The sequence below is a fragment of the Streptomyces sp. NPDC001515 genome (assembly GCF_053597115.1).
Genome location: NZ_JBSFHN010000052.1, coordinates 1 through 42,646, shown reverse-complemented (window position 1 = coordinate 42,646; position 42,646 = coordinate 1). Strand labels below are relative to the sequence as shown.

Here is a 42,646-nt window from a genome sequence, read left to right as displayed (position 1 = left end):
TTCAGTGACGCGGCGTCACTCCGTGACGCAGACCGGCCGCTTCGCGACCGGAGCGCGGTTCGCTTCGCGATCCGCGCCTGCGAGAGCCCGCTCCGCGGTCTCTCTTGACGGAGTTCGCTCCGCGAACTCCTAGAGCTGGCTGCTGAGTTGGTGCGGGGGTGATTGCCCGAGGCTTGGGCCTGCTCGGCCGGCAGATGGGGCGAGCCGTACTCATACCGAGGCTCGGATACAAGAGGTGCGCTCCGCCCCCGACAGATCTCCAGTGCACCTCCCCGGTGGAATCACGGGAAGAGACGAGAACCCAAAGCACTTCCTTCCCGAAGAAAAAACACCCGCTTCACAAAAAACACTGCGAACCAACCGACTTCGCTTCCCCGGGAATTGACTACCCCTCAGAGCCGTACGGGCCCCGCAGAACCAGAAACCCATCGCCGGCCGCCCCGGAGATCAACCATCACGGTGCTACCAGTCCCTACAGCTCGCCCCGCCACTGAGAAAACTTCAGACCAGCCCAAGCCTGACCGACGTAACATCCTCAACACGCCGATTCGGAGCGTGCTCACTCGTCGAGCTCTCTATCCGCCCTTCGGCAAGTTCCCCTTCATGAAAAGGAATCCGGTCTACGACCTCGCCCTCATCGTTGAGGAAGTCCAGAGTGCCCGTAACGGTGTTGTAGTGCTGTTCGCGCAGTATGCCGTCCACCGTCATCCGCACCATCTTCCCCTTCCCCAACGGGCGGGACAGGTGGAGATGTTCACGCGCCGCCCGAGCCACCGAAGGTGACGTGGCTTCCGTACTGGCCGGGAGGACCTCGTTGTCACCCTTTCCATCCAAGGCGCAGACCAACAGGCCGAGCAATGCGGCAGATACGGCCGCTACGGCGGCACACAACAGAAGGCGTGATCGGCGAGACATCCTGGCATCCTTGCACGGTGTATCCGTGCCCCCTCACATGGCTGCCACCCCACCCCACCCTGGCCCGGCCCGCGATCGTGCTGACGGGCGAGTGCCTTGGTCGCTCCGCAGCGCGCTCAGTAGTCACAGGGGAACAATGTCTCGCGCTCCTGGGGCCGAGCCCGAGAATCGTGTTGGCTGGGGACGCGGGGCTGTCAGTACCGTGGAGATCCACTTGGCTGCAGCAAGGAGCTGAATATGCAGGACATGGCCGTCGATCCCGTTTCCCATAACCGGGCGGCCTGGGACAAATATGTCCAGGAAGGCAACGAGTGGTCGAGACCGGTAAGCAGTGAGGATGTCGACCGCGCCCGCAAAGGCGACTGGTCAATCGTTCTCATCGGACGGGAACCAGTCGACCGGACCTGGCTGCCGGCCGACTTGACCGGGAAGGACGTGCTGTGCCTCGCCTCCGGCGGCGGCCAGCAAGGCCCGATTCTCGCTGCTGCGGGGGCGCGGGTCACGGTGTTCGACAACTCTCCCGGCCAGCTCGGCCAGGACCGGATGGTAGCCACACGTGACGGACTCGACACGCTGCACACCGTCCTGGGTGACATGAGTGACCTCAACACCTTCGACGACGCGGCATTCGACGTGGTGTTCCACCCGGTCTCCAACCTGTTCGTGCCGGATCTCGCGCCGGTGTGGCGGGAGTGCTTCCGTGTCCTGCGGCCAGGCGGGATGCTGCTCTCGGGCTTCCTCAACCCTGATGTGTACTTGTTCGACCACGAGGCACTCGACGAACACGGCGAAATGAACGTCGTACACAAACTCCCCTACAGCGATGTCACCCACTACACCCCCGAAGAACGCGCCACGAAATTCGGCCCGGACGCCGCCCTCGAATACAGCCACACCCTGACCGAACAAATCGGCGGGCAACTCGCCGCAGGATTCCTGCTCACCGGCTTCGCGGAGGCACCACACCACACCAATGCAACCGCTTCCTACATGTCACACTACTTCGCAACACGCGCCCTCAAGCCCAGCTAAACCAGGCACACCCAGCTCAACCCCGCTCGATGCCGGACGCCCGGCGCCCAAGACCAGAAGGAGACAAGGGGAGCACTCCCTCACAGGCGCTCCCCTCCCACGGTCATGGTCCACCGAGCCCCGCCCGGCCGTCCTGGCGTCTCGTGCGCTCCAGCCACGGGCCGAACTCGCTGTCCAGGACCAGGCGTCCGAGCTTCCGGTACTCCGCGAGGACGGCTGCGACCAGGTCCTCGGTCTCCAGCGGGTGGCCCGACTCCGCCGCCTGGTAGGCGGCCGTCACCGCGCAGGCACGGATCGAGCCCCCGGTCAGCTCGAACCGGTCCGCACACGTGCGCAGGTCCAGGCCCGGAGCGCGGGGGATCTCCGTGCCCAGGCAGCGCTCCCACAAAGCCAGCCGCTGCGGAGCGTCGGGAACGGGGAAGTCGGCGACGACATCGAGACGGCGGGTGAACGCCTCGTCCAGGTTCGCCCGCAGATTGGTCGTGAGCACGGCGATGCCGTCGAAGGACTCGACGCGCTGGAGCAGGTAGGCCGACTCGACGTTCGCGTGCCGGTCCTGGGCGTCCTTGACCTGCGAACGCTTCCCGAAAACGGCATCCGCCTCGTCGAACAGCAGGACCGCGTTGACCTCCGACGCCTCGGCGAAGATCCGTTCCAGGTTCTTCTCGGTCTCCCCCACGTATTTGTCGACCACGGACGACAAGTCGACCACATACAGCTCCATGCCCAGGTCCGCCGCGACGACCTCCGCCGACATGGTCTTGCCCGTCCCGGACTCCCCCGCGAACAACGCGACGATGCCCCGCCCCCGGCCGCCGCCCGGCCGCATCCGCCACCGCCCGAGCACCTGGTCACGGTGACGGGCACGCAGAGCCAGATCGGAGAGCTGGCGGCGGGTCGCCGGGGGCAGCACCAGGTCGTCCCAGCCGACAGCCGGCTCGATCCGCCGGGCCAGGCGGGCGAGCCCCGCACCGTTCTGTGCCCGGACAGCCGCGCGCACGTCCGCGGCCTCCACCGGGCGGCCCTCCTGCGCCGCCAGCCGGACAGCCACACCGGCGGCCCGGCGGACCTGCCCGGAGTCCAGCCGGTAGGCTCCGGTGGCCTCCGCGAGACGGGCATCCGCCTCGTCCGTCCCGGCGGCCAGCCCGGTGGCCGCACCGACCCCGGTGAGCGCGGTGCGCCACCGCCGTACCGCGTCCGCCGGAGCAGGCGGCGGAACGGGAATTGTCACCGGGCTCTGCCCCGCCCACAACGGGTCCCAATGCCTGCGCCCGTACACGAGCAACGGCAAACCACCACCGGCCGCCGCACACAGCGCCCCGAGGACGGCGGCGCCCTTCGGCTGCTCGGGCGCCAGCGCCTCCAGCGGGCCAAGGACGAGACCGCCGCCGCTCAGCCGTGCCTCGCACGCCAGCATCCGCGCCACCCGCTCCGGTTCGCCGGCCGCGGCCAGCGCCGCCGGGTCCACGAGGAGCGGGCGCAGCCCCGAGGCGGCGAGCGCGCCGACGGCGACGCGGGCCGGGTCGCCGCCCCGGTCCAGCAGATGGGTGAACCCGCTCCCGGTGCCGGCGGCCGCGGTGGCCTGCCGGGTGACCGGGCAGCCGTCCGGTTCCGCCTCCGGGCCGCCCACACGCACCAGACCGTGCAGCCGGGCATCCACCTCGTCGTCACCGAGCAGGTGCGCGGTGATCCGGTCCGGGACGCGCAACAGTCGCGACAGCAGGGGTCGTTCGGGTTCCAGAACCTCCACCAGGCCGCCCGCGACGAGCGGGGCGGACGGTGCGAACCGGAACCGGCCGGGGCCCGCGCCGGGCAGCCCGGACAGTTCGAGAGCGAGACCGATCGTGGCGCGGCGCCGGGTCAGGTCGTCGTTGAGATAGCCGTACAGCCGCTCGAACCGTGCGTCGATGTCCGGCGCCATGGCGACGAGCAGGAGATCGACATCGGGCCCGGTCAGTGCGAACCGCTCGGCCAGTTCCGCGATCCGCCCTCTTTCGGGCGGAGCGCCGGGGCCGAGGTCCGGTACGGGCAGGAACGCGTCGCGCGATTCCAGGACGCGTTCGGCGGCGGCGGGCGTGAGGTACTGGCCCCGCAGCGGATCGTCCGGCGTCGGATCGCTCTCGTGCCGCAGGGCGACCGCGTGCCGCACGCGCCGCTCGACGTGTCCGAGCCGTTCCCAGAGCTCGGCGACGGCGGTGTCGGGGAGCTGCCGCGTGACGGTCACCGGGCCGCCCCGCCACCGCGCCTGCGCCGCCCCGGTGGCAGCTGACGTTCGCGTGCGGCGGCGAAGCCGTCGCCCGCCGGGTCCGGGCCGCCGTCCGCGTAACGCAGCCGGCGGCCCCGGTCCGTGGCCTCGCCGTCGACGGCGGGAGACGTGCGCACGAGCAGGCCCTCGGTGACCGGCGGGCCGGCGGGCTCCACCTCGCCGGACAGTGGCGCCCAGACCCGTACGTCGATCGCGGCCTTCAGCTCGCCGCCGAGCGCGGACCAGACGTCGACCGTGGACGGGCGGTCCCCCGAGCCCGCCGAAGCGGCCTCCATCTCGACCGTGAGGCCCAGTTCAGCGAGGCTGCCCGTGAGCATGCGGGCGGGCAGCGCACGGGTGCGGATCAGGCAGCGCAGCACCTCGGAGAGCAGGCGGTGTTCGTCCTGGGGGCGGTTGGTCCAGGCCGTCACCAGGTAGGTCAGCTCGAACCAGCGCGGGGGTGTGCGGCGGCCGGTGACCAGGCCCTCGGCGTCGTACTGTTCGGACGTGCCGCTGCGGCGGCGCGTCGCGTCCTCCCGGATCCCGTACAGGAACACGCTGACCGTGGGCGCGTTGCGGCGGGCGGACCAGTCCTTCGTCGGGGCGTCGAAGACCAGGTCGACGCCGCTGTCCTCCAGACCCGCGTCCGCCAGCAGCAACCGCAGTCCCTCGTCGACTTCATGGATCATCGGCGCGCCGTCCCGTCCGACCGGACCACTTCGTGGATCACCGGCGTCCCATCTCGTCCGGCGGGGCCAGGTTGCCCGTCACCACGAGGAAGTCCGTCGTCACGGGTGAGAAGCCGGGGCCGGACGCGGTGATGGTGCGCGGCCCCGTCCGGTCCTTGACCAGGATGAGGAGCTGGGCGATGAACGTGCCGTCACGGCCGGGCAGGGTGGGCGCGGCGGCCGCGGTGATGCCGGGCTTCCAGGCCAGTTTCACGGGCGCGCCGGGCGGGAAGTCCTTGCCGCGCACCGAGGTGACGAATCCGGGCTTGCCGATCTCCGGCACGGAGACGATCCGGGGCTGCAGGACGCGCAGCGGGATGCGGGAGACGTTGTCGCCCCGGTCCGCGTCGGTGCCGGTCGTCGTCAGCGTGCCGGTGATCCGGGTCGTCACGGCGTGGTCGGGGGCGAGGACGACCCTCAGGACCGTGGAGGCGCCCGGTGCCAGGTCGGGGAGTGTGCAGACCCCGTCGGCGCAGCCCGCCGGGAGCGTGGCCACGGGGATGCGGGCGGGCAGTCCGAGCCGCAGGCGCAGGCCGGTTGCCAGGGCGTTCTCGCCGTTGCGGACGGTGTAGGTCACCACGATCCGGCCGCCGACGTAGCCGGGGCTCGGCTGGGCGCGGACGGCGAGACCGGGCCCCGCCTCGGGTGCGGGCGGCAGAGCGGGCGGCTGTGCCGGCGGTTGTGCGGCCGGGGGCGGCAGCTTGGGCGGGGTGGGCTGCTGGGTGGGCGGCGTGCCGGGCAGAACGGGCGGGACGCTGACCCGTACGGCTGTGTGGGTGGCGTTGTCCGTGGGGTTCGGGTCCACGACTGCCCCCTCGACCGACCAGCCCAGCTCCCAGGGGCCGTTCGCGACACCGGTCAGCCGGACGGTGACCGGCACCCGGGCACCGGGTGCGAGCAGGCCGAGGGCGCAGGCCGGCGTAGCGGAGGCGCACGGGCCCGCGGGGGTGCTCATGCCTTCCAGGCGGACGCCCGGCGGCAGGTCGGCGACCAGCGTGGTGCCGGGGGAAGGGGCCGGGCCGTGGTTGGTGACGGTGACCGTGAGGGTCACCGAGGACCCCGTCTCCACGGTGGGCGCGGTCGGCGGCGCGGTGACGGCCAGGTCCACCTTCTGCTGGAAGGCGGGTTCCTTCTGGCGGCCGGGCAGTGGCGCGGTGAGCGGGGTCAGGGTGCCGGTGGCGAGGACCAGTTCGGACAGTTGCTCGGGGGAGTTGGGGGCCCGGCCCCGGCGGTGGCTGAGGACCAGCCGGGAACCGTCCGGCGACCAGGCCACGTCACGCGGCTGGTACGGGCCGGTCGCCTCGACGTCCGGGATCTGCGCACCGCAGGCGGCGGGGTCGTTGCCGCGGCCGGTGGGCAGCACGACCCGGCAGTTCGTACCGTCCGGGGACGTGACGACGATGCTGGCGCGCTGGTTGATCTGGTCCGCGCGGTCCTTGCGGTTGAAGGCGACGGATTTCCCGTCGGGCGAGAAGGCGGGGCTGTCGTCGATGACCTTGCACTCGCCGGGGCAGCCGCCGAGGCGGCTGATGTCCTGCTGCCGCTCCAACCCCTCCACCGGGGCGGTCCACACGTGCTTGATGCCGCCCAGGCCCCGGACGACCTCGGCCCGGGTGAACGCCAGCACGGTACCGTCCGACGACCAGGCCGGCTGCGCGTCGGCACCGGAGACCTCACCGTCCGGGGGCACGACCTCGCCGGTGATGCGCCCGGAGGCCACGTCCGCGACGAGGACCCGGCTCGTCCAGGCGCCGTCCGTACCGGGCGTGGACCGGGTGAAGGCCAGCCGGGTGCCGTCCGGGGAGAACGAGGGGTCGGTGTCGCGGTCCTGGGGGCCACGCCCGTCCAGCTTCATGGGCGCCGGCCGCTTCCCGTCCGTGTCGGCGAGCCAGATCCGCTGGACCCGCTGCCCGTCGATCGTCTCGAACCGGGTCAGGGCGATGCTGCGCCCGTCAGGCGTGTACGTCTGGCGCTCGGTCCACGGGTCGTAGCCGGCGGCCGGGTGGAACAGCGGGTCGACGGCGGGGTCGTCGCTGGTGTTGGTGAGGGCCCTGGGGTCCTCGCGCAGGACGTCGAGGCGCAGGTCGCGGGGGTCCGAGCCGTCCTGCCGCATGTCCTGCAGCGTGACGAGGGCGGGGTCCTTGGTGGTCCTGCGGGTGACGACCGCCGTCCAGGAGTCCCGGGACCCGAGCACCGCCGGGGTCTCGACCTCGCGGTCCTCGGTGAGCACCATGTGCGGGGCCGGATCGGTCAGGGACCCGATGCGGTAGACGTGGTCGTAGACGGAGCATCCGCAGTCCGTGTTCGGGCTGAGGAAGAGCAGGCCCTCGCCGTCGGGCAGCCAGGCCGGTGACCGGGTGCCCCAGTCGTCGCCGAGCCCGGTCAGCACGGGCCGGGCGGTCCCGGCCCCGTCGGTGACCCGCAGCCGGTGGCCGGTGTCCGTGTCGGAGGCCGGTTCGACGTGCACCGTGTAGACGACACGGGAGGCGTGGGCGGAGTCGCCCACCGGGTTCCACTCGGGCTCGTCCGCGTCGCCCTCCGCGCTGTTGCTCAGGCACTCCACCGTGCCGCCGTCCAGGTCGCGTGCGTAGATCTGTGTGCCCCGTTCCGGACCGCCGTCACTCGCGTACGCGATACGGGTGCCGTCCGGGGAGAGCGTCGGGGAGGTCTCCTCGGCGGGGGTGTCGGTCAGCTGCTTCGGCTTCTCGGGGGCGTCGACGTCCACCGACCACAGGTCCCGGCGGCCACCGTTGCCCGGCGAGTCGAAGACCACCGTCCGCCCGTCGTCGGAGAGTTCGGGATGCGCCGCGTCCATGCCGCTGGTCAGCCGCAGTACGGTGCCGTCCGCGCGGCGCAGGTAGACCTGCGGGCGCGTCTCGTCCCGGAGGCTGGTGAAGACCAGCGCCCGGCCGCGCCCGTAGGCGTCCTGGTCGTAGTGGGCCGGGTCGTCGCCCTCGAACAGGTCCGCGGTGGCGGTCTCCGACGTGACCCGGCCGAGGCTGCGGTGCCCCGTACCGGCGAAGGCGATCCGCCCGGTGTCGGCCGCCGCCCCCGGCACAGGAGCTGCGGCGGCCGGCTGGACGCCCTGCGGGGCGGACACGGACCCCGCCACCAGCAGCGGCGTCAGCAGCAGCACCGCACCGCACAGCCGGCGCAACCGGGCACCCCTCGCCGGGCCACCAGGACCGCCCACGGTCCACCTCACAGTCTGGTCGATGGTTCTCCACATCGAGCATCGCTGCCAAGGGGGCTCGGCGACAGGGCCCGGAGTACCCCGGCACGGGGAAGAGCGGGTGCCCTTTGCGGCCGCGTCTACCGGTGACGCTCCTTGAGGCGGCTTTCCTGTTCGGGCGCGACGTCGGCCCGGACGCCCTGGAGCAGGGAACCGATGAACAGAAGGTCGTCGACCAGCTGTTCATGGCTGTGCTGCGCCTGGATGTCGCGGAACTCGACGCGGCGGTGGGCCGCGTTCGCGTCGTCCATGTGCTCCAGGTTGACCGCCTGGTAGTGCAGCCGGTCCTCGGGATGGGCGGCCACCTTGTCCCGGAGGTCCGGGGTCGCGTCCTGGTGCAGGGGCAGTTCCAGCAGGTGCTCCTGAAGGCGCCGTACGGCGCCGGGCAGGTCCACGTCGCCCTCGTAGGCGTCCGCCAGGATCGTGTCGAGGAGGTCCTGCACGCGCCGCAGATGGGCATCGCCCTGGGGGAGGTCGCCGGTCCACGGCGCGTTCACCGTGTCCTTCTCGCGCGGCGCGGCGCCGAACCGCGCGACCCATGTCTGCCACCGCGTCTCCCATTCCCGCATGGACTGGACGAAGAGCTCGACGCTGTCGCCGAACGTCGAGGCGCTGTCCAGGGAGATGTGCCCGCCGCCCCCGGCGATGCTCTGGTCCACGCGCAGACCACTGGCCGTGGCGAGCGGGAAGATGTGGTGGTTGATGATGAAGTGCACATGGCCGGTGCGCAGTTCGGCGGCCGGGGTCGGGGCGGTCCGGGTTTCCAGGCAGGCGTCGTCCATGGTGATCTCCCACCACCACCGGGAGGTGCCGTCGGTGTACGTGAACCGCCTGGCGTCCTGCCCCTTGACGGTCGTGTTGCTCGTGGTGAGCGTGAACCCGTCCGGCGGCGGGGCGTTCTGGACCAGCGCGGCCCACTGGTTCATCTTGTTCCGGGCGTACGTGATCGCGGCCCTCGCCCGCGCGTCCGCCTGCCCGGTCAGGCCGCCGATGTCCACGCGCAGGGGGTTGCCCCCGGCCCGTCCACTGAGCGTGTCGTCCGTGAAGGTGAACTCGGTGCCGACGACGGCGTGCGGCAGGGGTGCGGCGTAGTCGGCCTCCTCCCCGGTCTTGGCGGCCGTCGCGTTCTCCTGCTCCATCATGTTCAGCTTCCGCACGACCGCCGTCAGCGAGGCGTCGACGTCCTCCCCGGCCGAGGCGGGCCCCTCCGCGATGGCTTTGCCGACGGTCCGCCAGGCGTCCTCGATGCCCAGGTCCGCGAGCAGCGTGTCCCGCTGCTTCTTGCTGAGCTTCTTCCCCAGCGCCAGCGGCGCGTAGTCCGCCAGGATGCGCTGCGCGTCGGTCTGGACGTACGCCAGCGCCGCCTGCCGCCAGGCACCCGCGTCCCCGCTCGCGCGCGGCTCCATGAACCGCTGGACCGGGACACCCCTCCCGGCCCGCTCCACCCCGGCCCGCTCCGCCCCGGCGTACGGGTGGCCCGACCGCCGCAGCAGGTGCAGGGCGGCCGCGTTGCCCAGGGTGCGCTGGACGTCGAGGAGCGCGGTGCGCTCGGCGGGGGCCGGGCCGCGTGTGGGGGCGGGCCGGGTCTCGGCGGTCCGGTCGGTGCGCTGCTCACGCTGGGACATCGGTCTGCCTTTCCACGAACGGTCACCGCCACGACACCGGGCCGGGGCCCGTCCGGGCAAGGGGTGCCGGGGCAGTGCCCGGGACGCGGGCCCCGGCCGGGCGGCCGTGGCGGGGCACCGAGGGGGCAACGGCCGCTGCCCTCCCGGTGCCGGACCGTGCGTCAGATGAGGCCGTGCCGCATGGCGTACCCGACGGCGTGGGCGCGGTTGCGCAGGTTGAGGCGGGTCGCGACCTCGTGCAGCACGTTCTTGACGGTGCGCTCGGAGTAGGAGGTCTTCTGCGCGATCTCCGCCGTGCCGTACCCCTCCGACACCAGGCGGATCATCTCCGCCTCACGGGTCGTGAGGGTGGACAGCGAGAGGCCCCTCGGGTCCAGGACCGAGCGGTGCAGGCTGCTGACGTGGTCGATGAGCTTGCCGAGGAGGTCTCCGGGAAGGACCCCCTCGCCCTTCGCGACGGCGGTGACGAGGTGGACCAGCCGGTCCTGGTCGGCCTCCCCGCGCCGCAGGACGGCGGCCACCCCGTACTCGATCAGGGTCTGGAGGGCGCCCGCCTCGAAGTACCCGACGACGAGCGCGGTCCGGGTGGTGGTGTTGCGCTGGAGGCGGTGCAGGAGCTGGACGGCCGGTTCGTTCACCACGTCCACCACCACCAGGGAGACCTGGGCGCGGTCCGCCTCCTCGTCCGGGACCAGCTCGATCTCCGGGCGCCGGCGCAGCTGTTGGACCACCCCGGTCCTCAGGATCAGGTCCTCGGCATACACCGCCACGGTGACCCGGCCGGACGCCGGGGCGGGTATGCGGAGCGCGGGCTGTTCGGCCGGGGCGAGGGCGCCCGGTTCCGCCGCTGTCGTCGTCGTGTCTGTCGTGATCGTGGTCATGTGCTCGTCCTTCTGGGCCGCTTCCGCCGGTTTCCGTCTTGTCCCCGTGCCATACGCGTACGTCGTGCACGGGCAGGGCGACCTGGCCCGGGGGTGCGGCGCGGGCGCCCGGCGCGGGTGTGCCCCGGGGGCACCCGCGGTGCCCGTGCTTTGCCCTCGTGCCCCTGCTGCCGGGGGCGCGGCGCGGCCTAGCGTCGCAGGGTGACGACATCTGCCGAACTCGCAATGCCCACGGTGACGGTGACGCCCGGGACCGAAGCGACGACCACGCTGACCGTGCGCAACGACGGCGACATCGTCGAGGCGTACACCCTCGACGTGGTCGGCGACTGTGCGGCGTGGACCACGGTGGAACCGGCCCGGGTCTCCCTCTATCCCGGCACTTCCGAGGTCGTCACGGTGCGGTTCGCGCCGCCCCGGTCGCACGAGGTTCCGGCCGGTGAGAAGCCCCTGGGGATACGGGTGCTGCCCGCCGAGCACCCCGAGTCGGTGGCCGTCCCCGAGATGACGGTGGTGGTCGAGCCCTTCCGCGAGCTGCGCGCACGGCTGGAGCCGGGGCGCCGCCGGGGCTGGCTGGGGGCGCGTTTCCGTACCGCCGTACAGAACCGTGGGAACGCTCCCACGGAAGCGTTGCTCACCGCCCGGCAGCCCGGTGAGGAGCTGCGCCTGGCGTTCACGCCGGAGCGCCGGAAGCTGGAGCCGGGCGAGTCGGCGGAGGTGGCGCTGCGGGTCCGCGCCCGGAAGCTGATCTGGTTCGGCGCGCCGGCCGCCTGGCCGTTCGAGGTGGTGGCCGGGGAGCCGGAGGCGGACGGGGCGGGCAGGGAGGACGCCCGGGACGTCCGGGACGTCCGGGACGTCCGGCCGGAGCCCCTGCAGGGGGAGTTCGCCCAACTCCCGCTGCTGCCCAAGTGGTTGCTGATCCTGCTCGCGGCCGTGCTCGCGCTGCTGCTCGCCTGGTTCGCGCTGGTGCGCCCCGCCGTCCGCAGCACCGCCAAGGAGGCGGGCGCCAAGGCCGCCCAGGAGGAGAACCGGCAGCCCCAGCAGGGCGGCGGCGCTGCGTCCGGCTCCACCGGCGGCGGCCAGGGGCAGCCCGAGGGTCAGGGCGGCACGGCCGGGGCGGAGGGCTCCGGCGGGTCCACGGGCGGTTCCGGCTCGACCGGCGGCAGTGGCGGCGGCGGCGGTGGGAACAGCGGGCAGAGCTCGGAGACGATCGACGTCCAGACCGGCGCCGGGGGCGAGGAGACCCGCGCCTATGTGGTCCCGGCAGGCAAGACGTTCGGTGTCACGGACATCGTCGTGGCGAATTTCCAGGGCGACGAAGGGTTGCTGACGATCTCTTTCGGCCAGCGGAAGATCACCACCATTGCCCTGGAGACGTTCAGGAACCAGGACTATCACTGGGTCACCCCCATTCAGATACCGGAGAAGGCAGCGGTCACCGTTTCCGTGACCTGCTCCAAGCCTGGGACTCCGGCCACCGGCAAGCAGGCTTCCGGGTGTCACCAAGTACTCAATGTCAGCGGTGTGCTGAGCGATGTTTCGCGAGAGGAACGATAGCGCCGGATTCCGGTTGCGCTGTTCCGGCTGTGTGAACAGACGGGTTTCCCACCTGCGGGGATGCGCCACCACGCGTTCATCCGGATGTGTCCCTTCACACACCCGGACACACGGGGAACGGCTGGACGGGCGAATGCGCGGAGTGCGGGAAGGCGGCCAATTCCGGCGTTTCCCGGGTGATTCCCCGTCATATCCCCGTATGCCAAATGGACTGGACCACTGGGCCACGCGCTCGGTGGAGCGGATCCGGTCTCATCCGGTTCCCCGGAGCGACCGGACAATTCCAGCCGATGTCTCTGACGGGCTCAATATTTTCTGGCTGAAACTAATCCCTCGTGCCCGGTGATCGGACGTACCGGCCCGGAAAGGCAGCCGTCTTGCCCCCCGGCCAGGACTTTGGGGCCTGTCTGCCCGCGCGCGCCCCTGGTGAGACTGGGCGGGCGAACGTCTGACCAGCCGAAGGAGCGAGCATGCCGTCGTACCTCACCCCAGGTGTATACGTGGAGGAGGTGCAGTCCGGAGCACGGCCCATCGAGGGCGTCGGCACCGCGGTCGCCGCCTTCGTCGGCTTCGCGGAGACCGGCCCCTTCCACCGGCCGACGCTGGTGACCAGCTGGGACCAGTACGTTTCGACGTTCGGCACCTTCACCCCGGACACGTATCTGACGCTCGCCGTCCACGGGTTCTTCAGCAACGGCGGCGGCGCCGCGTACATCGTCCGGATCGGCGGCCCCGCCGAGGGCGCACCGCAGGAGGGCGCGCCCGCGACCGCCCCGTCCGTGGCCATCGGCGGGTTCCTGGTCGCCGCCCGGCCGGGCGCCGGCGACGGGATCTCCATCGAGGTCGCCGACGCCGAGGGCGAGAACCCGCCGGAGGACCGCTTCCGCCTGCTGGTCCGTCAGGGCGGCAAGGTGGTGGAGACCTTCGACACCTCCGTACGCAAGAACGTCAAGGGCTATCTCGTCACCCAGGCCCGTCAGTCCAAGCTCATCGAGGTCACCGAGCAGCCCGGCGCGGCGCAGTCCCGCCCCGAGAAGCAGAGCCTCACCCTCGCGCCCGCCACCCCGGACACGGGTGCCGCCGGCCGCGGCGGCCCCGCCGAGTACGTGGGCGACGCGTCGGCCCGTACGGGCATCGCGGCCCTTGAGGCGATCGACGAGATCACCATGGTCGCCGTCCCCGATCTGATGAGCGCCCACCAGCGCGGCGACATCGACGACGAGGGGGTCAGGGCCGTCCAGCTCGCGCTCATCGCGCACTGCGAGCAGATGGGCGACCGGGTCGCCGTCCTGGACACCCCGCCCGGCATGAACGCCCAGCGCGTCCGCACCTGGCGCAACGACGACGCCGGCTACGACTCGCGCTACGCGACCGTGTACTACCCCTGGCTGAAGGTCCTCGACCCGGCCACCGGCCGCCAGACCCTGATGCCGCCCAGCGGCCACGTCGCCGGGGTCTGGGCCCGCAGCGACGGCGAGCGCGGTGTGCACAAGGCCCCCGCCAACGAGGTCATCCGGGGCGCGCTCGACCTGGAACTGCGCCTGAGCCGGGGCGAGCAGGACCTCCTCAACCCGATCGGCGTCAACTGCGTGCGCGCGTTCCCCGGCCGGGGCATCCGGATCTGGGGCGCCCGCACCCTCTCCTCCGACCCGGCCTGGCGCTACCTCAACGTCCGCCGGCTCTTCAACTACCTGGAGGAGTCGATCCTCCTGGGCACCCAGTGGGTCGTCTTCGAGCCGAACGACGACCGCCTCTGGTCGAGCATCCGGCGCAACGTCACCGCGTTCCTCTCCGAGGAATGGCGCAGGGGCGCGCTCTTCGGCCGTACGGCGGAAGAGGCGTTCTACGTCAAGTGCGACCGGGACAACAACCCGCAGGAGTCCATCGACCTGGGCCAGGTCGTGTGCGAGATCGGCGTCGCGCCGGTGAAGCCGGCGGAGTTCGTCGTCTTCCGGCTCTCACAGTTCTCGGACAGCACGAGCCTCGTGGACGAGTGACCGTCCCCCTCGCGCAGTGACCCAGCAGGCGACAACGAACGGAACAGGTGACACAGAGTCATGGCAGAGGGCGACGCTCTTTCCACCCACGTCTTCGGCGTGCAGCTCGGCGGCTATCTCGTGGAGTCGATCCAGGAGATCAGCGGTCTGACCGTCGAGGAGGAGGTGGTGGAGGTCCGGCAGGTGACCTCCACCGGCAAGCAGATCATCCGCAAGCAGCCCGGCGCGCGCCAGGCCGGCGAGGTGACGATCACGCGCGGGCTCGACAAGAGCAGCGAGTTCACCAAGTGGATCAAGGAGACGCTGAACAACGGCGCGGTCGACACCGCGCGGCAGAACCTCACCATCGAGATCAAGGACTCCAAGGGTGAGACCGTCCGCCGCATCCAGTTGATGCAGGGCTGGGCCAGCCGCTGGGAGGGCCCCTCGCTGAAGGCCGGCGAGTCCAGCGCGGCGACCGAGACGGTCACCATCACCTTCGAGGAGATCGTCGTCGAATGAGGCGCAGGACCGTTTCCGGCGGCGGCCTCGACGAGGTCCTGGACAGTCTCGCCGCCGCCGCGCCCGCCCCGGCCGAGGCCCCGGCCGCCGCTCCGGCGCCGCCCCCGGCCGCCCGCAGGCCGGACGAGTTCGATTTCGAGCTGCCGCGCGGTTACGTGGACGACGAGGGCCGGACCCACCGGACCGGGACCATGCGGCTCGCCACCGCCCGCGACGAACTGCGCCCGCAGATCGACCTCCGGGTCAAGGAGAACCCCGCGTACCTGAGCGTGGTGCTGCTCAGCCAGGTGATCACCCGGCTCGGCACGATCACCGATGTGCACGCGGGGGTGGTCGAGCGGATGTACGCGACCGACGTGGCGTTCCTCCAGGACTTCTACCGCCGCATCAACAGCGAGGGGCACACCCACGCGGCGGTCACCTGCCCGCTGTGCCAGGGCTCGTTCGAGGTGGACCTGTCGGGTGAGCGCCTGGGGGAATCGTGACGTACGCGCCTTCCCGGCTGCGGGAGGAGATCGCGTACATCGCCTACCACTTCCACTGGCAGCGCGAGGAGATCCTCGACCTCACGCACGGTGAGCGGCAGGAATGGGTGAGGGAGATAGCGCGGATCAACACCCGCGTGAACGAGAACGGGTGAGGGCGTGGAGTTGAAGGGCTGGTTCCGGAGGCGTCCGGCGGCGGGCGTCGTCCCCGACGCGGACCGGGCTCGGGCTTCGGAGCCCGGGTCCGGGGACGCCCCGGACCCGGGGCCCGCCTCCCCCCGCCCCGGCGCGGACTGGGACGGCGGGTGGCGCCGGGTCGCGCCGCCGACCGTGACCGTCGCCCGGTCCTCGATCGGCGTCAGCGACGGTCTGCGCTTCCGCTCCCGCCTCGCGTCCTGGCAGAACGTGGCCTACAGCGGCGGCGACCTGGGCCACGCCGTGCTCCCGACCGCCCCGGCGGGGCGCGTCCACGGTGTGACCCGGACCCCGGCCACACCGCGGGTGGCGCCCCCGGGAGCGCCACTGGTGCTGCGGGCGGTGGGCGGCGCGGCGGACACACCTTCGTCGCCCCCGGCGCCGGGCGGGAGCGGTGCGCCCGAGGGCCGCGCGGGCCGGAACCCGGAGGTGCCCAGGCGCGTGGTCCCCGCCGTGTCCGGCTCGGCGTCCCGCGCGCCCGAGGACGGCGGTCCGCCCGCGACGCCGCAGGCGGACCCCGTACCGGTGCGCGCCCGGCGCACCGCGCCCCCGCTGACCCTCGCCCGCCGCCCGGCACTCCCCCTGCGCACCGTCTCCGCCGTCCCCTCCAGCGGCGTGCCCGCACCGGTCGCGGCGGCGGAAACGGCTCCGGTACGCGGAGGCTTGGGCGATCCCCTCGGCGCGCTGCCGCCCGGGGCGGTCCCTTCAGCACCGCCCACCGTGTCCGCCGCCGAAGGGACCGCCCCGGAACTGCCGGTGGTCCAGCGGCGGGCCGATGAATCCACCGAGCCCGCGGTGCGCCCCGGGCCGGGCGGATCGCCCTCGGATGCCGGGCCGGTGGTGCGGCGACAGGTGGACGCTTCCGCGTCCGGTGGGCCCGAGGTACGTCCTCGGCTGGGCGAGTCGTCGGGTGACCTGCTGTCCGGGGCGGGCCCGTCGGCGTCGCTGACCGGGGCCGGGGCTGCCCCGTCCGCACAGACTGCCCCCTCCACACCGTCTTCCCCGTCCACACCGTCTGCCGCATCCGCACGGTCCGCACCGGAGTTGCCGGTGGTGGTGCAGCGGCAGGCGGACGCGTCCGCGTCCGGTGGTGCCGAGGTGGGCCCTGGGCCGGGCGACGGGGCGGCTGCGACGGGTCCGTCCTCGCGGGGGGCGGCCCCCGGGGCGCAGCGGCGGTCCGCCGCGCCTCCGGTACGCCCTGCCCTGGGCGGGTCCCCGGGCGAACGGCCCCCCGTGGGCGACCCGTCGACCCCGTCCGCTGCCGCCGGGTCCGCACCTTCCGGGCCCGCCCTGCCGGTAATCCTGCGCCATGCGGACGCACCCGCGTCCGCCGGACCCTCCGTACGCTCGGCCCCGGACGGGCAGTCGTCCGGGGCGGCCCCGGCCGGGCCTGCCCTCCCCGTCGTCCAACGCCGGTCTGACGCGTCGGCCGGGCCCTCCGTACGCCCCACCCTGGGCGGGCAGCCGCCCGTAGCGGCTCCCGCCGGAGAAGCGGGCGCCCCAGCCGGGTCCGCGCTGCCGGGGCCCCGGCGCGAGACGGACCCGCCCACCGCCGCGCCTCCGGCCCGCCACGCGCCGGACGCCTCCGCCGGACCCGCGCTCCCCGTGGTCCAACGCCAGGCGGAGGCACCCGCGTCCGCCGGCCCGGAACGCCTCGCGTCCTCCGCCGCGCCTCCGGTGCGCGCCACGGTGCCGGTGGTCCAGCGGCAGACGGGCGTACCCGCGTCCGCCGGGTCCTCCGTGCGCCCGACCCTGGACGGGCAGCCGCCCGTGACGGCCCCGGCCGGGCCTGTCCTGCCGATGGTCCAGCGCGAGGCGGACGCGTCGGCCGGGCCGCCCGTGCGCCCCGCCCCGGGCGGGCAGCCGGCCGTGGTGAGACCGGCCGGGTCCGAACGGCCCGTCGTCCACGGCCACGCGGACGCGGCCCCCGCCGCGGCGCCCCTGACCCGTCCCACCCCCGGCCCCGCTCCCGCGCAGGCCCCCCGTCCGGCCACCTTGCGGCCCGCGCTGGGCAAGCCCTTGCGTGAACTGCCCGCAGGCGCTGCCCCGTTCGTCGCGGGCGCCCGCGAGGGGGCGGCGGCACCCGGGCTGCCCGTCGTGCAGCGGCAGACGCCCGGCGCCGGCGCCGGTGTGCGTCCCGTGCCGGATGCCGCGTCGGCCGGGCCCGGCTCGCGCGCCCGCGAGCGGGGCGGACTCGGTGCGCCCCTGCCGGGGCTCCCGCCGACCGCTGGGTCCGCGAACGAAGCCCCGCTCAGGGCGCCGGCCGCCGGGCGTCCCGGGCAGCCCGTTTCACCCGCGATGCCCTTGAGGGGCGTGCCCGCCGCCCAACGCGCCGCTGTCCGTGTGCGGCCGGTCGCTGGTGGGCGGACGCCGCGAAGTGCCCCCGTGCGGCGCACCCGCGCGCTTCTCGTGGCACGGGCGCTCACCGTGCGTACCGGCGCGGCCGACGGGTTCAGCGCCCGGGCGTCCGCCGCTGCGGGTCGGCCCGTCGTGCCGGCCACCTGGCGGCGTGACGCGCCGAATCCGGCGGGGCCCGGGGAGGCGCGGCCGGTCGTCCAGCGTGTCGCCGCCGAGCCGGTGGCCCCGCCGCGCCCGCCCGCCCCGCTTCCGGCCCGGCCCGCCGTACCGCAGGGGCCCGCCGTCCCGGCCGGTCTCGTACCGGAGCACGCTTCCCGGGCGCCCGTCGTCCGGCCGCACCCGCCCGGCACCCCGCGCCCCGGCCACTTCGCCGCACCCGTGCAGCGCCTCGCGATGCCGGTCGTGGCGGAGCCCGTACCGGAAGCGGGCGCGCCGTCCGGCGTACTGCCGCCGGTGGCTCCCCGATCCGTCCCGTCGCCGCCCAAGCAGGCGCACGGGGCAGGGGTCCAGCGTGCCGTCGCGCACGCCGGTCCGGCCGGTGTGCCGGTCACCTTCGTGCAGCGGCAGCCCGCCCGGGAGACCGCGCCCGAGCGGCTCGCGGAGCCCACCGCCGAGCCGGACGTCGAAGACCTGGCGCGCCGCCTGATCGACCCCGTCGCCCGGCTGCTCAGGGCCGATCTGCGGCGGGGCCGCGAACGTTCCGGACGTCCGTACGACGGCCGCCGCTGACAAGGAAGACCACGGATGACGGACAACATCTTCGCGACGAGCGTGTTCTTCAAGCTCACCATCGGCGGGAGCGACCTCGGCGCGTTCCACACCTGCTCGGGGCTGGGCGCCGAGGTGGAGATCGAGAGTTACGCCGAGGGCGGCAACAACGGGTTCACCTGGCAGTTGCCGGGGCGGATCACCTGGACCAACATCACGCTGACCCGTCCGGTCACCGCCGACACGCTCAAGATCGCGCGCTGGCTGAGCGAGACGACGCAGCGCGTCGAGCGCAAGGACGGCGAGATCGTCGCCCTGCGTCCCGATCTGAGCCGGATCGTCAGCTGGCAGGTCCAGGGGATCGTGCCGGTCCGCTGGCAGGGGCCGTCCTTCGACCCGGCCAGTTCGCAGGCGGCGGTCGAGACGCTGGAGATCGCGCACGAAGGGCTGGTGCCCTCCTGATGAGCCATGGACCACTGGACGGCCAGGAAGGAGGGACCCCGTGCCTGCCGCTGCCCGCACGAGCCGTGCCCGCGCACAGCTGACCATCATGGAGCCGCCGTCGGACGTCGGCGCCAAGCCCGGCGGGACCCTCGCCCGGCTCACGCTCCAGTTCAACCCGTCGACGCTCTCGCTGCGCAAGTCCACCGAGTGGCGCCGCACCCCGTCCCGTACGGCGGGCGAGTCCGCGCTGCCCGAATTCGTGGGCAGCGGGCCGCGTTCGCTGTCGCTGGACGTGTTCCTGGACGCCACCGCCACCCACGACAACTCCGTGGAGCGGGCGGTCGAGCAGCTGATGACGGCGTGCGTGCCGACGCCGAGCAGTCTGGGCCGGAAGAAGCCGTCGAGCCCGTGGGTGCGGTTCGACTGGGGGACGTCCAGGACGACGTCGTTCGACGGGGTGCTCTCCAGCCTCTCGGTCTCGTACACGCTCTTCGACGTGGACGGGAAGCCGCTGCGCGCCACCTGCTCGCTGTCGATCGAGGAGGCGAGCGTCGACCCGGCCGGGCAGAACCCGACGTCCGGGTCGCGGGAGGCACGGCGTACGCACACGGTGGTCGCCGGGGACAGCCTGCCGCTGCTCGCCTGGCGGGAGTACGGCGATGCCACGGCCTGGCGCACGATCGCCGAGGCGAACGGCATCGACGACCCCATGCACCTGCCTCCCGGCAGCGAACTCCTGGTGCCCGCGCTGGAGGACGGCACCGCCGGGGAAGACGTACCGGAGGCCGCCCGATGACCGGCCCCGCCCGCTCCTTCGCCGCCGACCCGATCGTGGAGGCGCCCGCCGAGCTGCCCCAGGCGTGGGCAGCCCAGCTGGTGAGCTGCACGGTGGACGAGAACGTCGGGCTGCCCGACAGCGCCGTGCTGACGTACCGCGACCCGTACCACACGCTGCTCACCGCCACCGGGATCACGATCGGCACCGAGCTGAAGATCTCCGTGGTCACCGTCCAGGAACGGGCGCGCGAGCGGCTGTTCACGGGTGAGGTGACCGCGCTGGAGCTCGACAGCGACACCACCGGATCGTTCACCGTCGTCCGCGCCTTCTCCAAGGCGCACCGGCTGCGGCGCGGGCGCAAGGTGGTCGCGTACCGGAACATGAAGGCCGCCGACATCGTCCGCAAGGTCGCCGCCGGGGCCGGGCTGCCGTGCGGGAAGGTCGAGGCGGCCCCGGTGACGTACAAGCAGCTGACCCAGCCGAACGTCTCGGACTGGGACTTCCTCCAGTACCTGGCGGGAGAGTGCGGCGCGCACGTCCGGGTGGACGAGAAGGGTGTGCTCCAGTTCGTGAGGCCGAAGCCGGCCGCCTCGGCACCCGCGCCGTCCACGTCCGCGTCGAAGCACCCGATGGTGCTGGAGTACGGGCGCAACCTGCTGGCGCTGCGGGCCGTTCTGACCGGGGCGGACGGGGCGGACAGCGTGGAGGTGCGGGGCTGGGACGTGGAGAACAAGGTCCGGCTGGTCGCCCGCGAGCAGGCCGTCCGGTCCGAGACCGTCGTCCCGGGGGCCAGTCCGTCCGCCGCCGCCGGGGCCTTCGGGAAGAACGCCCGGATGACCGTCGCCGACACCCCGTACCGCACCCAGGCCGAGGCGCGCGCGGTCGCCGGCGCCGTGGCCGGCCGGGTCGCCTCCGGCTTCGGCGAGATCGAGGCGGTCGCGGAGGGCAACCCGAAGCTGCGGGCCGGCGAACCGGTCGCGCTCGGCAACGTCGGCCCCGCGTTCGCCGGGCGCTACACCGCGACCGCCGCCCACCACACCCTTGACCCGCAAGGCGGCTACCGTACGACCGTCCTGGTCAGCACCGATCCGGACCGCTCGCTGACCGGGCTCACCGCCGGGCCGGGCGCGCCCCCGCCCGGCCCCCGGATGCCGGGCCTCGCGATCGGCGTCGTCACCGACATCCGCGAGGGCCGGGGCAGGGAACGCGGGTCGGTGCGGCTGAAGTTCCCCTGGCTGGACGACACCTACGTCACGGACTGGGTCCGCACGGTGCAGTGGGGCGGGCAGGGCGGCGGCGGGGTGTTCAGCCCGGAGGTCAACGACGAGGTGCTGGTCGGCTTCGAGCAGGGCCTGATCGACAGCCCGTATGTGCTCGGCGGCCTCTACAACGGCGTCGACAAGCCGTCCCCGCACGATGTCCCGCTCGTGGACCCGACCAGCGGCAAGGTCAACCGCCGCTCGCTGGTGTCCCGTTCGGGCAACCGGATCGAACTGCTCGACACCCCGCGCGGCCCGTCCGGCGTCCGGCTGGCCACGGGGGACGAGCAGCTGGAGGTCGTGCTGGACGAGCGGCGCGGCGAGATCGCGCTGAAGGTGTACGCGCGCGGCACCTCCCGGGTCCTCAGCTCGCTGTCGCTCGGCCGCTCCGGGATCACGCTCGACGCGGGCGCCGGAGACGTCCAGGTGAAGGGCAGGTCGGTGACCGTCGAGGGCAAGACCGGCGTCACCGTCGACGGCGGCCTGCTCGCCGTCCTGAAGGCCGCCCTCATCCGCATCAACTGACGCCCCGCCCATCGAGGAGAGATCACCAGCCATGCCCCAGGCAGCCCGTACGGGCGACCCCACCGTCCACGGTGGCGTCATCGGCACCCCGCCCCCGGGCGCTGCCGCCGTCGCCACCGTGCTGATCGGCGGCAGGCCGGCCGCCGTCACCGGAAGCCTGCACGTGTGCGTCGTCCCGCCGCACGCCCTGCTCGGCCCGGGGAACGTCGTCCTGCCGAATCCGGCGGCGGTCGTCGGCGGCGCGGTCCTGATCGGCGGGCTGCCCGCCGCCCGCGTGGGCGACACGACCAGCTGCGGCGCGAAGATCGTGGCCGGGGCGCCCAACGTCCTGATCGGGGGCGCCCTGTGAGCGAGCACGGCTTCATCGGGCGTGGCTGGGGCTTCCCGCTGCGCGTCGGCGCGACGGGCGGCATCGGCATGGTCGAGCGCGAGCAGGAGATCGAGGAGGCCATCGGTCTGGTCCTCGGCACCGCGCCCGGTGAGCGGCCCATGCGCCCGGAGTTCGGCTGCGGTATCCACGAGTACGTCTTCGCCCCCGGGGACGGCGCCACGGCTGGGCGGATCGCCCACGAGGTGCGTACGTCCCTGGAGCGCTGGGAGCCGCGCATCGAGGTCCGGGACGTGGTCGTCGCGTACGACACCGTCGAGGAAGGCACGCTCTACATCGACGTGCACTACACCGTCCGGTCCACCAACGACCTACGGAACCTTGTCTTCCCCTTCTATACGATCCCCGAGGCGGGAGCCCGCTGATGTCCCTGACCCCGCCCAATCTGGACGACCGCCGCTTCCAGCAGCTCGTGGACGAGGCCAAGCGCTACGTCCAGCAGCGCTCGCCCGAGTGGACCGACCACAACGTGTCGGACCCCGGGGTCACGCTGATCGAGACGTTCGCGTACATGGTCGACCAGCTCCTGTACCGGCTGAACCGGGTGCCGGACCGGAACTACTTCGCCTTCCTCGATCTGCTCGGTGTGCGGCTGTTCCCGCCGACGGCCGCCCGCGCCGATGTCGACTTCTGGCTGTCCGCGCCCCAGCCGGACACCGTGCGCCTTCCGGCCGGAACGGAGGTGGCGACGGCGCGTGGCGAGATGGAGGAGGCGGTCGTCTTCTCGACCGGTGAGGACCTGGCGATCGTGCCCAGCTCGCTCGTCCGCCTGGTCACGGTCCCGGCGTCCGGCGAGCAGACCGACCGCACCGGGCCGCTCGCCGAGGGCCGGGACATCCCCTGCTTCCAGGCCCGGCCCCAGCCCGGCGACGCCCTCCTGTTCGGGCTGCCCACCGCCGTGCCCCGCTGCATCGTCGCCGTCCGCCTGGACAGCCGGGTCGAGGGCGTCGGCGTCGACCCCCGCCAGCCGCCGCTGGTCTGGGAGGCGTGGGACGGTGCCCGCTGGGTGCCCTGCGCGACCGGTACCGACTCCACCGGCGGACTCAACAGGCCGGGTGAGATCACGGTGTTCGTGCCCGCCGGGCACACCGAGTCCGTCACCGCGGGCATCCGCGCGGGCTGGCTGCGCTGCCGGGTCACCGAGGCCGCCCCCGGCCAGCCCTTCTACTCCGAGTCCCCGACGATCCGCGAGGCGGAGGTCTTCACCGTCGGCGGCACGGCCGGTGTCGAGCACGCGGAGACCGTGTACGACGTCCCGCTCGGCACCTCCGAGGGGGTTGCGGGCCAGACCTTCGCCGCGCCCCGGACGCCGGTCCTGCTCGACGGCGAACCGCCGCTCGTGGAGGTGTCGTCGGACGGCGGCTGGCAGACCTGGAACCCGGTCGAGCACTTCGGCGCGTCCGGTCCCGGCGACCGGCATGTGCGGATCGACGCCGTCGCGGGTCTGTTCGCCTTCCCGCCCGAGGTGCGCGAGGCGGACGGCACGATGCGGGCGTACGGGGCGGTGCCCCCGAAGGGCGCCCACATCCGCCTCGCCCGCTACCGCACGGGCGGCGGCGCCTGCGGCAATGTGGCGCGCGGCGCGATCCGCGTCCTGCGCAGCTCCGTCCCGTACGTCGCCGGCGTCGACAACCGCGAGGCGGCGCGCGGCGGCGTGGACGGCGAGACCGTCGAGAACGCGAAGCTGCGCGCACCGCAGATCCTCCGCGTCCAGGAGCGGGCCGTCACCGCCGAGGACCACGAGGCGATCGCCCGCGAGGCCGCGCCCTCGCTGCGCCGGGTCCGCTGTCTGCCCGCCGCCCCGGGCGAGGGCGGCGCGGTCCGGGTCCTGGTCGTGCCGGACGCCGTCCCCGACGAGGGCGGCCAGCTCCGCTTCGAGCAGTTGATCCCGCCGGAGTCCGTGCTCGCGGCCGTGGCCCGGCGGCTGGACGAACGGCGGCTCGTCGGCACCCGCCTGGTGGTCGAGCCCCCCGCCTACCAGGGCGTCACCGTCGTCGCCGGACTGGTCGCGGACGAGGACGACACCGACCGCGTGCGGACCGCCGCGCTCGACGCGCTGTTCCGCCACATCGACCCGCTGAGGGGCGGCGCGGACGGCACCGGCTGGCCGTTCGGCAGGCCCGTGCAGTACGGGGAGGTGTTCGCCGTCCTCCAGGCCGTGCCCGGGGTCCGCCTCGTCGAGGAGGTCCGCCTGTTCCCGGCCGACCCGCTCACCGGCCGGCGCGGCGGTGCGGTGGACCGCATCGACATCGCCCCGAGCGCCCTGGTCTTCTCCCACCAGCACCAGATCGCGGTCACCGCCGCCGGGCCCGGTGAGCGCCGATGACCCGGGCCGCCGTCCCCGGCCTCCCCAGCCGCTACCCGATCGGCGCGCTGCTGCCCGCCCTGTACGCGGACGACGACCTGGCCCAGCGCTTCACCGCGGGCCTGGACACGGTCCTCGCCCCGGTCCTGTCCACGCTGGACAACCTCCCCGCCTACTTCGACCCGGCCCTGGCCCCGGACGACTTCCTGCCCTGGCTCTCCTCCTGGGTCGGCGCGGGCATCGATCCGGCCTGGCCGGAGGACCGCCGCCGCGCCGCGATCGCCCGTGCCGTGGAACTCCACCGCCGGCGCGGCACCCGCCAGGGCCTGGCGGACCTTCTGCGCCTCTGCTTCGGTGTGGAGGCGGACATTCAGGACGGCGGCGGTGTCGCGTGGTCGTCCGAGCCGGACTCCCCTCTGCCCCCCGCCCCGACGGGCGAGTTGCTGGTACGGATCCGGCCCACGGCCGGCCGCCCGCCGGACGAGACCCGCGTCCTCGCGGTGGTCCGCGCCTCCTGCCCGGCCCACCTGACCTGCCGGGTCGACATCCTGCCGGGCACCCCGGCCGACGAGACAGGGAGCCCGACATGACCCGCCCATGCCCGTCCTGCGGCGCCGCGAACGCGGAGGGCGAGGACTTCTGCGGGAGTTGCGGTACGTATCTGGGGTGGTCGACGCGGATACGGCCCGGGCAGGCACAGCCGGAGCCGGAGCCGGACGGGTCGTCGGGGCCGGAGCGCGCGGAACCGGGCGCGGTCTCGGGGGCGGAGCCGGGGGCGGTCTCGGACGGGTCGTCGGGGGCGGCGCCGGGCTCGGACTCGGGTGTGCCGTCAGGGGCGGCGCCGGACGGACCGTCGGTGTCCGGGACGCGTACGGGCCCGGGCTCGGCCTCGCCGTCGGCGTCGGGCTCGCGTCCGGACTCGGTCTCGGGCTCGGTTCCGGCCCCCGCGCCGGAGTCGGAGCGGCGTACGGCTCCGAGCCCTGCCACGCCTGCGCCGTCTCCCGTACCCATTCCGTCCCCCAGCCCTGCCGCGCCCGCCGCACCCGAACCGGAACCGGAACCGGTCCGCGCACCCGAATCGGAACCGGAACCGCGCAGGACGCGGCGTTCGGTGCGCAGGCGGACGCCGGAGCCGGAACCGGCCCCCGCACCGGAGCCCCGACCGGCCCCCGCCCCGCCGGGCCCGGCCGCCTCCCGGCCACCCGCCCCCGCCCCCGTACGGCCGGCGCGGCCGAAACCCCCGGAGCCGAATCCGGCCTCCGCCTCGGCGTCGGCGTCGGATCGGGGACCGGCCGAGGAGCCCGTGGGCGCGGTCCGGCCCGGTGTGCCGGTGGCTGCCCGCCCCACGGTCAGGGCGGCCGCGGTGGACGAGGAACCGGACGGCGAGCCATGTCCCTCCTGCGGCACGAACAACCGCCCGGGGCGCACGTTCTGCCGGGCCTGCGCGCAGCCCCTGAAGCCCCGGGCCCAGGCGGCTCCGCTGCCGTGGTGGCGGACGAGGTGGCCGTTCCATCGCCGCGTGCGGGCGGGCTCCGGCCGCGCGCTGCGGGGCAGCCTGATCGCCCTGGTGGTCGTCGGCCTCCTGGTCGCGGGCTTCCTGCTGGTCCCGGCCGGGCGGTATGTCGTGGAGGACGTACGCGACAAGCTCGGCGGCGCGGGCGAGGTCAGCCCGGTGAAGGTCTCCGCGAACGCGTCCGCCCCCGGGCACCCGCCGAAGGCGGCGGTGGACGGCGTGACGAACACGTACTGGGGCGCGCCGAGGACGGGCGACGCGCTGACGGCGGAGTTCGAGGAGCCGTTCCGGCTGGTCGGCGTCACGGTCCACACGGGAGTCTCGACGAAGCCGGAGGTCTTCCAGAAGGGGGCCAGGCCGACCCGGGCGGACCTGAGCATCACGACGAAGGACGGGAAGGTCCACGAGAAGACGATGACCCTGGCCGACAAGCCGGGCGAGCAGACCGTGCGGATGGGCATCAGCGATGTCGTGTCGATCCGCTTCACGGTCCGCGAGGCGGCCGGGCAGGGCGACGGACACCCGATCGCGCTGGGCGAGATCGAATACTTCAAGCGCACCTGAATCGCGTACTTCAGCGCACCTGAGGGGGCCGGGTCCTCGCCCTCACCGTCAGCGCGGCCGACGGATCGTCCCCCGCCGGCTGCGCTCCGGGGCCACTCAACTGTGCCCCCGCGGACCTGGAACCGCTCCGGCGGACCGGGATATGCAGGGACGGACACGCTCCCCCGCAGGAAGAGGTCCCCATGCGCAGCCAGGACGGTGCCGAGAAGGCAGGTGCGGCGCGTGGGCCCGGACGGGCCCGCGCGGCGGGGACGGCGGCCGCCGCACCCGCCACGGAGTGGCTGGCGTTGCAGGGCAGCGTCGGGAACGCGGCGGTCGTCCAGTTGCTGCGGGCCGCCGGCCACCCGCACTGCGGCCACGAGGACGCGGAGCAGCCGGTGCAGCGCTCGGCCGTCGACGCCGTGCTGCGTTCGGCCGGGCGGCCGCTCGACGGCGCGGTCCGCTCCGAGATGGAGTCGCGGCTCGGAGCCGACTTCTCGGACGTCCGCGTCCACACCGACGCCGCCGCGCGGGCCTCGGCCGCCCAGGTCGGTGCCCGTGCCTACACCTCGGGGCACCATGTGGTCATCGGCGACGGCGGGGCCGACAAGCACACGCTCGCCCATGAGCTGACCCACGTCATCCAGCAGCGGCAGGGGCAGGTCGCGGGCACCGACAACGGCTCCGGGCTGCGCGTGTCCGATCCGTCGGACCGGTTCGAGCGGGCGGCGGAGGCCAACGCGACCCGGGTGATGCGGGGCCCCGCGCCCGTCCAACGGGTGGCGGCCGAGGCCCCGGCCGCCACCCGTAGCCACCTCGCGGTCGTGCAGCGCGCCCCGCTCTCCGGCTACAACCAGCGCGTCGACTACCCGCAGGGCGCCCACACCGTGACGGTCAACGGCACGGCGGGCAGCGTGGGGATCGAGATGAAGGGGGACCTCTTCCCCGGCCATCTCGGCACGGGGGAGGCTCCGAAGGTGCAGCCCGCGTGGTGGCCGCCGAGCGGGACGCCGATCGGGGACTGGTTCAAGAACTACATGGTCCAGGGGCACCTCCTGAACCACAATCTGGGTGGTTCGGGCAAGCACCTGGAGAATCTGACCCCGCTGGTCAAGCAGGCGAACAGCCAGCACCACGCGAAGGTGGAGAAGGGTCTCAAGGTGGCCATTCTCCAGAACGGGTACACCGCCCGCTATCACGTGACGGCGGACTTCAGTTTCCACCCCACATCGGCCGATATGAAGATGACGCCGGGTTCCCCGGAGGCCATCGACTTCGACACCATCTACCGATTCGGCCTTCCCGGGATGATCCGGGCGGAATACACCCTGTACGACGCCAAGGGCAAGGAAGTGGGTGGGGACGCGTGGGAGATCGAGAACAACAACATGTAGGGCGTCACGTGGCCGACGCACGGCAGCGACTCGACGCGCTGGTCGCCGGTCTCCGCGAGAACCCTCGCGTCGAGCTGCTGAACCACGAACGGACCGAGCCACTGCCCGACGACCGGCTCTCCCGCCTCATCGAGGAGTCGGGTGCCCGGCTGCCCGCCGGAGTGGAGGACTTCTACCGGCAGGTCGGGTCCTTCACGCTGGACTGGCGGTCCGCCGGGGATGAGGGGACGGGGCGCGGCGTGATCGATCTCCTGCCCCTCGACCGTGTGCTCGGGGACTGGAGCGGGGTGACCTGGTTCCCGAAGGGCGATCAGGAGTTCCGCCCCGTGGTGCCCTTCGATTTCTTCACCCCGGAAGCGTGCGTGGCCTTCGAGCGGGGTGAGGACGGCGTCTTCGCGGAGAAGGTCAGCTATCACTACTTCGGTGAGGAACTGGCGTCCACCGGCCGCACCTTCGTCGAGTACGTCGATCTCCTGATCGCCTCGCGCGGTTTCTGGTACTGGCCCATGACTCTGTGCGCCGGATACGAGGACAGCACGGAGGTCGCGGAGTTCCGCCGCACCATGCCGCTGCTCTTCCCGGACCACGACGACGACCTGTTCCGCCCCCGGCCGCAGGAGCAATAGCCCCTCGCGCCCCGAACGCCTTCCGGTGGGCGGTGTGCCGCGCCGCGCCCCGGTGCGGGCGGGCGCGGCGTGGTGGGGCGCCGGCGGGCGGGGCCTGGGGTCAGGCGAGGGCGAGGCTGATCTGGTGATTGAAGACCGCCCAGTGCTGGCCCCGGGTCCTTGGTGTCGCAGGGCTTGGTGACGACCTCCGGGGTGCCCCAGGTGTTGGCCAGGGCGGCGTGCGTACGTACCGGATATCGCCCCGGCACACCCGAGCGGTGCCGGGGCCACCCGCTCGCCGCGACGTTGACAGAAGCGGCACCCCTGTGACCAGCCAAAACCTGGGAATCCACTCAAAGCGAGCATTCGTATGATTCGCCGCGCGCCGCTCCGGGCCCTACGCGTATCCGGGCCCTACGCGTACGGGAACGACACCTCCGGGTTGCCGGGCGTCGGGCCGGAGAGCAGCGGCTGGGGCAGGCCCTTGAGGTGCCGGTCGAAGAAGGCGGCGGTGTAGTCGCGGGTGATGCGGCTGGAGCGGTCGGCGGACAGCGGTGCCGAGGGGTCGGGCAGGCCCAGTTGGGCCCCGAGGAGCGGCATGTCGGTGAAGGTGAAGTGGCCCGCGCCGGTGACGGTGAGCCAGCGCTTCCAGCCGTCGAGGCGTGGCCAGTCCCGGTTCCAGGTGGTGTCGGTGGTGCTGTCGGGGGTGTGCTGGACCTCGGTGCCGAGCATCATGAACGGGCGGCCGTGGAGCCCGGCGTCGGGGACCGGGTCGTAGAAGGCACCGTCCATGTTCACGCCCGCGCGTACGCGCGGGTCCGCGGCCATCGTGGCCGCGGCGGAGTTCCCGCCGATGGAGTGCCCGGCCATGCCGACGCGCCGCCGGTCGATCATCGGGGCGTGGCGCCAGGCGGGGTGGCTGCCCGTCAGCCGGTCCAGCAGGAACGAGACGTCCCGCGCCCGCCCCCGGGCCACCTCGGCCATCCCGGCCTCGCCGGTGCGCTCGACGTAGTCGCAGGCGGCGCAGGGCAGGACGCGTCCGCCGGGGAAGACGGTCGTGGTGGTCTCGTGGGCGTGGTCGACCGACGCGACGACGTAACCGCGCGAGGCCAGGTCCGTCGCGAGGGACGTCAGCGTGAAGCGGCTCTGTCCGAACCCGGGTGACAGCACGACCAGCGGGAACCGTCCGGGCGCGGGCGTCGCGCCGGTGCGCGCGTATGTCTCGGTGGCCGCGACCGCTTCGGGCCCGACGATGCCGGTGAGCCCCCGGGACTCCAGCAGCAGGCGCGCCTCCTGGACGCTCACGTACGGAGCGGGTGTGCCGCTCGCGGCCCGTGCCGGATAGAACACGGACACCAGCAGCTCGCGTGCGCCGGCCCCGGGCTCGTACGGGTCGGTACGACCGGTGTCCCGCAGGGACAGCGTGGACGCGCCGACGGCGTACGGCCCGCTCGGGGCGGGGAGCCGCAGCGCGGGGTCTCGCGCGCCGGTGAGCTGCGGTGCGGCGAGTCCCGGGGTCGTGAGCGTGGTGTCGCTGCCGGGCTGGCCGGAGGACGCGGCGGCCGGGGCGACGGCCGTGGCCCCCAGGGCGAGGGCGAGGAGCGCGGTGGCCATGGTGCGCTGACGAGTTCTCATGATCCGCACGCTAGGCGCGCGGCGCATACCGGGGCGTCCGCCCAGGGGCCCCCGACCGGTACCTCTCCGGTCGTACGCCGACATGCACGTGTCATGCCCCGGGCCTACCGGCGCCCGGCCACCGGCTCACCCGCCGACGGGCCCCGGGGGCAGTCGTGTGCCGGGCAAGCGGTTGCCGTTGACGACGGCCGAACCAGCTCTCCGATGCGCGTCGCTGACATCGCGTGGTGGTAAAGCCAATGAGGTTGCCGTGGAGGGGGTGGCTTCGGTGAGGTGTGTCCATGGGCGATACCACGCGGCGGGCGCGACAGGCCAGGGCGGGCGGGGCGGTCGCGGGGCGTCTGGGGCGGTGGCGGGCGTCGATGGTGCTCGGGGCGCTGATGGTGGCGGCGTTCACGTTCAACACCGCGGAGAACCTGCCGGTGGGGCTCTTGGAGGCGATCTCCGGGAGTGTGGGGGTGTCGCTGTCGGCGGTGGGGTTTCTGGTCACCGGTTACGGGGTGACGGTCGCGGTGGCGTCGGTGCCGCTCGCACACGTGGTGCGGGCCGTGCCCCGGCGCCATGTGCTCACGGGGGTGCTGGCCGTTCTGGTCGTGGCAAGTGCGGGTGCGGCGCTGTCGGTCTCCTACGGGCCGCTCCTCGTGGCGCGGCTGCTCACGGCACTCGCCCAGGCGCTCTTCTGGGCCGTGATGGGGCCGGTCGCGGTGGGGCTGTTCGCGGCCGAGGTCCGCGGGCGGGTGGTCGGGGCCCTGTCCGTCGCCGGTTCGCTGGCCCTGGTGCTCGGGGTTCCCGCCGGTACCTGGCTGGGGCAGCGGAGCGACTGGCGGGTGCCGGTCGCCGCGCTGGTGGTCCTGGGGCTGGTCTCGCTGGTGCCGGTCGCCTCGCTGCTGCCGACCACGCGCCCGGAAGAGGAGCCCGCCGCCTACGGAACGAGCCCGGACGCCCGCCGGTACGCCACCGTGCTCACGGCCGGAGCCCTGTCCGCCGCCGGGGCGTTCACGGGCTACACGTACATCGTGTCGTTCCTGAGTGACGTGAGCGGCTTCTCCCCGGACATGGTGAGCGTCCTGTTCGTCGCCTTCGGGGTCGCCTGTCTGGCCGGGGTGAGCGTCACGGGGGCGTTGCTCGACCGTTTTCCGCAGGCTGCCCTGACGGGGGCCGTGGCCACGCAGGCCGCGGGCATGCTCGGTCTGTACGCGGCCGGCACCCGGCCGGTGGCCTCGGTGGTGTTCCTGACGCTCATGGGCGGTGCCCTGGGCCCCGTGTTCATGACGGCCCAGAACGCCATGCTCCACTGCGCGCCGGGGCGCACGGACATCGCGCTCGCGGCCAACTCCGGCTCGTACAACGCCGGAATCGCGGCGGGCGCCGCGCTCGGAGGGCTGATCCTGCCGCTGTCCGGCGTACGGGACACCTTCCTCGCCGGCGGACTGCTGACCGCCGGGGGCTGCGTGGTCCTGCTGGCCGCCCGAGGCCGCACTATAACGCGCGGCAGGCGGCGGACAGCGGCCGGTAGGGGTGGCGGAGGACGGCAGTCCGCCGGTGAGATCCGGCCGGCCGATCCGGTCTGAGCGCGAACGCCGCCGTGCTGTCGTCCACGGCCGGGGCGGAGCCGCGAACCCTTCGTGCGTCCCGTGGTCGCCGTCGCGGGGTTCAGACGGTGGTGATGCGGAAGGTCTGGTCGTCGGTGCCGGTGCAGGTCTGCTGGATAGCCTCGGCGCCGGTGGTGCGGGGGGTGAGGATGCCGACGCAGAGATCGCTGTGCGACGGGCGGAGGCGGAACCCACCGGTGACCGCCTCCAGGCGGTATTTCTGGTGCGCCGCGTCGATGCAGTCCCGAGGGGAGAGAAGGGCCCCGGGACCCGTGGACGCGCCATCGACCGTGAGGCAGCCGCCCCCGTGGTCGGGGTGCTCCCACTGGATCAGGTAGGTCCGGGCGCCTGCCGGGACCAGGGAGACCGTCGGCACGATCGCCTGGGCGCAGGGGTTCTGGACGGCGATCTCGCGCTCGGTGCGGCCGTTGCGTTCCCGGCCCTCGGTGAGGCAGAGCGACGGATCGTCCAGGGGGTGGATCCGCACGACCCCGGTCGGGGGCGTGCGTGCCGGTACGGGGGTCTTGCGGGGTGACGGCGGTGAAGAGGTGGAGCGCTGTGTCGTGGGACGGGTCGTGGGGGCGTCGGACGTCTCCTCGGAGCCGGCCCCGACCGGATCCGCCGTAGGGGTCGGGGAGGTGGCCGTGGGGCCGGAGGCGCTGGGGGGTGCGGTGCTCACGGATATGCCGGGGGACGGGGTGTTCCCGGGCTGGGTGCTGACGGGTTTGTCCCCGCCCGGCCAGAGCGCGATCAGCAGGACGCCCGCTGCGGCGAGGGCGCCGGTGAGCGTCATCGGCAGATAGCGGGGGCGGGTGTCCCGGTCGTACGAGGACGGCGGGGGCGTCGGCGCGGTCGTGGACGGCGGCTCCGAGGGCTGCTCGATGGTCATAGACGGCGGCGCCGTCGGCACGGTGGTCGGGGACGACCCCGCCGGCTCGCTCCCGGCCTGCGCCGTCACGGCACCGTCTTCCGGGGGCACCGCGTCCTGGGGCGGTGCGTCGTCGGGGCTGAGTTCCTGGGGTCGAGGGAGTGGGGGCCGGGGTGGGGCCGCCGTAGGTGCCGCGGTGATCGCGAGTTCGCGGCGGGCGGTCAGCCAGGTGTCGACCGTGGCGGTGTCGCCGCCGCAGGCGCGCACGAAGGCGGCGAGGAGTTCTTCGCGGGGCAGGTCCGTACGGGCCAGGGCGCCGGAGATCGTGGCGCGGGGCAGGACGTCGCCGGCCTGGGTGGCGTTGCGTTCGATCTGCCGGTAGCTGAGGTCGGCCCACACGCGTAACTGACGCATGGTGGCGACGAATTCGGCCGGTGTGCGCGCGGCCGTCGGGTCGGGCCCCGTCCCCATACTTCCCCCTGATCGCTCCTGTGTCGCAAGGAGATTAGTACGGGGGCGCAGGGCCTGAAGCCACGAAGGGAGAAGACGGCTGACAAGCGATGCGCGGGGGGTGTTCCCGGGCCGCCCGGTCATGCGGTGATGTGGCGGTAGGCGACGACACCGTACGTGGGGAGCGGGGCGACGGTGACGGTGCGTCCGGGGCGCGGGGCGTGGATGACCTTGCCGTGTCCGATGTAGAGCTGGACGTGGCCGCCGCCGCTGGTGATCACCAGATCGCCGGGGACGAGCGCCGCGCGGGTGGTCGCCCGGCCCGCCTTGATCTGGCCCCAGGTGGTGCGCGGAAGCCGCACCCCGGCCTTCTCCCAGGCGCGCAGCACCAGACCCGAGCAGTCGAAGCCGCGCGGTCCGGTGCCGCCCCAGACGTACGGCTTGCCCAGCTGCGCCCGTGCGTAGGCCGTCACGGCGTCGCGGGCCGTCCGTCCTGTGTTCGTGCGGGAGTCCGCGGCCGGTGGGGCGGGTACGGCGACGGATCGGGCCGGTGCCGTGGAGGGGTGTGCCGTGGCCGGGACGCGCAGGGCGTGCCCGGCGTAGATCAGGGTCGAGGAGCCGAGGCCGTTGAGCCGTTGCAGGGCCTTGACGGTCGTGGTGTGCGTACGGGCCAGGGCGTAGAGGGTGTCGCCCGTCTTGAGGGTGACGACGCGGATGGCCGGCTTCGGCTTTTTCTTCTGCGGGGCGCGCGGTGGGGTGGCCGTGTCGGAGGTGCCGGGCTCGGCGGTCCCGGGCTCGGTGGGGCGGGGCTCGGTGGGGCGGGGCTCGGTGGGGCGGGGCGTCGTCGGTGTGTCCGGCCGGAGGACGACGGGGCTGCCGCCGCGTGCGCCGGCGGACGGTTCCGCGGGGCCGTGCACGGCCACCAGTACCCCGGCGAGCAGCGACAGCAGGAGAAGGACGATCAGGCTCGTCACGGTCCACAGCCAGGAGCTGTTGCGGGCCGACCGCTCGGCCGGGCGGCGCGGGGTGGCGGTGGTCTGGGCCGGGGTGGCGGTGCGCGGGGCCGGGGTGGCGGGGGCGCGGTGCCGGCCTCGGGACCGGGTGGGTTCCGGTGTGTGCTTCCCCTGTGTGACGGGCTTGATCAGCGTCTGCGGTGACATGCGGGCCTCCTTGGTCCGGGGCCGGTGTTTCCGGGCCCGTTGGGAGGCTGTTCGAGGGCGGGGGTGTCCGGCCAGGGGCTCGGGCGTCTGGGACAGTCCGGCTTCGTCCGTGGCGTCCGGCGGGGGCGGCGCGGTTCGTCCGTAACCCCTCGGAACCCTTCCTGACCTGCACGGACAGTGCCGGACTGTCCGAGCCGCCGTGAGCTGTTCCCTTCGCCGGGGTCCACCCGCGACGCTCTTTCCACCGCCCCGCGTCACCGGCCGGTGCCGCCTCCTCGCGGCGCCCGGCGGTCCGGGGCGTCTTCCGCCGCATGACCCGCCCACGGCCCGGGATCTCTCCCTGCCGCTCTCCGGGCGGGCAACGGCTCGACCCGCTTCCACCAAGGAGGAGCAACATGCTCGGTTCACGCAGGAGCAAGCTCCGGATGGCGGCCCTCGCGGTCGCCGCGACCGGAGTCGCGGGCGGCGTGTTCGCCGTCACCGCCGGCTCGTCGGACCCCGGACCGGCCGCCGCCGGCGGCCGGGACACCGTCGTACAGGTGGCGTCCGGCTCGGCCGGATCGTCATACCGCGGCACGTTCCGCGAGGCGGACGGCTGCCCGTATCTGGTCACCTCCGGCGGCACCCACTACTACCTGCCGGGCTACACGACCGGCGGCAACGGCGGCCTCTACAAGAAGGGCGGCGGATTCATCGCCTACCCCGGCTGGAAGATCCAGGCCAACGGGACCAAGCAGTTCAAGCCCCTTGGCCGCCACACGACCCTGTGCACGAGCTGGGGCGTCGAGCGCCGCATCAAGGCGCGGTCCATCTACGCCCTCCAGCACTGACACCAAGCACTGACACCCCGCACCCGTCCCGCCGGTGAGCGCGGCCCGGTGCCCGGGGGCGGGCCCACGGCTCGTACCCCGGGCCCCGGGCCCGCCCCGGCGGCCGGCGCCCCCGAGTTCCCGTCCCAGACCCCGGTTCCGTATCCGAGACCCACGACCCACGGCCCGAAACCCACGACCCACGACCCACGACCCGAGATCCGAGATCCGAAGGAGCATCACCATGCGCACCACGCACATCAGTACGCCCCGCAGAACGCCCCGCCCAACGCCCCGTCTCGCCGTCATGGCCCTGGCTGCCGCCGTCGTCGCCGGAGGGCTCGGGTACGGGGCGGCGGAGGGCCTGCTCTCCGCCGGACCCGCCCGGTCCGCCGGGTCCGAGCCCGCCGACACGGTCGTCAACGCGGCGGCCGAGCAGACGCAGAAGCGATTCTCCGGCACGTTCCAGCAGGCGGACGGCTGCCCATATCTGGTCACCTCGGGCGGCACCCACTACTACCTGCCGGGCTACACGATCGGCGGCAACGGCGGCCTCTACAAGAAGGGCGGCGGATTCATCGCCTACCCCGGCTGGAAGATCCAGGCCAACGGGACCTCGTACCGCAAGGCCGGGGGAACGGCCTGCGCGACCTGGGGCACCGGTCGCCGGATCAAGGCGTCGTCGATCTACGCGACGACGACGGGACCGGCGCGGGGCAAGGGCGCGGAGGGGTGCCGGACCTCGACCTCGGCGTGGGAGGTCCGCAACCACATGGTCAAGATCAAGACCGCCGACATCCGGGTGCGCATCACCAGGTGCGTGGACGCGTCCGGGGCGCTGACGTCGCAGACCACGTCCCGGATCTACGCCACCACGACGACGGCCGGTGATCTGCTCTACGGAGTGACGGTCACGCCGGAGACGACACCCGCCGTGCTCAAGGCGTCGGGCAGCCGGTACGTGCTGCAACAGGACGTCGAGCACAAGTCCTGCCTGGGGACCAAGGCCGGTCCGCTGTGCGGCCACAACAACATCACGTTCACCATCACCGTCAACAGGACGGGCACCGCGTGGGAGGTGAGCGCCAAGGACCAGAGCGCCGACGACGACATCGTGCGGGCCTGACGTCGCGCGGGTCTCGTCGCGCGGGCTCACATCGCGCGAACCTGATCGCACGGCGCCCGTCGCCCGCGCCCGCCCTACGCCGGAGGCAGAGCCGGGCGGGTTACGTCCTCGGCGTGCGGCGGCGGCACGCAGTCAACCGCCGCCGCACGGCGTGACGTCGGCAGATCCCGGGCTCGCCGGACCGGCGAGAAGAACAGGATCAGCGCGGCGAGCGGAACCCCCGCCGTCGTGAGGGCCATGGCGGTGCGGAGGCCGAGCGTCGTGCCGAGCACACCGCCGAGCAGTGCTCCGACGGGGATCGTTCCGTAGCTGAGGAAGGCCGTGCTCGCGGTGAGGCGGCCGAGGAGGTCGGGTGGGCAGTAGCGCTGCTGGAAGCCCGCCTTGATGATGTTGCCGGCGACGACGCCCGCGACGACGCTGAAGCCACCGACGACGAAGAGCAGGGTGCCGGCTCCTGCGGTGGTCAGCGGGATCAGCAGTCCGAGCAGCGGAAGCACCAGTTCGAAGAGGAGTGTCGCCCGCGCGGTGCCGATCCGGTCGGCGACCGCGCGGGCGGCACACGCCCCGGCCACCCCTCCGGCGCTGGTCGCCGCGACGAGTGCGCCGACCACCCCGGGTGTCAGACCGACGGTCCGGACCAGGAAGACCACCTGGATCGACTGGTACCCCATGAGAGCCAGGTTGGAAGCTGCCCCGAAGAGGGTGAACGTGCGGAACCAGGGGTCGACGGCGATCATCCGCAGGCCCTCGCGGACGTCGTCGGCCAGGGAGGCCGAACGCCGTCCGGCTGCGGTGGCGCGTGGCTCACGATGCCGGATGCCGGCAAGACACAGGAGGGAGACGAGGAACGTGGCGGCGTTGGCGAACATCCCGTTCACCGCGCCCGCCACCTGCGCGATCAGGCCGCCGGAGCCGAGTCCGGCGATCTGCGCGGCGGATGCGCTGCCGTGCAGTTTGGCGTTGCCCTCGGGCTGGTCGTCGGCGTCCAGGATGCTGGGGAGATAGGCGCTGTAGGCGGTCTGGAAGAAGACCGCCGCCGTACCCGCCAGCAGCGCGACGGCGAGCAGCAGTCCGATGCTCAGCCGGCCGGACCACGCGGCGACCGGGAGGCCGGCGAAGAGGACGAGGGAGACGGCGGCGGAGGTGAGCATGACGGGTCTGCGCCGCAGCCGGTCCACCCACGCGCCGGCCGGGAGTCCGATGATCAGCCAGGGGGCCCAGGCGGCAGCGCTCAGCAGGCCGACCTGGAACGTGCTGGCGTGCAGGGTGGAGACCGCGGCCAACGGCATCGTCACCCCGGTGACGGACGCGCCGAACTTGCCCGCGGTCTCTCCGCACCACAGCAGACGGAAGTCGCGGTGACGGCGGAGGAGGCCGCCGCGCACGCCGTCGCTCATGCGGAGCCACGTTCCTTGCGGGGGAAGGACTGGAGCTGCACGACGACGGGGAGCGCGTCCGGCGCGGGCTCGGTGCCCGGAGCAGGCGTGTGACGGGCGATCACCGCCATCAACTCCGCGTTGAGCGCCTCCAACTGCGCCGGGGTCATCCGCAGGTCGTTCCAGTCCGAGACGGTGCCGGCGGTGCGCCATGCGTCGTCCCAGTCCTCGCCGACGTAGTTCACGACCCGGCTGAAGTACTGCTGGATCAGTTCGTGCAGATAGACCGACAGCGCACCCCGGGTATCGGGATCGTCGCGGAAGTCGGCGGTGTTCAGCTCGTTCGAGACGTCGACCCTGCGCCACCAGCGCTCGCGTTTCGTGCCCCGTCCGGTCTCCTCCTCGATGAAGCCGTGCTCGGCGAGGTGGCGCAGGTGCCAGCTGATGGTTCCGGTGTTCTCCCCGAGGCGTTCGGCGAGCAGGGTGGCGGTGGCGGGGCCGTCCAGACTGAGCAGTTCGAAGATGTTCATCCTCAGCGGATGGGCCAGCCCCCGCAGGCTCCGCGCGTCGAGGCGCCGGGTGGGCTTGGCGGACGTGGACGGTGGTGTGCGTGCGGGTTCGTCGGACATGCCGACAGCCTATGATGCAGAGTTTCCTCTGCATAGAACTCTCTGCAGAGGAAACTCTGCATGATGCGTGGCTCGGGGCACGAGGCACGAGCCACGAGGCACGGTGCTTACGCACCTCCACCGTCGCGGTGGCAGCCGGTCGCCGACGGCCGGTGGTACTCCGTTCCGAAGGTGGGTAGAGGGCTGTCGGCCCCGGAGCGCTGTGCCCGCGGCGCCATGAGGACGGCCGAGGGGGAACTGTGGCGCTGTCGGACCAATTGCCCGCACTGATCGGTGTGGTCGTCGGCTCGCTCGGCTCGTACGCGACGCAGAGCCTGACGGAGCGCCGGAAGTGGCGGCGCCAGCGGGACGAGCGGTGGGACGAGAAGCGGTTCGAGACGTACGGCCGGTACGCCAACGCCCTCAAGGCGCAGTTGCGCATCGCTCAGCGGATCGGTGCCGCGGTCGGTTTCTCCGACGTGACCGACCCGCTGGAGCCGGCGGAGGGCCTGCCGCTGCTCGCCGACGCGGAGTCGCAGCGTGCGACGGAGTGGGAGTCCGTCCTGCTCGTCGGCGACGCGGCCACCATCGCGGCGGCCCGGCGCTGGCACGAGTCGGTCTGGACGGTCGAACTCCTCATACGGGAGGGGCCGGTCGACGCGGAGATGTGGACCAGGGCCCACCAGCTGGCGAGTGCGGCGCGCGACGCCTTCTACCTGAGTGCCCGGCGCGACCTCGGCATCAACGGGGCTCCCCCGCCCTCGGGCCAGTGGCCGCGGCAGTGGCGGGCCGAGCTGTCGGGCTGAGCGCGCCCCGGGGCACCGGCACGAGCCCGGGGCCCCGGGCAGAGCCCCGTCCCCAGTGGGGGCCCGGGGGGGGGCAGAGCCCTGCTCGTCAGCGGATCACCAGGCCGCCACGACGCGGTAGCTGACCTTGGCCTCGGGAAGGTTGCTCTGGGCCAGGGTGCCGCTGGCCCAGGCGCTGCCGGTGCAGTCGGCGCCGGAGTAGAGGAGCACGGACGCCGAGCTGTTGGCGATCTGGACCGAGCGGACCGGCTGCGGCGCGGTGTGGCAGGTGCCGAGGTCCCCGAGGTCGGGGTGGAGGGCGGCGCCGGTTCCGTTCGTGCCCGTGTAGAGGGAGGCACCGGGCTGGAGGGCCGGCCAGGAGGCGGCGCCGGCCGTGCCGGCGCCGAGGGCGGCCAGCGCGGCGGTCATGGTCACCGTTGCGGCGAGGGCGCGGAACGTGGTGGTGGGCAGGGACATGCGGACCGCCTTCGGGGTACGGGTGCGGGCTGCGCCCGTGAGGCGCAGGGAGCCGCCTGGATTCGGCCGCCGACGATCATTGCACGCTCAACCATTTTTGGGCAGACCGCTTCCCCGTGCGGAAACGCGGCCCCGGGGCCGTCACCTGCCCTGCGGACGCTCCGTCAGAGGGCTGCCGACGATGCTCCGGAGGGTGTCGACGTACGCGGTGAAGGCCCGGCGGCCCTCGGGGCTGAGCTTGAGCCAGGTGCGGGGGCGTTTGCCCACGTAGCCCTTGCGGATCTCGACGTAGCCGGCCTTCTCCAGGGCGGCGGCGTGCTTGGACAGGACCGAGTCGCTGATCTCCAGGCTGTCGCGGACGAACCCGAACTCGGCCTCGGTCGCGGCGGCGAGCAGCGAGACGATCTGGAGGCGGGCGGGGGCGTGGATCACCGGGTCGAGGTTCATCGGACCACCGCCCCTGACGAGTGGGCCGCGACCTGGTCCTCGGCCCAGCGCGTGGTGGCGGCCGCGTAGAGGGCGGCGACGACGCCCGCGACGGCCTTCTGCCAGACCGTGGAGTCGGTGAGCGTGCCGACGGCGAGCGGAACGACCCCCCAGACCATGCAGATCGACGCCATCCACAGCAGCATCCGGATCCCCGCACTCACGGTCCAGGTCCGCGCCCTCCATCTGACACGGGTCCTGGCGGCGAGCGTGGCGGTGAGCACGGCCAGGCCCACGACCGCCGCCGAGGTGAGCACCGCCCGGGCCGCACCGTCCTGGCCCGAGGCGACCCCGGCCGTCGTCACGAGCACGATCACACCCGGCAGATACCAGAGCGGAAGGCGCTGTCCGGCGTAGGCCCTGCGCTGGACCCGGTCGATCTCGGCCAGCGCGTCGGCGGCGTTCGGAGGCGTGTCCATCGAGGGCGTGTCCATACGTAGTACCTGCTTCCTCGTGAAGTACTTGTCGCAATGGAAAGTACTCACTCTCTTTCCGTTGCGTCAAGTGCTTTCCACCGAGCAGCGCGCGTGGCTCCGGGCGTCGGCCCCGGCCCCGAGTCCGGCCACACCGAACCACGGTGGCCTTGACCCTCACGCCGCGTCAGACCCCACACTCGGTGCCGTGGAGGATCACTGGACCGTGGGACGGGTGGCCGCACTGGCCGGGGTGAGCGTCCGTACGCTGCACCACTACGACCACATCGGACTCGTACGCCCGTCGGCGCGCACCGCAGCCGGATACCGGGCCTATGCCGCCGACGACGTGCAGCGGCTCAGGGAAGTGCTGGCCTACCGGCGCCTCGGGTTCGGGCTGCGGGAGATCGCGGGACTGGTCGGCGACCCGTCCGCCGACACCGTCGCGCACCTGCGCCGGCTGCGCGGCCTGCTCCTGGAACAGCGCGAGCGGACCGACGCCATGGTCGCGGCCATCGACAAGGAACTCGACGTACGGGCGAAAGGACTGCACGTGCCCCCGGAGGAGCAGTTGAAGGTGCTCGGTGCCCGCCTGTACGACAGGATCGGTGGCGCCTACACCGCGACGCGGCGCACCGACCCACGGATCGCCGCGCAGATCTGGTCCGCCCTCGCCGGCGCGCGGACGGTCCTCAACGTCGGGGCCGGTACCGGCTCCTACGAACCTCCCGGCCGTGAGGTGACCGCGGTCGAGCCGTCGGAGGTCATGCGGGGACAGCGCCCCGCCCGCGCGGCGCCCTGCGTGGCCGCCGCCGCGGAGAACCTGCCCTTCGAGGACGGGGTGTTCGACGCCGCGATGGCCGTCTCCACCGTGCACCACTGGCACGATCCGCTGGCCGGTCTGCGGGAGATGCGGCGTGTGGCGCGGCGCGTGGTCGTGCTCACCTTCGACACCGACGAGCCCGGATGGCCGGACCGATTCTGGCTCACCCGCGACTACCTGCCCGAATTCGCCGGTGTCCTCTCGGGGTTCCCCTCGCTCGCGGGCATGGCCGACGCGATCCGGGCCCGTACCGAGGCCGTACCCGTCCCGTGGAACTGCGCCGACGGCCTGTTCGAGGCTTTCTGGCGCCGCCCCGAGGCGTACCTGGAGGAACCCGTACGTCGCGCGATGTCGGTGTGGACGAGAGTCGGGCCGGAGGCCGAGCAGCGGGCCGTGCGAAGTCTCGGCGACGACCTGGCGTCCGGGCGGTGGGCTCGGCGCAACCGGGATCTCGCCCGCCTCGACAGCGCCGACCTCGGACTCCGCCTCCTCGTGGCCTGACCACGCGCCCCTCCTCCGGAATGACGCGGGCACGCCCGTCCTACGGACCGGGCACCTTGCGAACAACGGTCTCGTCCGGGCCGACGGGGCGGCCCTCGGAGTCCAGGACCTCCAAGGGCCGCAGGGGCCGGCCGTGCCGGCGGTCGAGCAGGTGCGAGTGGGGTTCCTCGGGCGCGAAGAAGTTCCCCTCGCCCCACTGCCGCAGGGCCACGATGACGGGGAACAGGGCGCGGCCCTTCGGGGTCAGCACGTACGCGCGGTAGGCGCTGCCGTCCTCGGCGGGGACCGATTCCATGATCCCGCCGGCCACCAGGGAACGCAGTCTGGCCGTAAGGATGTTCTTCGCCACCCCGAGGCTGCGCTGGAACTCCCCGAAGCGCCTGCTCCCGTCGAAGGCGTCGCGGACGATCAGCAGCGACCACCAGTCACCGATCGCGTCCACCGACCGCGCGACAGGGCATTCGCTGTCGTCGAGACGGGTCCTGGTCACCATGCTTCCTCCCGGGCATCCACGCATCCAGTCTGGTTGCAACATGCTACCAATGCGGCTACCGTCCTGCCGTCGGAAGTAGTAGCAAGATGAAACCAGAAGGGTGGGGGTGCCGATGTCCTGCCAGAACGAGGTCGCTCAGTTGGGCGACGACGGCGGAGGCCCGCAGGAGAGCACGTACGGATACGAGCACGGATCGCCGTTCGTCCTCACCCGCAAGGTCACCGCGCTGTTCGCCGTCGCCTCCGGGGCCGCCGTGGCCAATGTCTACTTCTCGCAGCCGCTCCTGGTCACGATGGGCCACGACCTCTCCATGAGTCCGGGGCTGGTCGGCAGCGTGGTGACCCTCACCCAGATCGGGTACGGGCTCGGGCTGTTCCTGCTCGTCCCGCTCGGCGACACCATCGACCGCAGGAGGCTCGTCGTCGCCCAACTGCTGCTCCTCGCGGGGGCGCTGATCGCGGTGGCCGCGGCCGGGACGGCGGCGGTCCTGCTGGCCGCGATGGCCGCGACGGGGCTGCTCGCGGTCGTCACGCAGTCGCTGGTCGCGTTCGCCGCCTCACTGGCCCGGCCCGGGGATCGGGGGCGGGTCGTCGGACTGGTCACCAGCGGCATCGTCACCGGCATCCTGCTCGCCCGCACCGTCTCCGGTCTCCTGGCCGATCTCGCCGACTGGCGTGCGGTCTATCTCGCCTCGGCCGCGCTGACCGCCCTGCTCGCCCTGGTGGTGGGGGGGGGGGGGGGGCGGCCCCCCCCCCCCCCCCCCCCCCCCCCCCCCCCCCCCGCCCCCCGGGGCCCCCCCCCCCCCCCCCGCGGGCCGCGCCCGGCCCCCCC

At 73.3% G+C, this 42,646-nt stretch carries 38 protein-coding genes; 23 read left to right on the top strand and 15 right to left on the bottom strand.

The window, feature by feature from the left end; translation table 11 throughout:
• Positions 1-501 precede the first annotated feature (501 nt).
• Positions 502-915: a hypothetical protein gene (locus ACWCXC_RS35215; protein ID WP_450891630.1), complete on the bottom strand. Its 414-nt coding sequence runs from the start codon at positions 913-915 to the stop codon at positions 502-504.
• Positions 916-1,152: 237 nt separating this feature from the next.
• Between ACWCXC_RS35215 and ACWCXC_RS35210 the strand changes: the two genes are divergently transcribed.
• On the top strand, positions 1,153-1,947 hold the full coding sequence (locus tag ACWCXC_RS35210) for a class I SAM-dependent methyltransferase (protein ID WP_450891629.1): 795 nt from the start codon (positions 1,153-1,155) through the stop codon (positions 1,945-1,947).
• Between the two features lie 103 nt (positions 1,948-2,050).
• Here ACWCXC_RS35210 and ACWCXC_RS35205 read toward each other — a convergent pair whose 3' ends face one another.
• The 5 genes from ACWCXC_RS35205 to ACWCXC_RS35185 all read right to left on the bottom strand — a co-directional run bounded on the left by ACWCXC_RS35205 (position 2,051) and on the right by ACWCXC_RS35185 (position 10,658).
• Positions 2,051-4,171, bottom strand: coding sequence for an ATP-binding protein (locus tag ACWCXC_RS35205; protein ID WP_450891628.1), 2,121 nt, complete (start codon positions 4,169-4,171; stop codon positions 2,051-2,053).
• A complete protein-coding gene (locus ACWCXC_RS35200) occupies positions 4,168-4,881 on the bottom strand; it encodes a DUF4255 domain-containing protein (RefSeq protein ID WP_450891627.1) in 714 nt (237 codons plus the stop codon). The genes ACWCXC_RS35205 and ACWCXC_RS35200 overlap by 4 nt, the downstream gene beginning before the upstream one ends.
• Positions 4,882-4,918: 37 nt before the next feature.
• Positions 4,919-8,053, bottom strand: coding sequence for a hypothetical protein (locus tag ACWCXC_RS35195; RefSeq protein WP_450891634.1), 3,135 nt, complete (start codon positions 8,051-8,053; stop codon positions 4,919-4,921).
• Positions 8,054-8,232: 179 nt separating this feature from the next.
• Complete coding sequence (locus tag ACWCXC_RS35190) at positions 8,233-9,777, bottom strand: hypothetical protein (RefSeq protein ID WP_450891626.1); 1,545 nt, start codon at positions 9,775-9,777, stop codon at positions 8,233-8,235.
• A gap of 161 nt (positions 9,778-9,938) precedes the next feature.
• The gene (locus tag ACWCXC_RS35185; RefSeq protein ID WP_450891625.1) at positions 9,939-10,658 is read right to left on the bottom strand and encodes a response regulator transcription factor; all 720 of its coding nucleotides are present in this window, start codon (positions 10,656-10,658) and stop codon (positions 9,939-9,941) included.
• Positions 10,659-10,883: 225 nt separating this feature from the next.
• Here ACWCXC_RS35185 and ACWCXC_RS35180 point away from each other — a divergent pair, with 225 nt between their 5' ends.
• The 16 genes from ACWCXC_RS35180 to ACWCXC_RS35105 all read left to right on the top strand — a co-directional run bounded on the left by ACWCXC_RS35180 (position 10,884) and on the right by ACWCXC_RS35105 (position 28,234).
• Positions 10,884-12,215: a COG1470 family protein gene (locus ACWCXC_RS35180; protein WP_450891633.1), complete on the top strand. Its 1,332-nt coding sequence runs from the start codon at positions 10,884-10,886 to the stop codon at positions 12,213-12,215.
• Positions 12,216-12,685: 470 nt separating this feature from the next.
• Complete coding sequence (locus tag ACWCXC_RS35175; protein ID WP_450683747.1) at positions 12,686-14,212, top strand: phage tail sheath family protein; 1,527 nt, start codon at positions 12,686-12,688, stop codon at positions 14,210-14,212.
• A gap of 60 nt (positions 14,213-14,272) precedes the next feature.
• Positions 14,273-14,713: a phage tail protein gene (locus ACWCXC_RS35170; protein WP_111337042.1), complete on the top strand. Its 441-nt coding sequence runs from the start codon at positions 14,273-14,275 to the stop codon at positions 14,711-14,713.
• Positions 14,710-15,198 (top strand): hypothetical protein, encoded by a 489-nt coding sequence (locus tag ACWCXC_RS35165; RefSeq protein WP_450683748.1) that lies wholly within the window; start codon positions 14,710-14,712, stop codon positions 15,196-15,198. The genes ACWCXC_RS35170 and ACWCXC_RS35165 overlap by 4 nt, the downstream gene beginning before the upstream one ends.
• Positions 15,195-15,353: a DUF6760 family protein gene (locus tag ACWCXC_RS35160; protein ID WP_383651168.1), complete on the top strand. Its 159-nt coding sequence runs from the start codon at positions 15,195-15,197 to the stop codon at positions 15,351-15,353. Before ACWCXC_RS35165 ends, ACWCXC_RS35160 begins: the two co-directional genes overlap by 4 nt.
• 2,425 nt (positions 15,354-17,778) lie before the next feature.
• Positions 17,779-18,480, top strand: a complete 702-nt coding sequence (locus ACWCXC_RS35155) for a hypothetical protein (RefSeq protein WP_450891624.1) — start codon at positions 17,779-17,781, stop codon at positions 18,478-18,480.
• Between the two features lie 15 nt (positions 18,481-18,495).
• A complete protein-coding gene (locus tag ACWCXC_RS35150; RefSeq protein WP_450683750.1) occupies positions 18,496-18,921 on the top strand; it encodes a phage tail protein in 426 nt (141 codons plus the stop codon).
• A gap of 88 nt (positions 18,922-19,009) precedes the next feature.
• Positions 19,010-19,699 carry a CIS tube protein gene (locus ACWCXC_RS35145; protein ID WP_450683794.1) on the top strand — a complete coding sequence of 230 codons (690 nt, stop codon included), beginning with the start codon at positions 19,010-19,012 and terminating at the stop codon, positions 19,697-19,699.
• The gene (locus tag ACWCXC_RS35140) at positions 19,696-21,465 is read left to right on the top strand and encodes a VgrG-related protein (protein ID WP_450891623.1); all 1,770 of its coding nucleotides are present in this window, start codon (positions 19,696-19,698) and stop codon (positions 21,463-21,465) included. Before ACWCXC_RS35145 ends, ACWCXC_RS35140 begins: the two co-directional genes overlap by 4 nt.
• Before the next feature lie 31 nt (positions 21,466-21,496).
• Positions 21,497-21,814, top strand: a complete 318-nt coding sequence (locus ACWCXC_RS35135; protein ID WP_450683752.1) for a PAAR domain-containing protein — start codon at positions 21,497-21,499, stop codon at positions 21,812-21,814.
• On the top strand, positions 21,811-22,218 hold the full coding sequence (locus ACWCXC_RS35130; RefSeq protein ID WP_406285198.1) for a GPW/gp25 family protein: 408 nt from the start codon (positions 21,811-21,813) through the stop codon (positions 22,216-22,218). The genes ACWCXC_RS35135 and ACWCXC_RS35130 overlap by 4 nt, the downstream gene beginning before the upstream one ends.
• Positions 22,218-24,179 (top strand): putative baseplate assembly protein, encoded by a 1,962-nt coding sequence (locus tag ACWCXC_RS35125; protein ID WP_450891622.1) that lies wholly within the window; start codon positions 22,218-22,220, stop codon positions 24,177-24,179. The genes ACWCXC_RS35130 and ACWCXC_RS35125 overlap by 1 nt, the downstream gene beginning before the upstream one ends.
• On the top strand, positions 24,176-24,748 hold the full coding sequence (locus tag ACWCXC_RS35120; protein WP_450891621.1) for a phage tail protein: 573 nt from the start codon (positions 24,176-24,178) through the stop codon (positions 24,746-24,748). The genes ACWCXC_RS35125 and ACWCXC_RS35120 overlap by 4 nt, the downstream gene beginning before the upstream one ends.
• Before the next feature lie 929 nt (positions 24,749-25,677).
• Complete coding sequence (locus ACWCXC_RS35115) at positions 25,678-26,235, top strand: discoidin domain-containing protein (protein WP_450683756.1); 558 nt, start codon at positions 25,678-25,680, stop codon at positions 26,233-26,235.
• Between the two features lie 182 nt (positions 26,236-26,417).
• Entirely contained in the window at positions 26,418-27,608 is a 1,191-nt protein-coding gene (locus ACWCXC_RS35110; protein WP_450891620.1) for an eCIS core domain-containing protein, read from the top strand.
• A gap of 8 nt (positions 27,609-27,616) precedes the next feature.
• Complete coding sequence (locus ACWCXC_RS35105) at positions 27,617-28,234, top strand: hypothetical protein (RefSeq protein ID WP_450891619.1); 618 nt, start codon at positions 27,617-27,619, stop codon at positions 28,232-28,234.
• A gap of 393 nt (positions 28,235-28,627) precedes the next feature.
• Here ACWCXC_RS35105 and ACWCXC_RS35100 read toward each other — a convergent pair whose 3' ends face one another.
• Complete coding sequence (locus ACWCXC_RS35100) at positions 28,628-29,848, bottom strand: alpha/beta hydrolase family protein (RefSeq protein WP_450891618.1); 1,221 nt, start codon at positions 29,846-29,848, stop codon at positions 28,628-28,630.
• Positions 29,849-30,228: 380 nt separating this feature from the next.
• On the opposite strand from ACWCXC_RS35100, the gene ACWCXC_RS35095 reads away from it, so the two are divergent.
• Positions 30,229-31,419: an MFS transporter gene (locus ACWCXC_RS35095; RefSeq protein WP_450891632.1), complete on the top strand. Its 1,191-nt coding sequence runs from the start codon at positions 30,229-30,231 to the stop codon at positions 31,417-31,419.
• Between the two features lie 82 nt (positions 31,420-31,501).
• On the opposite strand, the gene ACWCXC_RS35090 is transcribed toward ACWCXC_RS35095, so the two are convergent.
• Positions 31,502-32,722 carry a hypothetical protein gene (locus tag ACWCXC_RS35090; RefSeq protein ID WP_450891617.1) on the bottom strand — a complete coding sequence of 407 codons (1,221 nt, stop codon included), beginning with the start codon at positions 32,720-32,722 and terminating at the stop codon, positions 31,502-31,504.
• A gap of 176 nt (positions 32,723-32,898) precedes the next feature.
• On the bottom strand, positions 32,899-33,918 hold the full coding sequence (locus ACWCXC_RS35085) for a C40 family peptidase (RefSeq protein WP_450891616.1): 1,020 nt from the start codon (positions 33,916-33,918) through the stop codon (positions 32,899-32,901).
• A gap of 395 nt (positions 33,919-34,313) precedes the next feature.
• Here ACWCXC_RS35085 and ACWCXC_RS35080 point away from each other — a divergent pair, with 395 nt between their 5' ends.
• Positions 34,314-34,748, top strand: a complete 435-nt coding sequence (locus ACWCXC_RS35080) for a hypothetical protein (protein ID WP_450891615.1) — start codon at positions 34,314-34,316, stop codon at positions 34,746-34,748.
• Between the two features lie 223 nt (positions 34,749-34,971).
• The gene (locus tag ACWCXC_RS35075) at positions 34,972-35,853 is read left to right on the top strand and encodes a hypothetical protein (RefSeq protein ID WP_450891614.1); all 882 of its coding nucleotides are present in this window, start codon (positions 34,972-34,974) and stop codon (positions 35,851-35,853) included.
• Between the two features lie 74 nt (positions 35,854-35,927).
• Here ACWCXC_RS35075 and ACWCXC_RS35070 read toward each other — a convergent pair whose 3' ends face one another.
• Positions 35,928-37,250 carry an MFS transporter gene (locus ACWCXC_RS35070; RefSeq protein WP_450683766.1) on the bottom strand — a complete coding sequence of 441 codons (1,323 nt, stop codon included), beginning with the start codon at positions 37,248-37,250 and terminating at the stop codon, positions 35,928-35,930.
• Positions 37,247-37,858 (bottom strand): ArsR/SmtB family transcription factor, encoded by a 612-nt coding sequence (locus tag ACWCXC_RS35065; RefSeq protein WP_450891613.1) that lies wholly within the window; start codon positions 37,856-37,858, stop codon positions 37,247-37,249. Before ACWCXC_RS35065 ends, ACWCXC_RS35070 begins: the two co-directional genes overlap by 4 nt.
• Positions 37,859-38,097: 239 nt before the next feature.
• On the opposite strand from ACWCXC_RS35065, the gene ACWCXC_RS35060 reads away from it, so the two are divergent.
• A complete protein-coding gene (locus ACWCXC_RS35060) occupies positions 38,098-38,643 on the top strand; it encodes a hypothetical protein (RefSeq protein ID WP_450683768.1) in 546 nt (181 codons plus the stop codon).
• Between the two features lie 96 nt (positions 38,644-38,739).
• Here the strand turns inward: ACWCXC_RS35060 and ACWCXC_RS35055 are convergent, their stop codons facing one another.
• From ACWCXC_RS35055 to ACWCXC_RS35045, 3 genes are all read right to left on the bottom strand, one after another.
• Positions 38,740-39,099, bottom strand: a complete 360-nt coding sequence (locus ACWCXC_RS35055; RefSeq protein WP_450891612.1) for a hypothetical protein — start codon at positions 39,097-39,099, stop codon at positions 38,740-38,742.
• 141 nt (positions 39,100-39,240) lie between these two features.
• Positions 39,241-39,546, bottom strand: a complete 306-nt coding sequence (locus ACWCXC_RS35050) for a winged helix-turn-helix domain-containing protein (protein WP_450683770.1) — start codon at positions 39,544-39,546, stop codon at positions 39,241-39,243.
• On the bottom strand, positions 39,543-40,019 hold the full coding sequence (locus tag ACWCXC_RS35045) for a hypothetical protein (RefSeq protein WP_450891611.1): 477 nt from the start codon (positions 40,017-40,019) through the stop codon (positions 39,543-39,545). Before ACWCXC_RS35045 ends, ACWCXC_RS35050 begins: the two co-directional genes overlap by 4 nt.
• Positions 40,020-40,224: 205 nt before the next feature.
• On the opposite strand from ACWCXC_RS35045, the gene ACWCXC_RS35040 reads away from it, so the two are divergent.
• The gene (locus ACWCXC_RS35040) at positions 40,225-41,322 is read left to right on the top strand and encodes a MerR family transcriptional regulator (protein WP_450891631.1); all 1,098 of its coding nucleotides are present in this window, start codon (positions 40,225-40,227) and stop codon (positions 41,320-41,322) included.
• Positions 41,323-41,362: 40 nt separating this feature from the next.
• Here the strand turns inward: ACWCXC_RS35040 and ACWCXC_RS35035 are convergent, their stop codons facing one another.
• Positions 41,363-41,815 carry a winged helix-turn-helix transcriptional regulator gene (locus ACWCXC_RS35035; RefSeq protein WP_450683772.1) on the bottom strand — a complete coding sequence of 151 codons (453 nt, stop codon included), beginning with the start codon at positions 41,813-41,815 and terminating at the stop codon, positions 41,363-41,365.
• 112 nt (positions 41,816-41,927) lie between these two features.
• Here ACWCXC_RS35035 and ACWCXC_RS35030 point away from each other — a divergent pair.
• Positions 41,928-42,646 (top strand): MFS transporter (locus tag ACWCXC_RS35030; protein WP_450891610.1); only part of this gene is annotated, 719 nt, incomplete at its 3' end.

What these genes read in the sequence shown, in the direction of transcription:
- ACWCXC_RS35110 (WP_450891620.1), top strand. Translation starts at nt 26,418, where the DNA reads ATGCGCAGCCAGGACGGTGCCGAGAAGGCAGGTGCGGCGCGTGGGCCC.
- ACWCXC_RS35065 (WP_450891613.1), bottom strand. Translation starts at nt 37,858, where the DNA reads ATGTCCGACGAACCCGCACGCACACCACCGTCCACGTCCGCCAAGCCC.
- ACWCXC_RS35075 (WP_450891614.1), top strand. Translation starts at nt 34,972, where the DNA reads ATGCGCACCACGCACATCAGTACGCCCCGCAGAACGCCCCGCCCAACG.
- ACWCXC_RS35190 (WP_450891626.1), bottom strand. Translation starts at nt 9,777, where the DNA reads ATGTCCCAGCGTGAGCAGCGCACCGACCGGACCGCCGAGACCCGGCCC.
- ACWCXC_RS35085 (WP_450891616.1), bottom strand. Translation starts at nt 33,918, where the DNA reads ATGTCACCGCAGACGCTGATCAAGCCCGTCACACAGGGGAAGCACACA.
- ACWCXC_RS35180 (WP_450891633.1), top strand. Translation starts at nt 10,884, where the DNA reads ATGCCCACGGTGACGGTGACGCCCGGGACCGAAGCGACGACCACGCTG.
- ACWCXC_RS35035 (WP_450683772.1), bottom strand. Translation starts at nt 41,815, where the DNA reads ATGGTGACCAGGACCCGTCTCGACGACAGCGAATGCCCTGTCGCGCGG.
- ACWCXC_RS35150 (WP_450683750.1), top strand. Translation starts at nt 18,496, where the DNA reads ATGACGGACAACATCTTCGCGACGAGCGTGTTCTTCAAGCTCACCATC.
- ACWCXC_RS35125 (WP_450891622.1), top strand. Translation starts at nt 22,218, where the DNA reads ATGTCCCTGACCCCGCCCAATCTGGACGACCGCCGCTTCCAGCAGCTC.
- ACWCXC_RS35095 (WP_450891632.1), top strand. Translation starts at nt 30,229, where the DNA reads ATGGTGGCGGCGTTCACGTTCAACACCGCGGAGAACCTGCCGGTGGGG.
- ACWCXC_RS35090 (WP_450891617.1), bottom strand. Translation starts at nt 32,722, where the DNA reads ATGCGTCAGTTACGCGTGTGGGCCGACCTCAGCTACCGGCAGATCGAA.
- ACWCXC_RS35215 (WP_450891630.1), bottom strand. Translation starts at nt 915, where the DNA reads ATGTCTCGCCGATCACGCCTTCTGTTGTGTGCCGCCGTAGCGGCCGTA.
- ACWCXC_RS35210 (WP_450891629.1), top strand. Translation starts at nt 1,153, where the DNA reads ATGCAGGACATGGCCGTCGATCCCGTTTCCCATAACCGGGCGGCCTGG.
- ACWCXC_RS35055 (WP_450891612.1), bottom strand. Translation starts at nt 39,099, where the DNA reads ATGTCCCTGCCCACCACCACGTTCCGCGCCCTCGCCGCAACGGTGACC.
- ACWCXC_RS35070 (WP_450683766.1), bottom strand. Translation starts at nt 37,250, where the DNA reads ATGAGCGACGGCGTGCGCGGCGGCCTCCTCCGCCGTCACCGCGACTTC.
- ACWCXC_RS35170 (WP_111337042.1), top strand. Translation starts at nt 14,273, where the DNA reads ATGGCAGAGGGCGACGCTCTTTCCACCCACGTCTTCGGCGTGCAGCTC.
- ACWCXC_RS35045 (WP_450891611.1), bottom strand. Translation starts at nt 40,019, where the DNA reads ATGGACACGCCCTCGATGGACACGCCTCCGAACGCCGCCGACGCGCTG.
- ACWCXC_RS35120 (WP_450891621.1), top strand. Translation starts at nt 24,176, where the DNA reads ATGACCCGGGCCGCCGTCCCCGGCCTCCCCAGCCGCTACCCGATCGGC.
- ACWCXC_RS35050 (WP_450683770.1), bottom strand. Translation starts at nt 39,546, where the DNA reads ATGAACCTCGACCCGGTGATCCACGCCCCCGCCCGCCTCCAGATCGTC.
- ACWCXC_RS35185 (WP_450891625.1), bottom strand. Translation starts at nt 10,658, where the DNA reads ATGACCACGATCACGACAGACACGACGACGACAGCGGCGGAACCGGGC.
- ACWCXC_RS35165 (WP_450683748.1), top strand. Translation starts at nt 14,710, where the DNA reads ATGAGGCGCAGGACCGTTTCCGGCGGCGGCCTCGACGAGGTCCTGGAC.
- ACWCXC_RS35135 (WP_450683752.1), top strand. Translation starts at nt 21,497, where the DNA reads ATGCCCCAGGCAGCCCGTACGGGCGACCCCACCGTCCACGGTGGCGTC.
- ACWCXC_RS35140 (WP_450891623.1), top strand. Translation starts at nt 19,696, where the DNA reads ATGACCGGCCCCGCCCGCTCCTTCGCCGCCGACCCGATCGTGGAGGCG.
- ACWCXC_RS35145 (WP_450683794.1), top strand. Translation starts at nt 19,010, where the DNA reads ATGGAGCCGCCGTCGGACGTCGGCGCCAAGCCCGGCGGGACCCTCGCC.
- ACWCXC_RS35175 (WP_450683747.1), top strand. Translation starts at nt 12,686, where the DNA reads ATGCCGTCGTACCTCACCCCAGGTGTATACGTGGAGGAGGTGCAGTCC.
- ACWCXC_RS35100 (WP_450891618.1), bottom strand. Translation starts at nt 29,848, where the DNA reads ATGAGAACTCGTCAGCGCACCATGGCCACCGCGCTCCTCGCCCTCGCC.
- ACWCXC_RS35200 (WP_450891627.1), bottom strand. Translation starts at nt 4,881, where the DNA reads ATGATCCATGAAGTCGACGAGGGACTGCGGTTGCTGCTGGCGGACGCG.
- ACWCXC_RS35080 (WP_450891615.1), top strand. Translation starts at nt 34,314, where the DNA reads ATGCTCGGTTCACGCAGGAGCAAGCTCCGGATGGCGGCCCTCGCGGTC.